Origin of the sequence: Robertmurraya korlensis NBRC 107688 (assembly GCF_001591645.1) — a bacterium.
Classification (GTDB): Bacteria; Bacillota; Bacilli; order Bacillales; family Cytobacillaceae; genus Robertmurraya_A.
In genome coordinates, this window is record NZ_BCVH01000027.1 from 1 (window position 1) to 50,885 (window position 50,885).

Annotated in this window: 45 protein-coding genes and 2 tRNA genes; 34 read left to right on the forward strand and 13 right to left on the reverse strand. The window is 36.9% G+C overall.

All coding sequences use genetic code 11. The features are described 5' to 3' along the window. Nucleotides 1–69: 69 nt before the first annotated feature. Nucleotides 70–150, forward strand: a tRNA-Leu gene (locus BKO01S_RS21265). Between the two features lie 213 nt (nucleotides 151–363). Beyond that, nucleotides 364–2,433, forward strand: coding sequence for a sensor domain-containing protein (locus BKO01S_RS21270; RefSeq protein ID WP_066059329.1), 2,070 nt, complete (start codon nucleotides 364–366; stop codon nucleotides 2,431–2,433). 24 nt (nucleotides 2,434–2,457) lie between these two features. Here the strand turns inward: BKO01S_RS21270 and BKO01S_RS21275 are convergent, their stop codons facing one another. The 3 genes from BKO01S_RS21275 to BKO01S_RS21285 form a co-directional block, all read right to left on the reverse strand. Beyond that, entirely contained in the window at nucleotides 2,458–2,772 is a 315-nt protein-coding gene (locus tag BKO01S_RS21275) for an ATP-binding protein (protein ID WP_369691011.1), read from the reverse strand. Further along, nucleotides 2,773–3,138: a histidine kinase dimerization/phospho-acceptor domain-containing protein gene (locus BKO01S_RS21280; RefSeq protein ID WP_066059335.1), complete on the reverse strand. Its 366-nt coding sequence runs from the start codon at nucleotides 3,136–3,138 to the stop codon at nucleotides 2,773–2,775. It lies immediately after the preceding gene. A 71-nt stretch (nucleotides 3,139–3,209) separates the two neighbouring features. Next, complete coding sequence (locus BKO01S_RS21285) at nucleotides 3,210–3,722, reverse strand: sensor histidine kinase family protein (protein WP_066059338.1); 513 nt, start codon at nucleotides 3,720–3,722, stop codon at nucleotides 3,210–3,212. Between the two features lie 177 nt (nucleotides 3,723–3,899). Here BKO01S_RS21285 and BKO01S_RS21290 point away from each other — a divergent pair. Then, nucleotides 3,900–3,973 (forward strand) — tRNA-Gly (locus BKO01S_RS21290). Between the two features lie 126 nt (nucleotides 3,974–4,099). Here BKO01S_RS21290 and BKO01S_RS21295 read toward each other — a convergent pair. Next, nucleotides 4,100–4,768, reverse strand: coding sequence for a B3/B4 domain-containing protein (locus tag BKO01S_RS21295; RefSeq protein WP_066059341.1), 669 nt, complete (start codon nucleotides 4,766–4,768; stop codon nucleotides 4,100–4,102). 88 nt (nucleotides 4,769–4,856) lie between these two features. Here BKO01S_RS21295 and queG point away from each other — a divergent pair, with 88 nt between their 5' ends. From queG to BKO01S_RS21360, 13 genes are all read left to right on the forward strand, one after another. Then, nucleotides 4,857–5,987: a tRNA epoxyqueuosine(34) reductase QueG gene (gene queG / locus BKO01S_RS21300; RefSeq protein WP_066059346.1), complete on the forward strand. Its 1,131-nt coding sequence runs from the start codon at nucleotides 4,857–4,859 to the stop codon at nucleotides 5,985–5,987. Nucleotides 5,988–6,054: 67 nt separating this feature from the next. Beyond that, on the forward strand, nucleotides 6,055–6,924 hold the full coding sequence (locus tag BKO01S_RS21305; protein ID WP_066059349.1) for an amidase domain-containing protein: 870 nt from the start codon (nucleotides 6,055–6,057) through the stop codon (nucleotides 6,922–6,924). 65 nt (nucleotides 6,925–6,989) lie between these two features. After that, entirely contained in the window at nucleotides 6,990–7,466 is a 477-nt protein-coding gene (gene trmL, locus BKO01S_RS21310) for a tRNA (uridine(34)/cytosine(34)/5-carboxymethylaminomethyluridine(34)-2'-O)-methyltransferase TrmL (RefSeq protein WP_066059352.1), read from the forward strand. Nucleotides 7,467–7,515: 49 nt separating this feature from the next. After that, complete coding sequence (gene nfsA, locus BKO01S_RS21315) at nucleotides 7,516–8,259, forward strand: oxygen-insensitive NADPH nitroreductase (RefSeq protein WP_066059355.1); 744 nt, start codon at nucleotides 7,516–7,518, stop codon at nucleotides 8,257–8,259. A 339-nt stretch (nucleotides 8,260–8,598) separates the two neighbouring features. After that, the gene (locus BKO01S_RS21320) at nucleotides 8,599–10,494 is read left to right on the forward strand and encodes a PrkA family serine protein kinase (RefSeq protein ID WP_066059358.1); all 1,896 of its coding nucleotides are present in this window, start codon (nucleotides 8,599–8,601) and stop codon (nucleotides 10,492–10,494) included. Nucleotides 10,495–10,581: 87 nt separating this feature from the next. Beyond that, entirely contained in the window at nucleotides 10,582–10,821 is a 240-nt protein-coding gene (locus tag BKO01S_RS21325) for a hypothetical protein (RefSeq protein WP_066059361.1), read from the forward strand. Nucleotides 10,822–11,067: 246 nt separating this feature from the next. Further along, a complete protein-coding gene (locus BKO01S_RS21330; protein ID WP_066059364.1) occupies nucleotides 11,068–11,481 on the forward strand; it encodes a peroxiredoxin-like family protein in 414 nt (137 codons plus the stop codon). A 347-nt stretch (nucleotides 11,482–11,828) separates the two neighbouring features. Next, the gene (yhbH, locus tag BKO01S_RS21335; RefSeq protein ID WP_066059367.1) at nucleotides 11,829–12,998 is read left to right on the forward strand and encodes a sporulation protein YhbH; all 1,170 of its coding nucleotides are present in this window, start codon (nucleotides 11,829–11,831) and stop codon (nucleotides 12,996–12,998) included. Nucleotides 12,999–13,137: 139 nt separating this feature from the next. Further along, a complete protein-coding gene (locus tag BKO01S_RS21340) occupies nucleotides 13,138–15,069 on the forward strand; it encodes a beta-glucoside-specific PTS transporter subunit IIABC (protein WP_066059369.1) in 1,932 nt (643 codons plus the stop codon). A gap of 36 nt (nucleotides 15,070–15,105) precedes the next feature. Next, a complete protein-coding gene (gene bglH, locus BKO01S_RS21345; RefSeq protein WP_066059372.1) occupies nucleotides 15,106–16,515 on the forward strand; it encodes an aryl-phospho-beta-d-glucosidase in 1,410 nt (469 codons plus the stop codon). Nucleotides 16,516–16,677: 162 nt separating this feature from the next. Further along, the gene (locus tag BKO01S_RS21350) at nucleotides 16,678–19,254 is read left to right on the forward strand and encodes a diguanylate cyclase (protein WP_066059375.1); all 2,577 of its coding nucleotides are present in this window, start codon (nucleotides 16,678–16,680) and stop codon (nucleotides 19,252–19,254) included. A 108-nt stretch (nucleotides 19,255–19,362) separates the two neighbouring features. After that, on the forward strand, nucleotides 19,363–20,028 hold the full coding sequence (locus BKO01S_RS21355) for an NAD(P)H-binding protein (protein ID WP_066059377.1): 666 nt from the start codon (nucleotides 19,363–19,365) through the stop codon (nucleotides 20,026–20,028). Nucleotides 20,029–20,047: 19 nt separating this feature from the next. After that, nucleotides 20,048–20,920 carry a metal-dependent hydrolase gene (locus BKO01S_RS21360; protein WP_066059380.1) on the forward strand — a complete coding sequence of 291 codons (873 nt, stop codon included), beginning with the start codon at nucleotides 20,048–20,050 and terminating at the stop codon, nucleotides 20,918–20,920. 77 nt (nucleotides 20,921–20,997) lie between these two features. Here the strand turns inward: BKO01S_RS21360 and BKO01S_RS21365 are convergent, their stop codons facing one another. Next, the gene (locus tag BKO01S_RS21365) at nucleotides 20,998–21,795 is read right to left on the reverse strand and encodes a sirohydrochlorin chelatase (protein WP_369691012.1); all 798 of its coding nucleotides are present in this window, start codon (nucleotides 21,793–21,795) and stop codon (nucleotides 20,998–21,000) included. Between the two features lie 30 nt (nucleotides 21,796–21,825). Beyond that, complete coding sequence (locus BKO01S_RS21370) at nucleotides 21,826–22,635, reverse strand: uroporphyrinogen-III synthase (RefSeq protein ID WP_066059386.1); 810 nt, start codon at nucleotides 22,633–22,635, stop codon at nucleotides 21,826–21,828. A 173-nt stretch (nucleotides 22,636–22,808) separates the two neighbouring features. On the opposite strand from BKO01S_RS21370, the gene BKO01S_RS21375 reads away from it, so the two are divergent. The 11 genes from BKO01S_RS21375 (at nucleotide 22,809) to BKO01S_RS21425 (ending at nucleotide 37,789) form a co-directional block, all read left to right on the forward strand. Continuing rightward, nucleotides 22,809–23,429 (forward strand): NUDIX hydrolase, encoded by a 621-nt coding sequence (locus BKO01S_RS21375; protein WP_066059388.1) that lies wholly within the window; start codon nucleotides 22,809–22,811, stop codon nucleotides 23,427–23,429. 37 nt (nucleotides 23,430–23,466) lie between these two features. Further along, the gene (locus BKO01S_RS21380; RefSeq protein ID WP_066059391.1) at nucleotides 23,467–25,110 is read left to right on the forward strand and encodes a response regulator transcription factor; all 1,644 of its coding nucleotides are present in this window, start codon (nucleotides 23,467–23,469) and stop codon (nucleotides 25,108–25,110) included. Between the two features lie 253 nt (nucleotides 25,111–25,363). Then, nucleotides 25,364–25,687 (forward strand): STAS domain-containing protein, encoded by a 324-nt coding sequence (locus tag BKO01S_RS21385; RefSeq protein WP_066059394.1) that lies wholly within the window; start codon nucleotides 25,364–25,366, stop codon nucleotides 25,685–25,687. A 161-nt stretch (nucleotides 25,688–25,848) separates the two neighbouring features. After that, nucleotides 25,849–26,169: a hypothetical protein gene (locus BKO01S_RS21390; RefSeq protein WP_066059397.1), complete on the forward strand. Its 321-nt coding sequence runs from the start codon at nucleotides 25,849–25,851 to the stop codon at nucleotides 26,167–26,169. Between the two features lie 143 nt (nucleotides 26,170–26,312). Continuing rightward, a complete protein-coding gene (gene proC / locus BKO01S_RS21395) occupies nucleotides 26,313–27,119 on the forward strand; it encodes a pyrroline-5-carboxylate reductase (RefSeq protein ID WP_066059400.1) in 807 nt (268 codons plus the stop codon). Between the two features lie 107 nt (nucleotides 27,120–27,226). Then, nucleotides 27,227–28,852 carry a diguanylate cyclase gene (locus BKO01S_RS21400; protein WP_066059403.1) on the forward strand — a complete coding sequence of 542 codons (1,626 nt, stop codon included), beginning with the start codon at nucleotides 27,227–27,229 and terminating at the stop codon, nucleotides 28,850–28,852. After that, a complete protein-coding gene (locus tag BKO01S_RS21405) occupies nucleotides 28,852–29,892 on the forward strand; it encodes a HEAT repeat domain-containing protein (RefSeq protein WP_066059406.1) in 1,041 nt (346 codons plus the stop codon). Before BKO01S_RS21400 ends, BKO01S_RS21405 begins: the two co-directional genes overlap by 1 nt. A 2-nt stretch (nucleotides 29,893–29,894) precedes the next feature. Further along, a complete protein-coding gene (locus BKO01S_RS21410; protein WP_066059409.1) occupies nucleotides 29,895–31,307 on the forward strand; it encodes a glycosyltransferase family 2 protein in 1,413 nt (470 codons plus the stop codon). Further along, a complete protein-coding gene (locus tag BKO01S_RS21415; protein ID WP_066059412.1) occupies nucleotides 31,304–34,549 on the forward strand; it encodes a hypothetical protein in 3,246 nt (1,081 codons plus the stop codon). The genes BKO01S_RS21410 and BKO01S_RS21415 overlap by 4 nt, the downstream gene beginning before the upstream one ends. Next, nucleotides 34,549–34,911: a response regulator transcription factor gene (locus BKO01S_RS21420; RefSeq protein ID WP_066059415.1), complete on the forward strand. Its 363-nt coding sequence runs from the start codon at nucleotides 34,549–34,551 to the stop codon at nucleotides 34,909–34,911. Before BKO01S_RS21415 ends, BKO01S_RS21420 begins: the two co-directional genes overlap by 1 nt. Then, nucleotides 34,901–37,789 carry a hybrid sensor histidine kinase/response regulator gene (locus BKO01S_RS21425; RefSeq protein WP_066059418.1) on the forward strand — a complete coding sequence of 963 codons (2,889 nt, stop codon included), beginning with the start codon at nucleotides 34,901–34,903 and terminating at the stop codon, nucleotides 37,787–37,789. The genes BKO01S_RS21420 and BKO01S_RS21425 overlap by 11 nt, the downstream gene beginning before the upstream one ends. 196 nt (nucleotides 37,790–37,985) lie before the next feature. Here the strand turns inward: BKO01S_RS21425 and BKO01S_RS21430 are convergent, their stop codons facing one another. Continuing rightward, complete coding sequence (locus BKO01S_RS21430; RefSeq protein ID WP_066059421.1) at nucleotides 37,986–38,897, reverse strand: RluA family pseudouridine synthase; 912 nt, start codon at nucleotides 38,895–38,897, stop codon at nucleotides 37,986–37,988. Between the two features lie 127 nt (nucleotides 38,898–39,024). Here BKO01S_RS21430 and BKO01S_RS21435 point away from each other — a divergent pair, with 127 nt between their 5' ends. Next, the gene (locus BKO01S_RS21435; protein WP_066059424.1) at nucleotides 39,025–39,417 is read left to right on the forward strand and encodes a DUF5365 family protein; all 393 of its coding nucleotides are present in this window, start codon (nucleotides 39,025–39,027) and stop codon (nucleotides 39,415–39,417) included. A 36-nt stretch (nucleotides 39,418–39,453) separates the two neighbouring features. On the opposite strand, the gene BKO01S_RS21440 is transcribed toward BKO01S_RS21435, so the two are convergent. The 3 genes from BKO01S_RS21440 to BKO01S_RS21450 form a co-directional block, all read right to left on the reverse strand. Next, complete coding sequence (locus tag BKO01S_RS21440) at nucleotides 39,454–39,924, reverse strand: thioredoxin family protein (RefSeq protein WP_066059427.1); 471 nt, start codon at nucleotides 39,922–39,924, stop codon at nucleotides 39,454–39,456. A 4-nt stretch (nucleotides 39,925–39,928) separates the two neighbouring features. After that, entirely contained in the window at nucleotides 39,929–40,360 is a 432-nt protein-coding gene (locus BKO01S_RS21445) for a disulfide oxidoreductase (RefSeq protein WP_066059430.1), read from the reverse strand. Between the two features lie 73 nt (nucleotides 40,361–40,433). Beyond that, on the reverse strand, nucleotides 40,434–41,036 hold the full coding sequence (locus BKO01S_RS21450) for a TetR/AcrR family transcriptional regulator (RefSeq protein WP_066059433.1): 603 nt from the start codon (nucleotides 41,034–41,036) through the stop codon (nucleotides 40,434–40,436). A 207-nt stretch (nucleotides 41,037–41,243) separates the two neighbouring features. Between BKO01S_RS21450 and BKO01S_RS21455 the strand changes: the two genes are divergently transcribed. Beyond that, complete coding sequence (locus BKO01S_RS21455) at nucleotides 41,244–42,977, forward strand: phospho-sugar mutase (RefSeq protein WP_066059436.1); 1,734 nt, start codon at nucleotides 41,244–41,246, stop codon at nucleotides 42,975–42,977. A gap of 51 nt (nucleotides 42,978–43,028) precedes the next feature. Here the strand turns inward: BKO01S_RS21455 and BKO01S_RS21460 are convergent, their stop codons facing one another. Continuing rightward, nucleotides 43,029–43,286, reverse strand: a complete 258-nt coding sequence (locus BKO01S_RS21460; RefSeq protein WP_066059439.1) for a YhdB family protein — start codon at nucleotides 43,284–43,286, stop codon at nucleotides 43,029–43,031. A gap of 170 nt (nucleotides 43,287–43,456) precedes the next feature. Here BKO01S_RS21460 and BKO01S_RS21465 point away from each other — a divergent pair, with 170 nt between their 5' ends. From BKO01S_RS21465 to BKO01S_RS21475, 3 genes are all read left to right on the forward strand, one after another. After that, nucleotides 43,457–44,443 (forward strand): M14 family zinc carboxypeptidase, encoded by a 987-nt coding sequence (locus BKO01S_RS21465; protein ID WP_066059442.1) that lies wholly within the window; start codon nucleotides 43,457–43,459, stop codon nucleotides 44,441–44,443. 24 nt (nucleotides 44,444–44,467) lie between these two features. Continuing rightward, a complete protein-coding gene (locus BKO01S_RS21470; RefSeq protein WP_066059446.1) occupies nucleotides 44,468–44,785 on the forward strand; it encodes a DUF3889 domain-containing protein in 318 nt (105 codons plus the stop codon). A gap of 113 nt (nucleotides 44,786–44,898) precedes the next feature. Beyond that, nucleotides 44,899–46,311: a SpoVR family protein gene (locus tag BKO01S_RS21475; RefSeq protein WP_066059449.1), complete on the forward strand. Its 1,413-nt coding sequence runs from the start codon at nucleotides 44,899–44,901 to the stop codon at nucleotides 46,309–46,311. 42 nt (nucleotides 46,312–46,353) lie between these two features. Here the strand turns inward: BKO01S_RS21475 and BKO01S_RS21480 are convergent, their stop codons facing one another. Next, nucleotides 46,354–47,988 carry an alkaline phosphatase gene (locus BKO01S_RS21480; RefSeq protein WP_066059452.1) on the reverse strand — a complete coding sequence of 545 codons (1,635 nt, stop codon included), beginning with the start codon at nucleotides 47,986–47,988 and terminating at the stop codon, nucleotides 46,354–46,356. Nucleotides 47,989–48,140: 152 nt separating this feature from the next. Continuing rightward, a complete protein-coding gene (locus BKO01S_RS21485; protein WP_066059455.1) occupies nucleotides 48,141–48,926 on the reverse strand; it encodes a C39 family peptidase in 786 nt (261 codons plus the stop codon). A 241-nt stretch (nucleotides 48,927–49,167) separates the two neighbouring features. Here BKO01S_RS21485 and BKO01S_RS21490 point away from each other — a divergent pair, with 241 nt between their 5' ends. Together BKO01S_RS21490 and BKO01S_RS21495 are read left to right on the forward strand one after the other, a co-directional pair. Then, complete coding sequence (locus tag BKO01S_RS21490; RefSeq protein WP_066059459.1) at nucleotides 49,168–49,530, forward strand: Na-translocating system protein MpsC family protein; 363 nt, start codon at nucleotides 49,168–49,170, stop codon at nucleotides 49,528–49,530. A gap of 346 nt (nucleotides 49,531–49,876) precedes the next feature. Further along, a complete protein-coding gene (locus BKO01S_RS21495; RefSeq protein ID WP_066059462.1) occupies nucleotides 49,877–50,653 on the forward strand; it encodes a TerC family protein in 777 nt (258 codons plus the stop codon). Nucleotides 50,654–50,885: the final 232 nt, after the last annotated feature.

The following is a 50,885-nucleotide window of genomic DNA, read 5'->3' on the forward strand; positions in this document are numbered from 1 at the left end:
TGCTTTGTGTATAGCAAAATAGCATTCCTTTTTACTTAGTAAAATATCAAGCCATTACATTTGAATCATGCCGGTGTGGCGGAATTGGCAGACGCGCACGACTCAAAATCGTGTTCCTCTGGAGTGCCGGTTCGACCCCGGCCACCGGTATCCTTAAAGTAAAAACCTCACAAAACTTGTTTAATCAAGATTTGTGAGGTTTTTTTTGCCTTTGTAATAATACGAATCTAATATAAGGACTTGGTAATATATAACAAGGAATCTAGTACCATTGTTAATAGGACTTTTGGATTATAAAATAAGGATATATATTATTATAAGGTTACAAACTAAAATTTCTCATACCTCGAAGGAATGAAAAAAATGACTCGTATTAGATTAGAGAAGGATCATTTATTTGACGCGTATAAATCTCTTTTTGATTTTAATCCAGATGCAAGCTATGCAGTTGATCTAGAAGGAAAATTTATTTTATTTAATAAATCAGCAGAAGAGTTAAGCGGTTATACTTTGCCCGAAGCAGTCAATACTCATTTTGTAGAAATAATAACTGATGATTATAAAGAAGCAGCAGTAGAAAAGTTTTCTAAGGTTCTAAATGGTAACCGGGAAACGATGCAAGTGAAAATAAGACATAAAAATCAAAGTATAATACAACTTTACTTAACTGCAGTTCCAATTATTATAGAAGGACAAATCCAAGGAATAATCGGGTTTGCTAAAGACATGACCGAAAGTAATAAGATTCAAGAGGAGCTAAGGCATTCTCAATCCCAGTTAGAAAAAATCTTTCATAGTATTGATGTTTGTCTCTGGTCTTGGGACTGCGTACTAAATAAAGCTATCAACGTGTCACCAGCATGCTTTAATATTTCAGGTTATACTGCTCAAGAATTTATTGATGATCCTGCCCTTTGTAAGAATTTTATCCATCCTGATGATAAAAAATATGTAATTGAAACACAAAAAAAGTTATTAAATGGGGAAGTATCCCAATTTGAGTATCGAATAATTAATAAAAAAGGCCACGTTAGATGGGTCTCAAATTATACAGTTCCATATTTTAATGAGTCGGGTGCTCTAGTGAGAGTAGATGGAGTCATTACGGATGTTGATCAGAGAAGAAAGGCGGAAGAACAGTTACAGCAATATGCTTATTATGATTATTTGACTGGACTACCTAATCGAAGACTGTTTGATAAAAAGCTTACGATTGCGTTGGAGAATGCCAAGCAAGAGAAGAAAAAGGTAATGGTACTGTATTTAGATTTAGACCGATTTAAGTATATTAATGACTCCCTCGGACATGCGGTAGGAGATCAGTTATTACAAATTGTAGGAAAGCGGCTAAAAGGGTGTCTCTACGATGAGGATGTGATTTCTCGTCAAGGTGGGGATGAATTTGCGGTACTTATAGAGAATATTATTGATGATTGTGCGTTTGAAGATATTCCTTCTAAAATTCTTCAAGTGATTCAACAGCCAATTATGTTAAATAAGATGAAATTTACCCTGTCTGCTAGCATTGGGATCAGTGTATACCCTGACCATGGAGCAAACGTAGACAGTTTAATTATGAAAGCCGATCAAGCAATGTACTTAGCTAAAGAGAAAGGTAAGAATACTTATCAAGTCTACCATATTGGTATGACGAGCAGTATATCTAGAAAAATGATCTTGGAACAGGGATTGCACAATGTATTAAAGGATAAGGAGTTATCCTTACACTACCAACCTATTATGGATACCAGCAATAATAAGCTTGTTGGGTTTGAAACATTGGTAAGGTGGGAGAACCCAATGTTTGGCTGGGTACCTCCATCGGAATTTATCCCGGTTGCGGAAGATGCTGGGTTAATTGTGCCAATAGGAAAGTGGATTATTGAAACAGCTATAAAGCATTGCAAGGATTTTCATAGCAAAGGGTTTGAATTATATGTATCAGTAAATGTCTCAGCTAAGCAACTTGAGCAAGGTGATTTTGTAGATTGGCTAAAACAAGCTCTTGATGTGGCGGAATTATCTCCTGCGTTCTTAAAAATCGAGGTAACAGAAGGTACGGCTATGACCAATGTTGAGGATAACGTGAGAATCCTGCAGCTACTCGAGGATTTGGGAGTTGATATTTTTCTAGATGATTTTGGAACAGGGTATTCCTCACTAAGCTATTTGAGGAAATTTCCGATTAAAACACTGAAAATTGATCAATCGTTTGTAAGAGATATTGAAGAGGATAAAAATCAAGAAGAGATCATTAAAGCCATCATTGGGTTGGCAAATAGTTTAGGGATGGATGTGGTTGCCGAAGGAGTTGAGACCTTAAGTCAAATCTCATTTTTGGAAAAAAATGGATGTAGGACAATGCAAGGTTACTTTTTTAGCAAACCAGCACCTTATAAGGAAGTTTTAGAAGTACTTACAAATAGTAAATAGCTTTTACCATTTGGTAAGAGCTATTTATCTATGAATCGTTCCCTTTATGGGAAAGGAAAGGGTGATTCTCGTTCCTTTCATCGGTTGGCTATTTACATGAACGGTACCTCTCATACTTTCGACTATACGAAATACAACCATCATTCCGAGGCCAGTCCCTTTATTGCCTTTTAATGAAAAGAAAGGCTCACCTAATCTTGCAACCTGTTCGGAGGTCATTCCAATACCAGTATCTGTAATACTAAGATGGACTCCAGTCTCATCCTCCTTAGTGAATAAAAATAGGATACCTCCAGACCTCATTGCATCAATACTATTTTTGGATATATTTAACAGTATTTACTGGAATTTATGTGGATCACCAGTAATGGTGTGGTTATGTAAAAAAGCGGTTTCTATTGTTATCCCTTGCTTATTTGCCAGGGGGCGAATAATTTCGACACACTTCTGAACTTCCTGCTCCAGGTCTAGTGGCAATTCTACTTCAGGGTGAGGTCTGGCAAAGGTTAAGTATTCATTAATAATCTCCGATGCACGATCTGCCTCGGCTATGGCAAGAGAAGTATAGGTTTTACAATCTTCTGGTGTATCTGAATGTTCATGTACTAGTTGCAAAAACCCTCTCACTACCGTTAGTGGATTTCGAACTTCGTGGCTTATGCTTGCAGCTAATTGGCTAACAGTTTCCATCTTTTCAAATTTCATCGATTCCATTTGTAATAGATGAAAGGTCCGTAGTACTTCGCATAAGTAACAAACAAAAAAGGTAGAAGCTGTTAATACGATAACATAGATGAAATAAGAAGAGGTCTGTTGAAAATCAAATAAATAGATGGAATTAAAAATCCTATTACTGAATATAAAAAAGATAAAAAGGTTAGAAGGGATAGTCGATTATAAAGAGATTTCTTTAATAAGCTAGGATAAATAACTATCATAACGACTGTGTAGATCATGGCAAGAAGAATAGTAACCCAAATACCGTCCCCACCAAAGGGAAGTCGAATTAAAATTAACACACTAGCTAGACTTAGTATCACGGGTCTACCACCGTAGATACATCCAAGTAGAAAAGGGATAAAGCGTAAATCATACAAAAAGCCTTCATCTACTTTAACAGACAAAAGAATACTACCAACCATTAATAGAGAAGATAAAAGGAAAAGATGCAGTTTTCTAAAACGGTAGGTATAAATATTGTGCTTAGCTAAAATTAACAAGTTTAAGAGCAAAATGGAGAGAAGAATAAACAATAAGTTAATTAGTAGTCCTTGAGTAAGCTCACTCATTCTTGTCCTCCCAGTGTTAGTCATTCCTATTACTTATTTTATGAGAACTACCATTTTTAAACAAGAACTATAGGAAATAATACCCAGTATTTTAGTGGGAAAAAATTCGACAAAATACTTGATTTATTTTAGAAATCTATGTATTATATAAAAGTACCAAATATGAATCACATATTTGCGGGTGTAGTTTAATGGTAAAACCTCAGCCTTCCAAGCTGATGTCGTGAGTTCGATTCTCATCACCCGCTCCATACATATAAGCAACGCAGTATGCCGTTTATTAAAAACGTTGTACTGCGTTTTTTAATTTACAGTAGCGATCTGACTTCAAAAATAACAATGCCCCTGACATTTAGGACAGGGGTATTATGCTTATATTAGCCTCCAACCACTTGACATTCCCCAATCCCACCATGTATTTGGGTAAACATATTCATTACGGATTCTGTCAACAGCTGACCTTCTTCTATTGTCATGCTAGGACGTAAATAAATCAGATGAAGAGCATTTTTTGTAGAATCAGTTATAGCTGATCTAACGGAATCAACATATGGACTTCCGAATCCACCTAGTTCATCCGAAGAGATAATTAATTGCTGAAGGGAGTTCGTCCGTCCATTTAACCCTTCATACTCTTCCTCTTCGTTGCCTATTTTTATTTCTATCTTCCCCCTCACAAGGGATAGATCATAGATTCCTAATGGAATTTCGTATTTCAATGAGAGAAAGTTATTTAGATCCGTTGCACTGTTAATACTTTGTATGTAATTCTGTTTTTTGACACGTCGATATAGTGCTTCTGCTGAATGACGGTAGCGATTAGGATCTTTTCCAGTTTTCTTGAAAATAGACCTCCACTCACTAATTCCTTTAAGTTCCGTCAGTTGCTTTTCTTCTAAGTCAAAAAATAATGATTCTTGAAAAAGCTGAAGTCTACCTTTAAGCATTTGTGGTGAAGAACCAACCTCAATATTTTTATATGTAATAACGCCCATTTTAAAACCTGGGACAAGTGACAAAAGCTCTGGAGAAATCGTTATTTCCAAACTTTCCACCTCCAAAAAGTGTTTAAAATAGTTTATCATAGATTTCAGTGATTGCGTATTTTGTAAGTATGGAACGAGGTGAATGACTTTGAATTATGATCAACTAAAAATAGATATCATAGAATATAGCAAAACGATCGGGATAGATAAAATTGGATTTACATCAGCTTCCACGTTCTCTGAGCTACGTAATCGCCTTGTTAGGCAACAGGAGCTAGAGTTTCAGTCGGGTTTTGAAGAGCAGGATATTAATAAACGAGTCGAGCCATCTTTGCTTTTACCGGAGGCTGCTTCGATTATCTCGATTGCTTTAGCGTATCCGTCAAAAATGAAAACGAGAGTGGAGAGCAAAAAAGGAGAGAGAAGAGGCATCTTCTGTCGTGCCTCTTGGGGAGCGGATTATCATACGGTTCTCCGAGATCGGTTAAAAAAACTTGAGGACTATATCCATTCAAGAATTCCAGGAGCTCTTGTAAAATCTATGGTAGATACAGGGGAACTAGCTGATAGAGCCGTAGCGGAACGAGCTGGAGTAGGCTGGAGCGGGAAGAATTGTGCCATTATTACTCCAGAGTTTGGCTCCTATGTATACTTAGGGGAAATGATCACGAATCTTCCAATAGAACCAGATCAACCAGTTGAAAATGGATGTGGAGATTGTAATAAATGTGTAGATGCTTGTCCAACTGGAGCACTTGTCCAAGGAGGGCAACTTAATTCTCACAAATGCATTGCCTTTTTAACACAGACAAAAGGGTTTCTTCCAGATGAATTTCGGGGCAAGATTGGTAATAGATTGTACGGTTGTGATACATGTCAAACTGTTTGTCCAAAGAATAAAGGAAAGGATTTTCATTTTCATGAAGAGATGGAACCTGACCCAGAGATTGCAAAACCCTTATTACGTCCTTTACTTTTCATGAGTAATCGGGATTTCAAGGAAAAGTTCGGACATGTATCTGGATCTTGGCGTGGGAAAAAGCCGATTCAGAGAAATGCGATCATCGCACTTGCGCATTATAAGGATGAAACAGCTGTTGAGGATTTAATCGAAGTAATGAAAAAGGATCCAAGGCCGGTGTTAAGAGGAACTGCTGCTTGGGCACTTGGAAAAATTGGTGGATCTACGGCAAAGGATGCATTGGTTATTGCCAAACAAAGAGAAGAGGACCTAGAGGTTCTTGACGAAATAAATAAAGGATTATCGTTCATTCAGTGAGAGCACTCAGTTGCTCTCATTTTTTTTTCAACTTCTTCATATGTTTTACTTGAAGGGAGTGAAAAAGGTGAGGAAACAGCTACAAGAGTTACTCGAGGATAGGGTCAAGCAATGTGTAACTAAGACAAAAGACAGATCAAACGAATGTGCAAAAATTAAGATGAAGAAAAAAGGGCTAGCTGAGAGAGAGGGAGAAATTGTTAAAGCAAAAGCTAGTGGTAAGATACAAAATATCGAGCATACAGCTGACATCGCTCACGTTGATTATCAGGTTCACTTTCAGTACTTAATTAATCATAAGGGCACTTTATATATAGAGGAAGAAATTGAGGATAGAAGGGCTGAGTTTTATAAAGAAACATTAGTTGATGATAGCGAAATTGCCCCAGACTTTTCAATGGAAAAAGCAGAAGTTAGTATCAATGAAAAGTTTGATGAGAGAGTGAGCTATGAGTACAACCGTTTAAATGCTGTTAAGTATGCGGAAACATGGTGGAATAGCTATAATTCACGCTATAGTAAGTTTACAAATGACTGTACCAACTTTATATCCCAATGCCTTCACGCAGGCGGGGCACCGATGACGGGGTATCCAAATCGTTCGAAGGGCTGGTGGATGCAAAATAATAGTTGGACGTATAGCTGGACGGTTGCTCACTCGTTCCGTTGGTATTTGCCAAATGCTAGGGTAGGCTTACGAGCGGTTGAGGTGAACCGAGCGGATGAGCTAAAGTTAGGGGATATTATTTGTTACGACTTTGAAGGTGATGGGAGATTTAACCATACCACCATTGTTACGGCAAAAGATGCTGATGGAATGCCACTCGTAAACGCGCATACAACGAATAGTAGAAAAAGATACTGGGCATATGAGGATTCAACAGCATACACACCAAATATTAAATATATTTTTTTACAAATTGTTGATGATGTGTGAGCTTTGGCTCTGAGCAAAGAGTAATGGTATAATATCCTCTGATAGTTAAATACAGAGGTGACATCATGCCAAACCATATCGTATTATTTCAACCACAAATTCCGTCTAATACAGGGAATATTGCTCGTACATGTGCTGCAACAGATACAAGCCTACATTTGATCCGACCGCTTGGATTTTCAACTGATGATAAACAATTAAAGCGTGCAGGATTAGATTATTGGGATGCGGTAACAATCCATTATTATGATTCATTAGATGAATTTTATGAAAAGAATGCAGGTGGAGAATTTTTCTACTTAACGAAATTTGGACAGAAAAACTATACATCCTTTGATTACAGCGATACGAAGAAAGAGTATTATTTCATCTTCGGTCGTGAAACAACTGGATTGCCACAAGAAGTCAGAGAGAAAAACCTTGACCGGGCGTTAAGAATACCGATGAATGATGAGCATGTACGATCGTTAAATTTATCAAACACAGCAGCAATTTTAGTGTATGAGGCATTAAGACAACAAAATTATTTACATCTAACATAAAAGGGACCGTTCTATAATAGAACGGCCTTTTTAAAAGGAGGAATAAAGAATGAATTCTGTGATAGAAACGATAGTAAATCATCGTTCGATTAGGAGCTTTGAGGACAAACCCTTAACTCGTGAACAGATTGAAGTCATTGTCAAAAGTGCTCAAGCAGCATCTACTTCTAGTTACATACAGGCATATTCTATTATTGGTGTAACCGATCCGGAGAAAAAGAAAAAGTTAGCAGAACTTGCGGGAAACCAATCCTATGTGGAGGAAAATGGACACTTTTTTGTTTTTTGTGCAGATTTGTTCCGTCACCAATTGATTGGACAAATGGAAGGTAAGGATGTTATCCCCTCAATTGAAAGTACGGAAAAATTTATGGTAGCACTTATTGATGCTTCATTAGCAGCTCAGAATGCATCCTTGGCTGCAGAATCTTTAGGTCTAGGAATTTGCTATATAGGTGGCATAAGAAATAATCTTAAAGAAGTTGGGAACATACTTAATATACCTGAACGAGTAATTCCTCTATTTGGATTAGCCGTTGGTTATCCGAAAAATACGACGGATAAGAAACCCCGTTTGCCCCTTGCGCATGTGTATCATGAAAATGAATACAATATCACAAATTATGACCAGCAACTAACAGACTACAATAACTTAATATCAAGATATTATAAGGAAAGAACGGGTGGAAAGCGTACTGACACCTGGACTGCGCAAATGGCAAATATGCTTGAGAAGAAATCTAGAATGTATATGAAGGATTATGTAGAGGGTCAAAAACTTAATAAACAATAAAAAAAGCTGCCGATCCCGGCAGCTTTTCTTACTTATTTACACCTGGCTTATCATCATATCCTGCAGTAAAAATTGCAGCTAGAAATGCAACCATAACACCTAAAATAAGAAGCAATCCCATGGTATGTAGCCTCCTCTTGAAAAGATTACGTTTACATATAGGCTTATTATAGCCTATTTAATCCATAGTGTGAATGATAGAAAGGATTTTTTTTAGCCAAGTTTTTAAAGTGTTTCTAAAAAAGGACAACATTACTCTCCCATGATTAGGCATGTTCATTTATACGGGTGCATAGATTATATTAATCGTCTCTGATCATTCAAACAGGGGAGGTCCATATGGATATCATTAAAAAGATCGAAATGTTTAGACAAGAAGAGGAAAAGTTAAAGTGGGAAGGTACATTTGCAGAGTATTTAGAAATTGTGAAGGAAAGTCCATGGGTAGCACAGTCGGCACATTCTCGCGTTTATAATATGATCAAAGATGCTGGAATTGAAAAAGACGGGACGAGTAAAAAATATGAATTTTTCAGTAACCAGTTATTTGGTTTAGAGGAATCGTTAGAGAGATTAGTTGAAGAGTATTTTCACCCATCTGCCAAGCGATTAGATGTAAGGAAAAGAATTCTCTTACTAATGGGTCCAGTCAGTGGAGGGAAATCAACTTTAGTGACGATGCTTAAACGTGGATTAGAAGCTTATTCGCTTACAGAACGAGGCGCTGTTTTTGCGATTAAAGGTTGTCCAATGCACGAGGATCCATTGCATCTAATTCCACATCATTTAAGAAAAGACTTTTTCGATGAATATGGAATTCGGATTGAAGGTAATTTGTCACCTTTAAACACGATGAGAGTGGAACAAGAATATGGCGGTAGAATTGAGGATGTTATTGTCGAGCGTGTTTTCTTCTCAGAAGATAAGCGTGTTGGTATTGGAACATTCAGTCCTTCTGATCCGAAGTCTCAAGATATCGCTGACTTAACAGGCAGTATCGACTTTTCAACGATTGCTGAATATGGATCTGAATCCGATCCGAGAGCTTATCGATTTGATGGTGAATTAAATAAAGCTAATCGTGGAATGATGGAGTTCCAGGAGATGCTGAAATGTGATGAGAAGTTCTTATGGCATTTACTTTCTCTCACACAAGAAGGGAACTTCAAGGCCGGTCGTTTCGCACTAATTTCAGCCGATGAATTGATTGTTGCCCATACGAATGAAACCGAATATCGCTCGTTTATTTCAAATAAGAAAAACGAAGCGTTGCACTCAAGAATCATCGTTATGCCAGTTCCTTATAACTTAAAAGTGAGTCAGGAAGAAAGAATTTATGCAAAAATGATTGGGGAAAGTGATGTATCACATGTTCACATTGCACCGCATACTTTACGGGTCGCAGCCATGTTTACAATCCTAACACGCATGAAGGAACCGAAAAAAGGCGATATTGATTTGGTTAAGAAGATGCGTCTGTACGATGGAGAAAATGTCGAAGGCTTCTCAAGTGCCGATGTTGATGAATTAAAGAAGGAATATGCGGATGAAGGGATGAGTGGAATTGACCCTCGTTACGTCATCAATCGTATTTCCTCTACGATTATTAGAAAAGAAATGTCGTCCATCAATGCCCTTGATGTTCTACGTTCCTTAAAAGAGGGCTTGGACCAGCATGCATCCATTACTCCTGAGTTAAAAGAGAAATATTTAAATTATATTTCACTTGCTCGTAAGGAATATGACGATATCGCGAAGAAAGAAGTTCAAAAAGCATTTGTCTACTCGTATGAAGAGTCAGCCAAAACATTAATGGACAATTATTTGGATAATGTGGAAGCATACTGTAATAAGGCAAAGCTCCGCGATCCACTAACCGGTGAAGAAATCAATCCAGATGAAAAGTTAATGCGTTCCATTGAAGAGCAAATCGGTATTTCTGAAAATGCGAAAAAAGCTTTCCGCGAAGAAATCTTAATTCGTATCTCAGCCTATGCAAGAAAGGGCAAGCGATTTGATTATAATTCTCATGACCGTCTGCGTGAAGCGATTCAAAAGAAGCTGTTTGCTGACTTAAAGGATGTTGTAAAAATTACAACCTCCACGAAGACACCAGACGAGCAACAACTAAAAAAGGTCAATGAAGTAGTTGCAAGATTGATTGACGAGCATGGCTATAACTCTACCTCTGCAAACGAACTGCTTCGTTACGTTGGTAGCTTGTTAAACCGTTAATAAAAAAGGGTTGGCTAGAAATAGTCAGCCCTGTTTTTATGTTTACAGCTTGTCCATCTCGGGTAAAGACTACCAGAGGTGATAATCATGAAATCAAATCAAAAGGTTAAAAATGATGTCGCACAAAACAGTTCCATGGCTGAGGATATGAAAGAAATGAAGGACCTTGGTAAACAGATTGAACAAATGAAAACGAATGAAGAGCTTAGGAAAGAAAATAAAACTCCTGACCCACAGCAAGAAACGAAATTAGATCAAACACAAGTAACAAAAGTAAAGATAGAAAAGGTTAAAAGTAAACACAGGTTACTAGATGCAAAATTGTAAAGCATGTGGCTCAGCCACATGCTTATTTCACATTTTGTACATTGACGCCTTTAACTATATTTTATAAAATTAAATTGCCCAAAATTAAATAAGCACAAAAAAATTTGAGGTGAAAACTTGAACCTTCTACTAGAAAAACCTTATTCAAAAGATGAAGAATTTCAGAAAATCATTCATGGCAAAAAGAGTTTAGTTGTTTTTGTTCGTCACCCTGGCTGACCTGTGTGCAGAGAATTCCTCACGCAGTTGCGTGAGCACTATAACCAATTGACTTCTAATGGTGCACAAGTACTTGTTATTACACCGTCAAGTAGAGCCCTACTTGAACCATTTATTGATGCATTCGGTCCATTTCCATTTGATATTTATGGTAACCCAAAGAGAACGCTGTACAAAAGCATGGGACACGAGTCGATGCAAAAGTGGAAGCTATTAATGAAAGCTGGGAAAGCTTTTATCACAGGGGGCTCTAAAGCGTTCATTCCAGAAGAAGAGAACCAAAAGAAAGTGGTAAAAGAAGCATTAAAAACGCAAGACATCTATATTCAGGGAGGATCTTGGATTTTTAATGAAAATGGAGAAGTAGTATGGAAACATATTGATTCCTCTCCAGAAGATCATGCCCCAATTAATAGAATCCTTCAAGAATTATTGAGCTAGTTAAAAAGACTAGCTCTTTTTCTTTACCCGTTTAAAGCCAAAACATATTTTGTCTGCCAAAACAATAATCATAGTAGTACGTCTAAGCTTTAGAGGAGTTATGAGTATGAGGTCAGATCATCTTACAGTAAATTTTAGAGATGGAAAGCCCCTCTAACATACTTGAATAGCAATAAATAGGCTTGTCCAACTCTATAGGCGAATGTCTCATTGTCAAAATTATTTGTAAATTATTACGGCCTTCTGCATATGATAGAGTAATCAACGTTTCCCACTCAATTTTACACTCGGGATATTGTATGAGCGTTTTGTGAAAATGGTGACAAAAAATTAGGAGGGTTAAAACTATGGCAGATGTAAATAACCATCAATTTGTGATTTCGCAAGAAGACTGGTCCCTCCACCGAAAAGGCTATGACGACCAACAGAGGCATCAGGAGAAGGTTCAGGAAGCAATCCGAAACAACTTACCCGACTTAGTAACAGAAGAAAATATTGTTATGTCAAATGGTCGAGAAGTGGTGAAAATCCCGATCCGCTCACTGGATGAATACAAAATTCGATATAATTATGATAAAAACAAACATGTGGGCCAGGGAGATGGAGAAAGCCAAGTTGGTGATGTTGTAGCAAGAGATGGATCTGCGAATCAAAAGGGGCCTGGTAAAGGGCAAGGAGCTGGAGATCAAGCGGGAGAAGATTATTTTGAGGCTGAGGTGTCCTTAATGGATATCCAGGAAGCACTCTTTAAAGAGCTTGAGCTACCAAACTTGAAAAAGAAAGAAAAATCTGAAAACGTTGTAGAGGATATTGAGTTTAATGATATCCGAAAAACAGGATTGATGGGGAACATTGATAAGAAAAGAACAATGATGACCGCTTATAAGCGGAATGCAATGACAGGTAAGGCTAGCTTTCATCCTATTTATAGAGAAGATCTAAAATTTAAAACCTGGAATGAGATTATTAAGCCAGACTCTAAAGCCGTTGTGCTGGCGATGATGGATACGAGTGGTTCCATGGGCCTTTGGGAAAAGTATATGGCTCGTAGCTTTTTCTTCTGGATGACAAGATTTTTACGAACCAAGTATGAGACGGTAGATATCGAGTTTATTGCTCATCATACAGAAGCAAAGGTAGTTTCTGAAGAAGACTTCTTTTCTAAGGGAGAAAGTGGAGGAACGATTTGTTCATCTGCCTACCGTAAATCTTTAGAACTTATTGAAACAAAATATGATCCTGCAAAGTTTAATATTTATCCCTTCCATTTCTCTGATGGAGATAATTTAACGTCAGATAATGCACGGTGTGTGAAGCTTGTAGAAGAACTAATGAAAGTATCCAATATGTTTGGTTATGGAGAAGTAAATCAATACAACCGCCACTCGACCCTAATGTCCGCGTATAAAAACATCAAACATGAAGACTTCAGATACTATATCCTCAAACAGAAATCCGATGTGTTCCATGCGATGAAGAGCTTCTTCAAAAAAGAAGAAAATAAACAATTTGCTTAAACCAGCCAAGAGGCTGGTTTTTTATTTTGCTATCTAATTGCTAAATAGGGTTACTAGTATAAGCTATTTCCATTTGAACAAAATATCATAGGAAGGCAGCACATTAGAATGTCATCTTAACTAGAAAGAAGGGATCCTTATCAAATACGAGCAATTGGCCAAAGACATTATCGAAAATGTTGGTGGGAAAGAAAATGTTAATAGTGTCGTGCATTGTATTACCCGTTTGCGTTTTAAGTTAAAGGATGAGGGAAAAGCAAATACCGATGCCTTGAAAAATATGGAAGGTGTCATTACCGTAATGAAAAGCGGTGGTCAGTATCAAGTAGTCATTGGAAACCATGTTCCCGATGTATATAAAGCGGTTGTGGAGATCGGAGGGTTCCAAAATCAATCTCCTGTAGAAGAAGATGGGGGAGGAGAAAAAGGTGGGGTGTTTGCCCGCTTTATTGATATAATCGCTAGTATTTTCACACCAATCCTTGGAGTGTTAGCTGCAACGGGGATGATTAAAGGATTTAATGCTCTTTTTGTCACTTTCGGATGGATTGATGCTACTTCAGGGACTTTTCAAATATTAAATGCAATTGGAGATTCCTTGTTTTATTTCTTTCCTATCTTTTTAGGATACACGGCAATTAAGAAGTTTGGTGGTAGTACATTTATTGGGATGGCGATTGGTGCCGCACTAGTTCATCCGACCTTAACTACCATTTCTGCGGGAGAGCCATTATTTACATTATTTACAGGTTCAACATTCCAATCACCTGTTTTTATTACCTTCCTAGGTGTTCCGGTTATATTAATGAGTTATGCTTCCTCGGTTATTCCGATTATATTAGCGGCATGGTTTGGAGCAAAAGTTGAGAAAGGGTTAAGAAAGGTTATTCCAGACGTAGTAAAAACATTCTTAGTGCCATTCTTTACATTGCTAATTGTTGTTCCAATAACATTTATCGTAATTGGACCCGTCGCTACTTGGGCAGGAAATTTATTAGGACAGGCTACTTTATTTATCTACAATCTAAGTCCAATCCTTGCCGGTATTTTTGTAGGTGGCTTATGGCAAGTATTTGTTATTTTTGGGCTTCACTGGGGACTTGTTCCAATTGCTATTAACAATTTGACAACACTCGGTTCAGACCCAGTACTAGCAACGACCTTCGCTGCTTCCTTTGCCCAAATTGGAGCTGTCTTAGGTGTATGGGTAAAAACAAAACAGCAAAAGTTAAAATCTTTAAGTATTCCCGCTTTTATTTCGGGTATATTTGGCGTAACGGAACCAGCTATTTATGGGGTCACCTTGCCTTTGAAGAAACCTTTCATTATTAGCTGTATCGCTGCCGCTGTTGGTGGAGGAATCATAGGAGCCACGGGTGTTAAGCTTTATATGATTGGTGGTTTGGGCATCTTTGGGATTCCATCTCACATTAATCCAGAAGGTGGAGCAACGATGACTATTTGGGGATTAATTATCTCCATTGTTGTTGCGTTTGTGCTGGGTTTTATCTTAACTTACTTATTTGGATTAGGAAAAGGGCAAGATTCAGATAGTAAAAATTCAACACCTAATCAAAATAACGGACAACCAAATACGTCGCAGACAGCCGTCTCTCAAGGTAGTAATTTAACCGTATATAGTCCACTTAGTGGAGAGATTGTCCCTCTTTCTAGCATAAAAGACCAAGCTTTTGCCTCTGGGGCGCTTGGAGATGGTGTAGCAATTGAGCCTTCAGAAGGAAAGTTAGTTGCCCCGGTTTCAGGAAAAGTGACAGCCTTGTTTCCTACCAATCATGCTATTGGTTTTACAACGGATGAAGGGGTAGAAATATTAATTCATATCGGTATGGATACGGTAGAACTAAATGGAAAGTATTTTACCTCTCATGTATCAATGGATTCACGTGTTGAAAAAGGACAACTACTCATTGAGTTTGATATTCAGAAGATTAAAGCAGAGGGATTAAGTGTCACTACCCCTGTAGTAGTAACAAATCGTGCACAATATACGTTAGAAAAATCTAATCAAACACAGATTAAAGCTGGTGATTGGTTAATCAAGCTTAAGTAGTAATAATGGAAAAATTTATTATTTGAGGTGAATGGATTGAATCCAAAGAACACAAAGTTTCCAGATGGATTTTTATGGGGTGGTGCTGTAGCTGCTAACCAATTAGAAGGGGCGTATCAAGCAGATGGAAAAGGTCTATCAACAGCTGATGTGTCACCAAATGGGATTATGTTCCCACCTGATTTCTCTATGAAGGATTTTAATCTTTATCATGAAGGAATTGACTTTTATCACAAGTACAAGGAAGATATCGCCTTATTTGCAGAAATGGGCTTTAAGGCGTTTCGTTTTTCGATTGCTTGGACCCGAATTTTTCCTAATGGGGACGAAACGGAGCCCAATGAGAAAGGGCTACAATTTTACGATGATATGATCGATGAATTATTAAAGCATAATATTGAGCCCGTGATTACGATATCCCACTATGAGATGCCACTTGGTCTGGTGAAAAATTATGGTGGATGGAAAAATAGAAAATTGATTGGCTTTTATGAGAATTTTGCTCGTACGTTATTTAATCGTTTTAAGGGTAGAGTAAGGTATTACATGACCTTTAATGAAATAAATGTTCTTTTTCATGCCCCTTTCACGGGTGGAGGGATATTATTTGAAAATGGGGAAAGGAATGAGCAGGATCTTTATCAAGCTGCACATCACCAATTTGTTGCAAGTGCTTTAGCGGTTAAAATTGGTCACGAAATTGACGCCACCAATCAAATTGGCTGTATGATTGCTTCTATGCTTACCTACCCATATAGTTCAAAGCCAGAGGATATGTTCGCTGCCTTATCACAGGATAGGAAAACATTGGTATTCTCAGATGTGCAATCCAGGGGATATTACCCTACCTATCTAATGAATGATTTAGAGGAGAAAGGGATTACCATTCAGATGGAGCAAGGTGACCTTGAACTCCTACAAGACAATACCGTAGATTATATTGGTTTCAGTTATTATATGTCATTTGTTGCAAGTACGGCACCTGAACATCAAGATGAGAAGACAGCAGGTAACTTAATGGCTGGAGTGAAAAACCCTTACCTACAATCTTCAGAGTGGGGATGGCAAATTGACCCTGTAGGCTTGCGAACGGTATGTAACCAATTATATGATCGTTATCAAAAGCCTTTGTTTATTGTTGAGAATGGACTTGGTGCTGTAGACAAGCTTGAGGATGGGACGGTCCAGGACGATTATAGAATTAATTATCTGAAAGCACATATCCAAGAAATGAAAAAAGCAATTGGCGATGGCGTTGAAATTATGGGCTACACTTCTTGGGGACCAATTGACCTTGTTAGTGCGTCAACGGCTGAGCTAAAGAAACGTTACGGTTTTATTTATGTGGATAGAGACAGTGAAGGAAAAGGTTCAAACAAACGGTATAAAAAGAAAAGTTTTGATTGGTATAAAAAAGTCATCTCTAGCAATGGAGAAGACTTGTAGTCGAAAAAAGGAAAGCTCTTTTACAGGAGCTTTCCTTTTTACATTATGGGAAATGGAGTGATGTAACACTCTTTTTCTTGATTTTCGACAAAATCAGTCAAAAATCAGCAAATATCACCGATATAACCAGTAAGTCTCGTTTGCTTTTAGGAGGAACCGTTTATGCCTTATCATTTAATTCTTGATGGAGTAATGGTAGTAGCTTATTTTTTTATTTCCACTCAATTGAGTAAAAACATCCTTACCCTAACATCTTCAATTCCTCATAAAATGCTTGCGGGCGGGTTAGCAGGTTCAGTTTCACTATTCTTATGGATGTTTGTACCCGGACCACTGGAATCTGATCTGTCTTTCTATTACCTACCTATTCTTATCATCGGTTTATTCGGTGGAGGAGTCTCGGCAATTAGTGCAATAAGCATTGTTTTATGGGGATTGTCTATAAAATTAGGATGGCAAATGATCTCTGACCCAGCAGTTTATTATTTACTGGGAATTTGGATCTTTATTTTTATACTTAACAACAGGATTCACGATATATGGAAAAGGTGGGGATGTTCACTTACTATAGTCACTATTTTTTTCTACTTCATCGATTATTTTAGATATCTTAAGCACGATCAAACACCGTTCTTAACGTTTGTCTTGCTAATGGCATTTACAGGTACCTTTACCATGTACTTAATCCTACATGTCCATCGATCGAGAATGGCTCTTATTGAGCTTGAGCGTAAAAATCAGATGCTTTCCGAACAACATAATGAAATTCTTCTTAAACAGCATGAACTTTCCCTAACAAAACAGAAATTTCAAAACGTAGTAGAAAGTGTAAGAGAAGTTATATTTCAAACGAATCGGGAAGGGAAAATTGTTTTCTTAAATGGTGCATGGGAGGAATTAACCTTATTTAAGGTGGAGGAAAGTCTAAACAAACACTATCTGTATTATGTTGTTTCCGAAGAAAGAACAAGTCACATCGAAAAAGTTAGAAAGTTGATAGACGAGAAGCAAGCACGAACACGTCAGGAAATTAAATTTTACTCGAAAAATCATAATGTTCTTTGGATGGAGTTAAATATTTCATTTTCTTATGACAATGAGGGGAACTTACTGGGGACATTCGGTACGATGACCGATATTACAGATCGTCATCAGTCAGATCAAGTACTTAACAAGGCTTTAAAGGAATTAGAGGATATTAAATTTGCCTTGGATGAATCTGTTGTTGTCATGGTTACCAATCCAAAAGGGGTTATTTTAAAAGTAAATGATTTATTTAGTAGTATTTCAGGTTACACAAAGGATGAGCTTATTGGAAAACGACAGCAGTTCCTAAACTCGGGTTATCATCAGCAAAGTTTTTATAAAACGATGTGGGAAACTTTAATGAGAAAAGAGATTTGGCGTGGAGAGTTACGAAATAAATCCAAAAGTGGAAGTTATTATTGGGTTGATGCGGTAATTGTTCCTCTATTAAACGAAGAAGGAGACATACATCAATTTGTCACAATCCAAAGTAATATAACAAAGCGAAAACTCGCTGAACAGAAGCTTGTTGAGGCTAATGATTTATTGTTAAAGCTATCCTCTGTCGACGGATTAACAGGTATTAATAATCGTCGTTCATTTGATGAAAGGCTTACTTTTGAATGGGAAAAAGGCTGTATGTCAGAAACACCATCTCCTTTGTCTGCGATATTATTAGATGTTGACCACTTTAAACTTTACAATGATCATTATGGTCATCAGCAAGGGGATAACTGCTTGAAACAGGTTGCCAGGTTGGTGGTTCGGGAATTACCGAGGACAACAGATTTTGGTGCAAGATATGGTGGAGAAGAATTTGTTATATTACTTCCCAATACGGGAGTAGAGGAGGCAACAAATATTGCTGAGGATATACGAAAAGGAATCCTTTCATTACAGATCCTACACGAAAAATCTAAGGTGTCTCCAATGATTACTGCTAGTCTTGGGGTTGCATCCATCCTACCTTCAATAACCGCTTCGGAAAAGGAACTTTTAGAGTACGCCGATAAAGCCCTTTATATCGCAAAAAGAAATGGGAGAAATCGAGTAGAAGCTTATAGGGAAGAAGTAACGCACGAGGTTAAGGTTAGTGAAGAAGAAAAAGTGGAAGCTGTCACAGTGAAAGACCCAGTCCAAGAGTATATCAATTTATTACATTCAAAGGATACCCATACCTGGGAGCATTCAAATCGTGTGGCTCATTATGCTATTTTACTAGCTAAGGAGTTAGGTGTCAGTGAGAAGGATCGGGAAAACCTCTATTTAACAGCCTTGCTCCATGATATTGGGAAATTAGATATTCCGCAGAGTATTCTTAGGAAGGCTAGTCGGTTATCAGAAGCGGAATATACTATTATTAAACAGCATCCAATCTTAGGTGTAGAAAAATTGCAAAGACATGGAGATTTCCCGTTTAAAAAGGAAATTTTAGAGGGAGTCCTTTTTCATCATGAGAGATGGAATGGATCTGGTTATCCATATCGATTAAAGGAAAAGGAAATTCCATTGAACGCTCGTTTATTAGGAATCGTTGACTCTTTCTCTGCCATGACAGAAGAACGAGTGTATAAAAAAGGGATTCCAACTGAAAAGGCACTGTTTGAAATTCGTAGTCAGATGAATTCACTTTATGATCCTGAGCTAGTTCAAGCCTTTTTAAGAGCCATGCAAACAAGTATTCCTGAACAAAATGTAAAGAATATATCCTGAAAAACTGGCCCTCGTATCGTCCTGCGAGGGCTTTTTTACAGCTTAAAAGTTGATAATTAATTTCCATTGCTACGATAATAGAGATATACGTTGGAAAGGAGTGTTATCATGAAACCGAAAAAAGCATTAATAGCGGGTGCCACAGGACTTGTAGGCAATGAGCTATTACATATATTACTCGAAGCACAGGAATATGCTACAGTGACAGCTATCGTTAGAAGACCTCTTAGCATACAGCATCCTAAACTTAATGAGGTGATCATTGACTTTGACCACCTTGAAGAATATTCCGAACATATGGCAGTAGATGATGTTTTTTGTTGTTTAGGGACAACGATTAAGAAAGCAAAAACAAAAGCTGCCATGAAAAAGATAGATGCAGATTATCCTCTTGCTCTTGCTAAACTTACACAGAAACTGGGAGCCACTCATTTTCTCTTAATCAGTTCAATGAATGCCAATCCTCATTCGAAAATATGGTATTCACAAATGAAAGGTAAGCTTGAGGAAGAGCTTGAGACCGTTCCATTCGAAACCATTTCGATTCTTCACCCTTCCCTTTTACTTGGTCAAAGAAATGAGTTTCGCTTAGGTGAGAAGATAGGGGCATCGATTTTCCAAGCACTTTCATTCCTATTTACGGGTCCTTTACTAAAGCTAAAGGCCATTGAAGGAAGGCAGGTGGCAAAATCGATGTATTCTATTGCACAAATAAATAAACAGGGTGTAATGATTTATCCTTCTGATTACCTCCAAAATAGGATAACTACATGACAAAGTGGAGGAATTAGCTTTGGATACTATTACACATACATTATTTGGACTCTCGTTATATGGTTCAATTGGGAAAGATAAGATGGATAAAAGAACAAAAATGTCCTATTTATTTACTTCCGTGGGAGCTAGTCAAATTCCTGATACTGATGTCATTTCCCAGCTATGGGATACAGAAGGACTTTATCAGATGTGGCATCGCGGTATTACTCACTCTATTTTTCTTACACCCATATGGGCTTTATTATTTTATGTTCTATGTATGGTTATCTTTAAAGTTAAGGATAAAAGGTTATTCTATCTAGGATGGCTTGCAGTAATTATTCATAATACTAGTGATTTGTTTAACGCATGGGGGACAGGATATTTTGAACCTTTTTCCCAAATGAGGATTACATTTGGGACTATACCGATCATTGACTTTGTAATCTTGAGTATATTAGGGAGTAGTTTTTATGTATCAAGAAAATTAAGGGAAACAGGTTTAAAGAAGCCTTATATTTTTCGAGTAGCGTGGCTCTTAATCATTTTTCATGTGGGTTTACAGAGTCTACAAGGTTACTATTACTATCAAAAATACAATCAAGATTATAAACAAATTGCATTATCAGCTGGTTTTATACCAACCACCTTTCAGGTTATAACGAAACAAGAAGGAACCGTAAAGATTATTGAGGATGGAATCTTCCAACGCAGTAAAGTTCAATATGTTCTTGAGTCTAAAGAGGATGCAGATTTAGATTATTTATTCTCAAAAAGCCCAAAAGCAAAAACTCTATACCAATGGTCACCATTTGTGGTCATTACTGACGATGGAAAAAAACTAGGAGTTTACGATCCGAGATTTTACCGAAACGGCCAATCCTTTCTTTACGAATACATAGCACACTAGGGAACCGATAAAGAAATATCATAATTAATAGGCTGTCGAAGTTTTTTCGACAGCCTGAGAATAAAGGGTGCTATCCTTTACTGTTTAATCGTTGGTATCTTTGGTGATAGTGCTCTTCTTTGAATCATCGTATGAAGAAGGTCATGGTATCCGGTAGGATTACATAATATAACTTCCTGGCCAATTTTTTCAGGGTAGGATTCATGAAGCTGTCTCTTGATTTTCTCTGTGAATCCACCTCTTGAAAGAAAGTGTGGGACGATATATACCTTTTGATAGTCATTTGAAAACGTCTCTTCAAGCTTCTTCAAATAATGGGGATCTCTACTTAAATATCCCCAGTCAACAGGGGTCCTTAATTCCTCGCTAACCACCTTTGTTAGATCTGATAGTTCTTGAGAGGTTTCCTCATGCCCACTTCCGTGAGCCACTAGCAAAACGAGTTCATTTTCTGATTGTTGGTAGCCTTTTTCTTGAAGTTTATCAATGATTGCCGGAAGGAACATACGGTCGCTTCCTAGTACGTCAGCATACATAATCGGAATGAAAGGGAACTGTTCTTGAGATTCAGCTATTTCAGTAGGGATATCTATTAAAGCATGATTCCCAGATAATAATAATACGGGCACGACCGTTACTCTCGTTGCTCCCTGAAGAATGCAGGATTGAATGGCTTCCCCAATAGAAGGAGTGGCAAGTTCGAAAAATCCATACGCTTGTATTGGAGCAATATTTTCTCTCATTGTGTCTGTTATAAAAGTAATAAACTGTTCATTCCAATCGTTTGAGCGACTACCGTGACTAATATAAACAATTGCTTCCATAATACATCTCACCTCGTACCTTTTCCTGATAATTATTTCGAAGTATATCAGTTGCTGGTAAAGTGAGCAAGCAACAGTATGTTACTTAGAATAATAGTCTGCTAAACAAATAATGGCGCTTCCCATACGTTCTGTTTCTGGGAAAATCACACGGTGAACACCATGCTCCTTAAGTGACTGCGCGGTAACCTTACCAACAGCAAGTGCCACTACTTTATTCTCAAATTGGTTTAGAAGCGTAGCGGTCTGTCCCTTTTTATCGGCATGAGCAAATAAGAATCGTACCTGTGGAGTACTTGTGAAGCTAACTGCATCGATGCTGCCCTCAATAATTTCTGATAATAATAAATCAATGATCTCTTCGCTTGGTGGTGTATGAATATATGGGAGTATTTCATGGAATGTTGCTTCATTTTTCTCAAGAAACTTTATAAGAAGTGGAGCTGGATCTCCGTGTAGCTGAAGTGCCACACGCGCGCCTCTGCCAAATTGCTCACATACAGAAAGAGAACGTACCAGTCCAGCTGTACTTCCATCGTCATCTCTTACAATGGGGGTAATACCTAATGTTTTTAATACATTTACAGTCTTGTATCCTCTAGCTGCAATCTTACTTTCCTTAAGCTTAGCGATAAACTCATCTTTTCTCTTCATACTCTCGGCTGTTTCTAATAGAATGGTTAACCCTATTCCTGTTGTGAAAATAAGCCACTCATAACTACCAGCTAATAATTTTGAGATTTCACCCTCTATATTTGAATCATCCAATCTAGCAGTTCCTTGTGATGGACGAAGGAGAGGAATTCCTCCTTGATTACTAATAATTTTACTTATTTCATCCGTTTTTCTTGTACCCGCAATAACAACTCGTTTGTTCTCAAGCTTTTTCATTTTTTAGTATCCCTTCTTTCTTTAGAATAGTTAGAATTATTTTAGCATCAATATGGAGTGTAAACTTCATTAAAACCAAATTATTTGTAGATATTTGTAATAGGCACGCTTATTTCTTGTTCGTAGGAAGTTCGTTATAATATAGAAATGATTTCGAGATGGAGGTAAAGGGGATGGACCTTGAGAGAATACTATCTAAGTTAATGGAAAGAAAGCCGTTTGTTTTAGGGAGTGAGAACTTCTCAACTTATTCTGTTTTGCTGCCTCTTGTATATATAAATAATGAAATTCATCTTGTATTTGAGGTCCGAGCCTTATCATTGAGGAGGCAACCGGGTGAGGTTTGTTTTCCTGGTGGTAAGAAGGATGAAACAGATAGAGACCATAGGGAAACGGCTATTAGGGAGACGTATGAGGAATTAGGTTTAAAAGAAGGAAGTATTTCTCGAGTTGTCCCGTTAGATTTTATCGTATCACCATATGGTAATATTATATATCCTTTTGTGGGTGTTATAACTACATTAAAGGATACCCAAATAAATCATAAAGAAGTAGACCATATTTTCACTGTGCCCCTTACATTTTTTAAGGATACAAAGCCTGACATACACTATGTGACAGCCCGGTTAGAACCCGAACCAGGTTTTCCTTATGATTCAATCGTTGGTGGGAAAGACTATAATTGGCAAATAAAAAGAATGGAAGAGTACTTTTACTATTATGAAGATAACGTGATTTGGGGTTTGACAGCGAGGGTGGTAAGACATTTTATTCAGGTAATTGAAAAAGTTTAAACCTTAACAAAAAATTATCCCAGGAGGTGACGAAGGATTGAAAACAAATGAACTATTATCCCATGTCCAGGAAGCATATGTCTCTCTGTCGAAGATGGGTTTAGTTATTGTAAGTGTAAAAGGGGAGTATCTTACATCAGTAACTGGTATTGATCCGGTAACAGAATACCTGTTCATCAATGAGGATATGGCATTTCGGCAACAAATTAATCAAGTTGTCACATCTTCCGCTATTACAAAACCAATAACTCACTTAGTCCTTCATAAAGGGGAAGCAACGGGACTAAAAATAGCAATCGTTCCAATAAAAGAAGATGGAAATATCCTTGGTTATATTTTAACCTCAGTATTTATAGAAGCGAATATGAGTAAGGAACATCTAGTATCTATATTTAATGATAGAAAATGGGAGGATGTATTAGAGGTAATTAAAGTCCTTACTATAGATGAAACCGATGTATTACTAGATACATTACAAAAAATGGCTACCGTTTGTAGTGCTTTTTTTGTAAAAGAACTTGAGGCACAACGGTTTCAATCATTGCAACAATTACTTTTACATATGAATCGGGAAAACCTCCAAATTTCTAGTCTATTTGAGGAACTATATGAAAATATAGAGGATGTAGATTTACTTTGTTATGTTACACAAAACTGGAATCAGCAATGGGTACTAGAACATACAAAAGGTAAAAATGAAGAAAGGTTAAATAATTTAAAGCTCGATATGATAACAGATATTTTAAATCATGCTCGAGACATAGGGGAATACCAAAGTATTGAAAATATAGAGTTTGACCCCCGATTATCATTTCTCTATATTTATGAAATCAAGCCTAAATCTGTTTACTTTTTTCCTGTTAAAAACGAACTGGACTCAAGAGGAGCCATTATTTTAATTAGTGAACAAAAAGGTAAAATTTCTAGTAAAAATCTTCAAACCATAGATGTAATAAGAGGGATGTTCGCTGTTTATCAGGCGAAGCGACAACTAAAGTTACAAGGCTTTCACCATTTAACAAAGCTATCGAGAGTCATTGATATGAGTAAGTTAATGATTGATTTAAAGTGTGTGAAAGAGCTATTGTTCATGATTTTAGATATGACAGATCATCTAATAAAGGGTTCACTCGCTATTGTAGTATTGAGAGATGAAACATATGAAAGTCTTTATGGAGATCAGTTAACAAAGAATCAGCTAGAAGGATATATAAAGGATGTCTCGAATAGTTTGTTTCAGGGACAGAGTGAGACGCATAACCGTATAAGAAACTTTTCCTTTGGTTCGATGATTGAATGTCCCATTATTATCGACCAACAAGTAGAAGCTGTATTATGTGTGAAAGTGGAGAACGTTACAAATGAGGAAGAGGTCTATTTAGAGATACTGTCCAACTTACTGAATATTGGAATGGCTAAATTTTATGAATCAAATAAGGAACAAGCTGAAAATGGCCAATCTCTACATGTACCAGAATCCATTAAAAGCTTACTAACGAATAGAGAAAATGAAATATTACAATGGATGTTAAAGGGTTATAACAATCAAGAAATTGCTGATGTTCTATTTATAAGTGCACATACTGTAAAAAACCATATTTCAAACATATTCCAAAAGCTAAATATAACCGATCGAAGACAATTGTTTTCAACTATTTATCAACTTCAGTTTTACACGTAAAAAGGCTCTGACTAGGATTTTCCCTTCATTATTAAGAAGAAGTGACTATGGTAGAGAATCCTATATAGCATTTGTCTCCTATCTATTCAAAAAGTGAGTAATTTAAAGTAGGAGATTTCCTTTCGGGTACAATATGTTAAAGCTAAGGGATAAGAAAAATAGGAGAAAAAGGGAGTGGTGGATTCAAGTTATCTATTTATAATAGAGTTAGATAGCTTGGACGAAAAAAGTTTTCTCAAGGGAGTTTTGACTGATGGCAAGCGAAGAAGTTATTACTTATTATTGGAATCAAGATGTAACATTGAAAACAGCTGACTCCTTTCGAGAGGAGTTACTAACGTTTATTCAAATGAAAAATAATAAATTAATCTTAAGTTTAAAGGAAGTTGAGTATATAAACAGTTCTGGTCTAGGCGTGATTGCTGATGCAGTTATCCAAGCAAGGAAGCAGGGGAAAGAGCTGGTTGTCGCTAATATACAAGACCCCATTTCCGAGATATTTGAGATTGTTAAATTTGGATCATTTATCCATTTTTTTGCTACGGTAGAAGAGGCAACTCAATACCTAACTCAATGAAATTCATAATTAGCATAAGGTATGTTAGATGTTTTGCATTTTGAGAAATCGCCATTTTTTTGTCAAAAATATTTGAAAAAATAGTGAATGAATGGAAAAAAATCACCCTATTAACACTACATTTTCTATAATAATAGTGGACCTTATAGGAGGGATTATTGATGAACATCACAACGATAATTGAACTGAATAACCAAGAAGTGGAACAGATGGTAGGAGCCAGGATGGTGTTTGTGCAAGAGCAAATTACTGAACAAATCATTCATACTTGTGTGGATTGCTTCTCTGTAGAAGGGTCAGAAGAAAAGATTGAGCCGGAACATGCAATGGAAAAGGTTTTCGAGCAATTAAAAGGTGACGGTTTGATACCTGAGGGTGTTACGGAATTCTCCTTCGAAATGCCAGCTTGCGGTACCATTAAAAAACATAATAAAGTAATAGCTGAAATCCCGCAAAATGTTGTTCTTACATTTACTATTTAATGAATAGATGAGTGCCATCCCGACTAATGACGTCAGGATGGTTTTTTATTGGGATAACAGATAAATCGACATTATTTTTAGTGGTCTAACTGAAAGTAACGTATAATAGCAAGAAGATATAAAGAGAAAAAGGTGTGAATAATATGGGTAACAAAATCGGATTTATTGGCTGTGGAAAGATGGGACAAGCCATAATGAATGGCCTACTTAAAAAAGGTAAAATAGATAAAAATCTTATACAGGTAAGTGCGAAGACAGGAACTACCTTAGAAAAGGTAAAAGAAGTCTTTGGTGTTCAAACAACAAACAATAAAGAAATCGGGAAATGGGCCGATATTATAGTACTAGCTGTGAAACCAGATTTACATGAAGAGGTTATTAACGAAATTAAAACAGAGATTTCCTCCAGTACAATTATCGTTACCATCGCAGCAGGAATTACTTTGCAGTTCCTTGAACAATCCTTCGGAAGACCAGTAAAGGTAGTAAGAGCTATGCCTAATACCCCTTCTCTTGTTGGAGAAGGAATGACAGCCATGTGTTTTCATGAACTTGTTACAGAGGGTGAAAGAGAGAGCGTCTCCAATATTTTCGAGTCCTTTGGACAAGTTGAAGTATTTACAGAGTCTTTAATGAATAGTATTCCAGCAATTAGCGGTTCTTCACCAGCTTACGTCTATATGATGATTGAAGCGTTAGCGGATGGGGCTGTTAAGCAAGGAATTACACGTGAAAAAGCCTATAGGCTGGCTGCTCAAGCTGTTCTTGGTGCTGCCAAGATGGTTTTGGAAACTGAATTACATCCCGGAGTGTTAAAGGATCAGGTTTGTACCCCTGGGGGTGCGACCATCGCAGCGGTTGCATCACTCGAAGAGAATGGCTTCCGTTCCTCTATCCTCTCAGCTATGGAAAGTTGTACGGATAGAATTAATGAACTAACAGAAAAATAATAAGTTAGAATGTACTGATTAGGGGGAGCTTGGGATGTGTAAAAGTAAGGAAACTGGGGAATATAAGCATAATCTAGCTGACTTCCTTTATTTAGGGGGGATTTGTAATGAATTTAAACAAATATAAACTCCTTCTTTTTAAAAAAATTAAGGATCAGCTTACACTTTGGTTTGAGAAGGAACCCAATAAACCGGCCACGAAAGATGAGTTATTTCTCTTCCTCCATTCCATTAAGGGGACAGCTGGAACCATAGAACTAGGTGGATTATTTACTCTAGTAACAAATTTAATGAGCGAAATGGAACGTAATGATTCTAAGCTTGAATGGGAGAAACAGGAGTTACGTGACTTCCTTTATGAGTTAATGGAATTGAGTTATCAGTATGAACATTTCGAAACGGTAGATATTACTAAGACAATATCTAGAGATGAGGGAACACCGCTCATTCAGGTGATAGATGATGATATCTCCATGCTTATTTTATTAAAAGATACATTAGAAGAAAAGGGATGGATTGTAGTTGCTCATACGGATGCAGAAGTAGGAAAAGAGCTGTTTTATGAACTGCAACCTGATTGTTTAATCATAGATGTTAATTTACCAGGTACAAATGGTTTTCAGCTTTTGGAAAACCTTAATCATCACCTCGAAAAAATGTTTATTCCAACGGTAATGATTAGTATTGAAAATGATCGGGAGACAAGAATTAAGGCTATTCAATCTGGTGCTGATGATTTCATTGAAAAACCTTTAGACCTAGAGGAATTTGTTCTACGTGTAAACCGCCAATTAATTAGAAAAAAATTATTTGACCAGTCGGTAATGATTGACGAACTCACACAAGTGTATAATCGCAGATTTTTAAATGATTCTCTGCGGAGAAACCTCGTTGACATTGAGAGATCTAGCACTTATTTTACGGTGGCTGTCCTTGATCTTGATTACTTTAAAAAGGTAAATGATACATATGGACATATCGTAGGGGATAAAGTGTTACAGAGGTTTGCACAATTTCTGAAGGAACATATAAGAGGGACCGACTCTGTATTTCGGTATGGGGGAGAGGAATTTGTTATCTTATTCCCAAGAACGAATGATTCAGATGTTAAAAGTGTTCTCACAAGATTATTAGAAAAATTCTTTAACATCCCTTTTATAGAAAATGGAAAAACTTTTTATATTTCTTTCTCTGCTGGGGTTTTCATGGTTTTAGATGAAAGAATGGACAGTAAAACGGTAATAAAAACGGCGGATCAAGCCCTGTACTTGGCAAAAGAGAATGGCAGAGCAAGAGTGGAAAGTGCGAATCAGCTAAATCTAGGATCGGCAAAGAAAACGCTACATGTATCCATTATTGACGATGATGTGATCATTCGGACGATGATCACCAAGATTCTTCAAAATATGGAATTTGAATTTGTTGACCTTGATATTTGTTCCTATGAAGATGGGATGAAATTTTTTGACTCTGGGAGACATGAATTTTCTGGTCAGCATTTTCTAGTTCTTGACGGAGTCATGCCTGTTATGGATGGAACAGAAGTACTTCAAAAGGTGAAGTCAGGGAGAAAGAGAAAGCAGTTTCATGTTCTTATGCTTACTGGTCGGAAAAATGAGCAGGATATCGCCCGTTCATTAAAGCTTGGAGCAGATGACTATGTCACAAAACCTTTTAGTATTCAGGATCTTCAAGCGAGAATTTATAGTTTTATACAAAGGATAACAAAATAATGGGAACCAATGAAGTAACGATCCTAGCCTTTTCAACCATTTTTATTCTCATCCTACTTGTACTAATATTACTTTACTTAATTATTCGAAAGACTAAAGAAAACAGAGAATCTTTCAATATCAAAGCGAGAAAAGATGAGATTGGATTAGCACTATTTGAAAGCATCTCACAAGGAAAAGTATATGATTTACCCAACATAGATCGTCACTCCTTGAAAGCGATAGAAGAGTTGCTGAAGGACTACTCAGATACACTCGTTGGTACAGCGGAGAGACATTCTCTCTCATCTATTGCAGATAGATATTTATCGGAAGGGTATAGAAAAGTACTAAAAGGTAGGAGCTGGAGTAAGAGAATAAATGCCTTGTATCATATTGAAGATTTTCATTTGCATCAGCTTACAGGTGATGTTAGGGACCTTTTACAAAGTCATTCTATAACCAAAGAAGAAGTAGTCATTAGTATTCGTTTTTTAGCATCAACGGATCGGTTTGAAGAAATTTTTGAATTTGTGGCTAAAAAGTACACAGATTTAACTGATTATGATTATAGAAGTATTTTGTTTAAGCTTGATGAAGATTCCTTTCGTATGCTTGCGGAGAGGTTTTCTGAATGCCATTCTACCCTTCAATGGTCCATTCTAGAAATCATTTCGATTAGAAAAGAGCTCTCCTATCTCTCGTTTGTAGAAACTGTATTTCATACATATAAAGGAGAAACGAGAATCCGGGCGCTTAAAGCAATCGCCTCTATTGGATTTACGACCGATATGGAACAGTTTTTCCCGCTAATTGAGAGTAACGAGTGGCAGGAAAGGATGCTTGTAGCAAAATTGATTAGTTTCTTTCCTTCTGAGTCTTCGTACACTATTCTAGAAACCTTAATTCATGATCGAAATTGGTGGGTTCGTTCCCAGGCGGCTCAATCGTTTACAAAACTACCAAAAGGAAAAGAACAATTAAAGCAATTGATGGAAAGCTCGCAAGATCCGTATGCTAGAGATATTGCAGCAGAGTGGCTTCAAAAAGGGGAAATTTAATTATGCTACAACAATTTGGGGAGTATGTTGGGATTGTATTTGGTAGTTTTATCACCATTTATATGGTGTTGGTCATTGGTTTTTACTCAGTAATTTTATTTTTGTCACTTCTTCAGCTTAGAAGAGAGTATAAGCTTGATAAAAAGCAAGCGTACGATGAATATCTTAATGATTTGTATACAAAGCCAATCTCCATCATTGTTCCGGCTTTTAATGAGGAGGCGGGGTTAATTCAAAGTGTTCGTTCTTTGTTAGGGATTAATTATCCTACCTATGAAATTATTGTAGTTAATGACGGATCAACAGATGACAGCTTAAATAAAATGATACGGCATTATGAAATGATGGAAATAAAAAAAGTCATTCGAAAGCATGTTGAAACAAAAAATATTAGAGGAATATACCAGTCAAAAACCTTACCCAACCTTTATCTAATTGATAAAGAAAATGGTGGGAAAGCGGATGCGTTAAACGTGGGTTTGAATTTTTCTCATTATCCTTATATTTGCTCACTTGATGGAGATTCCGTTCTCGAAAGAGATGCTTTCTTAAAGGTAATGAAACCTATTATGATATCAAATGAAGATGTCATCGCTTCTGGAGGAAGTATAAGAATTGCCAATGGCTGTAAAATTTCAAATGGTAATTTACTTGAAGTGGGATTATCAAACCACCCTCTTGTTATTATGCAGATAATTGAATATCTCCGTGCTTTCCTAATGGGGAGAATTGGATTGAGTCGACATAATCTTCTTTTGATAGTATCAGGAGCATTCGGTGTTTTTTCAAAAAGCTGGGTAGCCGAAGCAGGTGGATATAAGACTACTACTGTCGGTGAAGATATGGAGTTAGTTGTACGTTTACACAGGCTGATTAAAGAAAAAGGCGTAAACAAAAAAATTGTCTACGTACCAGACCCTGTTTGTTGGACAGAAGTCCCGGAAGAAACCAAGTTTCTACGAAGACAGAGAAGAAGATGGCACCGAGGATTATTTGAAAGTCTTTGGGCACATAGGAAGCTAGCATTTAATCCGAAATACGGATCGATCGGAATGATTTCCTTTCCTTATTTTTGGATAGTAGAGTTTTTTGGACCAATTATTGAACTCTTAGGATATATTTATGTATTATGTTCCTTGTTTTTTGGCGGAATTTATTTAGAGTTTGCTATTATCATTTTTCTTCTCTCTTGTTTGTATGGTTCTTTATTCTCCATGGCATCTGTGTTATTAGAAGAATGGAGTCTACGCAAATACCCAAAAGTATCACAAATCGTAAAACTATTCCTCTACTCAATGACAGAAACGCTGTGGTACCGTCCATTAACCGTTTTTTGGCGATGTGAGGGGATTTGGCAAATTATAGTTGGTGAGAAGGGCTGGGGAGAAATGAAAAGAAAAGGTGTATCCGAATGAAGAATTGGTTCACGAAACAGCAATTGCTTGTTTTTGCGGTTATTGGATTCATAGTTTTAGGTATAACATGTCCTTTTTGGCTTTGGTCAATTAAATCAAATACACAGTTAAATGTATTGATTCTTGATAAGACTGTTCCGGATCAAACGTATCGAGAACATAGTGGGCTAACTTGGCTTTTGAATAATGAGAAATATGTAACGAGTGAACGTGAAAGGTATAGCATTGAAAATAGTTATAGTGGATTTGTGCCCAAGGAGGGTGAAGAATATGAAATTCGAACTCTCCCTAAAGAACTAGGAAAGTATGATGTGTTTTATTTGGCTGATTCATACGGGGTCTATGAAAAGGAATTCTATGGAGAAAACCAACAGGGAGAACGGTCTGAGCATTTGTATGGTGGATTGCTTGAGGAAGAAGTAGATGCCATCCATCAGGAACTACTTTCAAATAACGGTAAAACCCTTATAGCTGAATTTAATACGTTTGCTAGCCCCACGTCCACTACAGCCCGTGAAAAAGTTTCTAACTTGTTAAATGTAGATTGGACAGGCTGGATTGGCAGGTATTTTCCAGAACTAGAGGGGGAAGAGGTTCCAACTTGGGTTAAAGAAAATTATGAGAAATCAAATGGGGTATGGAATTTTACCGGTGAAGGGCTCGTCTTTGTCAATAGCAATGATTATATTGTTGTCATTGATAAGGATCAGTTTAAAGGCGAAGGTCCAAGTTTTCAATATACAGCACTCGGTGAGAAGCAGTTTAAAAATAAGAAAAATGATGCTTACTATTCTTACTGGTTTGATGTTATTTCTGCAAGAGATAAGGACGAAATCTTAGCAACGTATCAATTATCTGTCACAAAGGAAGGCGAATCTAAGCTTATAGAGAATGGAATTCCAGTTACTTTTCCTGCTGTCATTAACCATAAAAATGCCAGCTATTCTGCTTATTACTTTGCTGGCGACTATGCAGATGAAGGTGATGTCCCGTCGCTTTATCAGACAAGGGGAATTTCTAATTGGAGAGAAATTGCTCAATCAGATTCTTTTTATTGGCGTGTGTATGTTCCGATGATGAAACAAATCCTTCGTCATGGTTTAGAACCATCAAAAAAACAGGAAAAGGTAGAGCTTGTAACAGAAAATGGAACAACCATAAACAGTAAAACAAATGAGACATCCATTCAAATCCAAAAGGATGGAAAGTGGGAGGACCTTTTAATAAAAGGGGTTAACATGGGAATAGCAAAACCAGGTTACTTCCCTGGAGAGACAGCGATCTCTAAAGATGAATACTCCAGATGGTTTAAATTGATTGGTGCAATGAACGCGAATACTATTCGTATATATACTATTCACCCTCCGCAATTCTATGAAGCATTTTATGAATATAATCAACAAGCCAAGAACCCTTTATATTTATTCCATGGTGCATGGGTGACAGAAGAAACGTTACTCGAAACCAATGACGCCTATCACCCGTCCGTTGTAGAAGAGTTCCAAAAAGAAATGAAAGATATAGTTGATATCGTTCACGGTAATGCTGTAATAAAAGAAAATCCAGGGCATGCTTCGGGTTCTTACACTCATGATATTTCCTCGTACGTATTAGGGTATATTATTGGAATTGAGTGGGATCCAGGTGTAGTAGTAAGCACCGATGCTGTTCATAGTGGAATGGAGCAGTTTAAAGGAAATAACTTCTATACAGAGAAGGCAACACCATTTGAGGCTTGGTTAGCAAACCGTATGGACGATATGGCAAGCTATGAGGCAGAAACGTATAAGTGGCAGCATTCCATGAGTTTTACCAACTGGGTAACCACAGATCTGTTATCCCATCCTGCTGAACCAGCAGAAGAAGAAGATATGGTAAGTGTTAACCCTAATCATATTAAAAAGACGAATCAATTTCATGGCGGTTTATTTGCCTCTTATCATGTATATCCATATTTTCCAGATTTCTTAAATTTTGAGGAAGACTATGTAAACTATGTAGATATTAGTGGGGAAAAGAATAACTATGCTGGGTACCTGCATGATTTGAATTTGGCACATGAAATGCCAGTCGTTATTGCTGAGTACGGAGTGCCTTCCTCTAGGGGATTAACCCATGAAAATGTACATGGAATGGACCAAGGAAACCATAGTGAACAAGAACAAGGAAACATTAATCAGAAGCTGTTCAAATCAATTGTTTCAGAAAATCTTGCTGGAGGCATGGTATTCTCGTGGCAGGATGAGTGGTTTAAACGAACATGGAATACGATGGACTTTGATAATCCTGACCGTCGACCATATTGGTCTAATATCCAAACAAACGAACAGATGTTTGGAATGCTTGGGTTTAGCCCTTCTTCCTTTGGAAAAGAAATGATCTTAGACGGAAGGGACAATGACTGGAGTAAATCCATGCGGGAACCTTTAGTGCAATCGGATGACGAAGATAACGTATTAAAAAGGATGTATGTGACCTCTGATGCAGCAAATATATATGTTCGCCTTGATTATCATCAATCCATAAATTTAAAAGAGACTCCTACCTATATCACATTTGATACGATAGAGGATCAAGGGCAGAAACAGATTACACTAAATGGTGGTCAATCCGTTTCAACAACATCTGGTGTTGATTTCTTAGCCACATTGGCAGGCAAAGAGGAATCAAGGATTACAGTTGATAGTTACTATGATTCTTTTTACTATCAATATGGGGAACGATTAAAGCTTATCCCAACTGAACCCTATCCTTCTTCAAAGGATAATGGAATATTCCACCCGATTCGCTTAGCTCTTAACAAACAGTTAACGATTCCATCTACTGGACAAACCTACCCTTTCGAAGCATATGAGACAGGGAAACTCCAATATGGCTCAGGAAACCCTAATGATAAAAACTATAACTCTTTGACAGATGTAAGCATTAGCGAGGATGGAAAGATGGTTGAGATGCGTATTCCTTGGTTAATGTTAAATGTAAAGGATCCGAGTCAAAAAGAAATAATTGGGGACATGTGGAAGACAGGGTTAAAAGATGGAAAAAATATAGATCGTATCTATCTTTCAGCTTTTATAATAACCGAAAAGGGTCTATCAAGTTTACCAGTAACAGAAGAAGAATCGGATACCATAACTAAAACAGTATTTTATGATTGGAAAAAGTGGGAACAGCCAGTGTATAGCGAAAGATTAAAGGATTCTTATTATATTATGAAGGAAACGTACGGGGGGATTAAATAGTGAGAAGGATATTATTAGCTGAGGATGAAGAAGTACTACGAATGCTAGTTGTTGATACTCTTGAAGAAGATGAGTATGAAGTAGATGAAGCGTCTGATGGCACAGAGGCCGTCGAGCTCTTTGAGAAAAATAGATATGATCTACTTGTACTGGACTATATGATGCCTGGGTTAACCGGGCTCGAAGTCATTCATCATGTTAGACAAAAAAATAAGGATGTAAAAATCTTAATGCTCTCAGCTAAAAGTCAACAATTTGAACAGGACAAGGTCATTGAAGCGGGTGCGAACTATTTTATAGCTAAGCCCTTTAGTCCTATGGAGTTGAAAGATAAGGTTGAGGTTATTTTAAATGAAGGATAGCTCGAATAAAAAACAAAGACTAATAAAACAATTTATTCAGTTAATGATACTTTTTCTTTCGTTATTTCTCATCGGCACATCCTTATATCTTTATCTCCAACATAAGGGCAGTAATGATTATGTGGAAAAAAGAGCGCTTATTGTCAATAAGGAGAAAACGACAAGAGATTTGTATTACTCTCTTAATACGGCTTTATTTGATGTCAGAGGGTATTTTGCTTTTGGGAATGAAGAACTAAAGAAAAGAGCACTCTCACAACAACCAGAAATTAGAAAGCTCGCAAAAAAATTGGACGCAAGCGTGACAAATGATGAGGATACCGAGTATGTTAGAGAGCTCGAAAGCTTTGTTGATTATTATTTTGTTGAAACACTCCCACAAGCAGTCCAGTACTATGAGACAGGACGTCAAGAAGACCTAATCAACTTAGCACAGCTTGGTGCAACAGCCAGAACAAATGAATTCTTAGATTTGACTCATGAATATATGGATGTAATCGATAATGAATTGAATAGAGCGATCAATGATATGAGGCGTAATCAAACGATCTATCAAAATGTGTATCTCGCTTTTGTCATATTCCTCTTAGCTTTTCTTTTTAGAATTATTAGGGGGATGTTCACAAATATTGGTGCCCCATTATCTGAACTAGCAAAGACTGCAACTGATATCACTGAAGGAAAGGACTCGGAAATCTTCGTCGACCCACATCGTAAAGATGAAATTGGTGCTCTGTCTCTAGCGCTAAAGAAGATGCTCCTTTCCATTCAAGAAAAAGAACAAAACCTATTAGCGCAAAATGAGGAATTATTAGCTCAACAAGACGAACTTTACGCACAACAATCTGAGTTAGAAAATGCGCTGTATGTAGTTAATGAAAGTAAACACAAAATAGAGAATCGAAATGAATTAACGAACAAATTAACAAATGCCCTAGAAAAGCAAAAGCTCTTAGACAGTATCGTGTTACACATGACACGGATCATCAAAGCGGACCGAGGGTTAATTATCTTGCTAGACGACCAAGCGCATAGCTCATATGGAATTTCGCCTTCTGGTATAGAACAGTTTAAAAAGAATATTTACAATGGCCTGAATAGCATTCTTATTGTACATCAGCAACCATACACGATTAAGAGAGAAATAAAGGAACCGGAAAAAGGATACCATGAGGGTACATTGTACTCATATGATTTATACTTGCCTGTCATCTCCTCTAATGATGTGGTAACAGCCATCATGGTGTTTAGCAGGTTCGGTAATGCCTTTACAGAGTCTGAAATTGAAGAATTACAATCCATTACAAAGCAAATGAGCAATTCCTTAGAGAAGGTTTATATTTACGAATTGTCTGAAACGGAACGACTTAGAAACCAATCTATTTTAAATACAACCCATGAAGGAATACAGCTTATTGATCGGGACGGAGTAGTCCTGTTAGTAAATAAAGCTCTTTGTGAGATGTTTGAATGTGTAGTGGATGGAAGGGATTTAGTAGGTCTTGACCTCCAAGATTGGACAACCTTTATGCAAAAGGATATTGAGGAGCAGGATGAGTTTTTGCAGTTTGTCCAATCTGCTATAGAAAATAACCATGTCAATAATTCCAACTCATTTATTTACAAACGATTAGATAAGCATCAAGTGATAAAGGTTTATAGTGAAGCACTATTTCAGGATGACATTCGAATTGGTACGATTATCGTTCATCGAGATATTACAAAGGAATTTGAAGTCGATCAAATGAAATCTGAGTTTGTAAGTACAGTTAGTCATGAGTTACGAACTCCATTAGCAAGTATTTTAGGATTTACGGAGCTTATGTTGCATCGAGAGCTTAAACCAGATAGACAGCAGAAATATTTAACAACTGTTTATAATGAAGCAAAGAGACTTACAGCGTTAATTAATGATTTTCTAGATGTACAACGTATGGAAGCGGGGAAACATACGTATGAGAAGAAATACTTTGAACTATTACCTATCGTTGAATCGGTCACACATTCTTTAAGAGGTACGACGAAAATCCATGATATAAATGTAACTACAAAGTTAGAGAATGATTGGATTTTAGGAGATCGAGAAAAAATCGAACAAGTGTTAACAAACCTAGTTGGAAATGCAATTAAGTACTCTCCAGAAGGCGGAAAGGTTCAACTTCTTCTCTTTGAGGAAGATGGGGAATTAAAGGTGAGAATTTCTGACGAAGGTCTTGGTATTCCTGAAAATGTAGGGCAATCCATATTCACAAAGTTTTATAGGGTTGATAATTCCGACCGAAGAAAAATAGGCGGAACTGGACTTGGCCTAGCTATTGTTAAGGAAATCATGAGCGCTCATGATGGTGATGTAACTTATACATCTGAGTATGGAAAGGGTAGCACTTTTACAATTTCTTTTCCTATTGTCAAGAAAGAGGTAAGTAGCACGGCTGATACGAACGATATAGAAGCATCCACCTACAAAGTGTTTGTGATTGAGGATGACGAAAGCCTATTAGATTTAGTTTCTCAAGAGTTATTAGATAACGGGTTTACGGTTACACAATTCACCAATGGTGAGCATGCCGTGGAGGCCCTAAAGAAAGAAGTGCCTGATGCGGTAGTCTTAGATATTATGTTAGATAAAGGAAACGTCGATGGCTGGGATATTATGCGGTTTATTAAAGAGAAAAAGGAATTAATGCAAATTCCAGTAATCATCTCTAGTGCACTTGATGAGCGTGATAAGGGTATTGCGAATGGAGCCGAGGAGTACTTTATTAAACCATATAAAACAAGTAAGTTATCCAAAATTGTGATGCAATTGTTATTAAAGCTCGGAAAAGAAGGGCAAGTGATCGTACCTTTTGTAGAAGGTCAGGATACTGAACGATAAGGGATAAGTAATTTACTTTTGAAGGGCCTAAGCTTTGCTTTGGCCTTTTTTTGTTCAAATAATAAATTAGGCTTGTCAATGTGTTTTGGACAAAAAACCTTTCGGGAAAGGAAAGACTACAAAGAAAATATCGGCGTGGTTGCCGTTTATATAAAGGGAGCGTCTACCGAATTGGTAGGCGCTTCTATGATATAGATCAAATATTTATATCTGGAAATATGGAAGGCGAATCAGTAAACGGTGCTTTACATAAAATTTTCTCTTCAGTAAAGGGGTGAGTAAACTCAACTTTATAGGCATGAAGTGCTTGTCTTGAGAGCTTAACACTGCTCCCATAAAGGATATCACCAATCAGAGGGTGACCAATAGAACTTAAATGTACTCGGATTTGATGGGTTCTTCCTGTATCTAGTTGACAGCTTATCAAACTTGTATCCTTTTTTGCCTCATATACGTGTACATTATAATGTGTAACTGCTGTTTGACCAGTAGGGGACACTCTTCTTCTAGTTGGATGATGCCGATCTCTCCCAATAGGGTCTGAAATGGTACCTGAGCTATTCTTCAATTTTCCTTCTACTAGTGCCATGTATGTTCTTTTTATCTTTCTCTCCTCCAGGAGTCTATCTAAAATAGCTCCGGCCATTCGATGCTTGGCAAAAATAACAGCTCCTGTTGTATCCCTGTCAAGACGATGTATATGCTTAATGTAATAAAGTTCTCCTTTTGATTGTAGATGAAAGGCTACACCATTTAAAAGACTATGGTCGTCTTCCTCTGAGTTCGGATGAGTATCGATACCAGCTGGTTTATTAGCAATCAGAAGGTGGTCATCTTCATATAATATGGCAATATCTAAATAGGTAGGTTGTACTGTAGAGACCTCAGGCTTAAAGAATGGAATAGATAAGGTATCTCCCAAATGGAGAGGAGAAGTCCAGTTTGCTTCCTGTCCGTTAACTAATACACTTTTATCCATTCTCAGTTCATGGACAAGCTTTTTTGGTGCTTTCCAATGATCTTTAAATAAACTTTCTATTGTGCGTGTCTCCCATTGCTTTGGGATATCGATTGTGAACTGTTGTCCAATTTTTTTTGTTTTTAACATGGTATTCTCCGTTCTCATGCCTGAATTGTTCGTGGTGATAATTACCACCATAGAGACAGGTTTTTTTATGGTATTCTTAATCTATATTTTACATTAGAACTTAAGGATATTTAAAGGTGGGTTATAAGTGAAGATTGTTTTTGCGTCGACACCAGACCAGGAAGAGAAAATAAATGAGCTTGTTAAAAGGTTTTATCGAGATATTTTCCCTATGTATTTCTCTGATAAAGACATAAAGAAGTTTGAGAATCAAAATGTACTTAATAATGAAACTGCGCAGCTTGACGGTACTTTAAAGGAAGCATATCATGTGATAGCTTCACTTCAAACATTGGTATCAATACTAGAATCAAGCATCCTATTGTATGATCACCAAGCTCTATTTGAAAAAAATGTAGAAACGCTACATGAGTATGGATTTATCTTCCCATTTTCTTATGATCAATTTATCCATGCAAGAGAAAACAAGACTAGCTTTTTTAGCACATACACACAAGCTGCAAATCAATTATTAGTATAAAAGCCGACTACAAAAGTAGTCGGCCTTTTTCAAAACTTATTTTGTATTTTTGTTAAACCAGCTCTCAAATTCGGGCTCTTCATGGTAGCCTACGATTCTTGCTACTTCTTTTCCATCCTTATATTGGACAATTGTAGGTGTTTCTTGAATACCGTAATCATCCCAGCCCTGTTCAAACTCGAGAAGATTGTATTGGACAAGATTAATATCCATCTCTTCTGCTAAAGGAGCAACTACTGGGGTTGTTCGTTGACAGTGTGAACAAGTAGGACTGTAAAAATACACGGTCAAATCATCACCATTATCTAACTGAGTTTGAAGATCTTCCGGAAGTATTAGGTTTTGATAATTGGGATCCTCTAATTGATTAATTGTTTCAGGATGAAGAGTATCTTTGTTGTAAATATTTTCTTCACTGACCTTTTCTTCATTTTGCATTTTTGTTACAAAAGCTAATGCGCCAAACAAGGCAGCAATAATACCAATAAAAATCACAACTTTTTTCATAAAATTATTTTTCCTCCTTCGTTTGCTTCCAAATTAGAAAGCTGCAAACAAATACGATGATAAATGCGATGAGAGCAAGAAAAGGGATGGTAATAAATCCTAGCCAATTAATGTATTGACCCGTACATGGGATTCTTCCACAAGCTGGTGCAGCATCAGCTAAAAAGGAAAGTTTCTGTAATCCGAAATGATAAAGGGAAATCATCCCACCAATTACAGACAGAATCATTGTATAAAAGGCGATACCATAATCCTTTTTAACAGTCGCAATACCTAATAACACAACAAATGGGTACATGAGGATTCGCTGATACCAGCATAATTCGCAGGGCTCGTACTGACGTATCTCTGAAAAATATAAACTGCCAAACATTGCTATTAGTGCTGCAGCAAAAGCAAGGAAGAGCAGGTTCTCACGCTTGTCACTTTTTTTCATACACTATTCTCCTTAAACGTATTGACCGTGAATTTATTATAAATACATAGATGATAAATGTATATGAATCTACTCACAATTCTTCTTTTTTTCCTACTATTCCATAAAAGAAGAAAGTAATGATTTCCTTAATAAATTGATCCTTGTTTGAGTTAGATTGGAAGATTTCCGAATGCTTTTGAATAGAGTCTGTCATTGCTTGGAGGATAAAAAGAATCGTATTCATTGAGAGACTGGATGAGATATCACCGCTTTTTCGTCCATTTTCAATAAAAGTAACAATGAGAGGCATAGATTTCTCGTTTGCGAATTGTTGAAATAAATTCGCAATCTGGCTATTCTCCGAAATAACTGCTTCAATAAATTCAGGGCTTAATTCATTTGTGGATGAAAGCTTTAATTCAACCAATTTGAGTAGTTTGTCTTGAAACGAAAGCTCGCTATAAATTAATTGTTCAAACATGTCAGTTTGTCTTTCAAGATATTCCTTTAGTACGTCATAGACGAGCTCGTCCTTGCTTCCAAAATAATTATATATCGTTACTTGAGAAACATTCGCTCTTTTAGCAATTTCATGAATGTTTACTTTTTGAATTCCGTACTTAGTGAATAAAGAAAAAGCAGCCTGGCGAATTTGTTCCATCTTTTGAAGCCTTCTTCGTTCAAACCCGTTCATATCTTCACCTCTAACCAATTTTAAAAAAAAATATGAAATAATACAAATGTAATATTAAAAAACTTGGAGATATGTGGATTTTTTATCAAAAACATATATAATGAAAATGGTTTCTTAAGTTGTCATAAAAACTAACGATTAAAAAGAGGGAAATGAACGCTTTGGCTTGAATAATAGAATTAGAAAACACTTTCAGGAGGATACGATATGAGCTGGAAAGATAAAGTACATACTTGGAATCAATTTGATAAGCTCCCAGAAGAATTAAAGGGGCAACTAGAAAAACTAACCGATGTGGAATTAGAGGATGCTTTTTATAAAAACTTAGAGTTTGGTACAGGTGGAATGCGTGGAGAGATAGGTGTTGGTACAAATCGTATGAATATCTTCACGGTTAGAAAGGCATCTGCTGGACTCGCTACATATATAGAAGAATTTGGTCAGGAAGCAAAGGACAGAGGTGTAGTTATTGCATACGACTCACGCCATAAATCAAGTGAATTTGCTATGGAAGCAGCCAAAACACTAGCAACAAAAGGGATTCAGGCGTATGTATTTGATGAGCTTCGTCCCACTCCAGAACTATCGTTTGCTGTTAGGCACTTAAATGCTTTTTCAGGGATTGTCATTACTGCAAGCCATAACCCACCTGAATATAATGGCTATAAGGTATATGGTCCCGATGGTGGACAGCTTCCTTTAGAAGGAGCAGATAAGGTAATTGAAAAGGTAGATGCGATTTCAAATGAGCTGACCATTGAGGTACGTGATGAACAGGAGTTAAAAGAGCAAGGTTTAATTAAAATGATTGGTGCAGAAGTGGACCAAGCGTATTTAGAGAAGCTTGTAACGATATCTGAGAATCCGACATTAGCTAAAGAAACTGATCTACAAGTTGTTTTTACACCCCTACATGGGACAGCTAATAAGCCGGTGCGTTCTGGGTTAAAAGCATTTGGATATGAAAATGTAACGATTGTTAAGGAACAGGAGTTGCCTGATCCACAGTTCTCTACTGTGAAAAGTCCAAACCCTGAAGAGCATGCTGCGTTTGAACTGGCAATTGAAGCAGGAAAAAAAGTAAATGCTGATTTATTGATTGCAACGGACCCTGATGCAGACCGTCTTGGAATTGCTGTTAAGAATGATTCAGGGGAGTATGAAATCCTTACGGGTAACCAAACCGGAGCCTTACTACTCCACTACTTACTTGAAAATAAAAAGTCAAAAGGAACATTACAAGAAAATGCAGTGGTTTTAAAGACCATTGTTACGTCTGAATTAGGTGCAAGTATTGCTGCTTCTTATGGTGTTCCAACTATAGATGTGTTAACAGGTTTTAAGTTTATTGCCGAAAAGATTAACGAGTATGATTCAACAAACGAACATAGCTTTTTATTTGGGTATGAAGAGAGCTATGGCTATTTGATTGGTGACTTTGCTAGAGATAAGGATGCCATTCAGGCTTCCCTTTTAGCAACTGAAGTATGCGCGTATTTTAAAAAGCAAGGAAAGTCTCTTTATGAGGCATTATTAATGATTTTTGATAAGTATGGATATTACCAAGAAGGTTTGCGCTCATTGACTTTAAAAGGAAAATCTGGTGCAGAAACGATTAATAAAACGCTCGAATCCTTCCGTGCTGAGCCACTTGAAGAGCTTATAGGTTTAAAAGTAGTAAAAACTGAGGATTACTTAACAAGTACAAGATATGAGCGTGGAGTCGAGGAAACAATTGATCTTCCTACTTCTAACGTATTAAAGTACTTCTTCGAAGATGGATCATGGGTATGTCTTCGTCCATCGGGTACTGAGCCAAAAATCAAATTTTATTTTGGAGTAAAAGGATCCAGTTTAACGGAAAGCAAAGAAAAGTTAAAGTCAATTGAAGATGCATTTATGCAAGCTGTAGAAAATAGAATGAATACACTTTCTAAATAATGTAAAAAACACGGTCTAATATGACCGTGTTTTTTTGGTGGAATTCTGTATTTACCCCATGGTTATCGCTGTATCAAGCAAGCCGTCGTTTGCTTCAACAAGATCATTTGCATGGTCAATGTAACGTAGTAAAGAATATAAATGTTTCTCAATAACGGAGTAGTCTTTTTCGAAATTGTAAGCGTGAAGGAAATGTTCAATTTTTTTGGCTAAAAATTGGTCCTTCGTTCGTACCATCAGTATTAATAAGTTGTCCCATTCAGAGCGATGTGTATAGTACAAGGCTCGATCGTAATCAACATGATTCATTTCTCTCTCCTCCTCTTAAGGAGTTGAGTATAGTGTATGATTTTCTGATAAAAACACTCTCAGAAAAACTTGTCACTGTTGATATATCTGAGTTTTCATGTTTTTCCTGTATAGGTTGATCTCATTTAAGACACATTAAAGATGGAAATTTTATATTAGGAATTGATGAAATGAAGACATTGATTTTTCTTGTTTGCTTTATTCTATATTGTCCAACTGCTTTTGCTAATGTTGTCAATCCAGCACAAACCTACACATATAAACAAATGGAGTTAGACATTCAACAATTGCAGGAATTATACGACGAAGAAATAGAAGTAAAAATAATTGGCCAATCTCATTTTGGACAGCATATTCCCGCAATAAAGGTTGGAGATGGAAAAGAAAATATTTTACTAATTGGAAGTCATCATGGGAGAGAATGGATGACAAGTTCGCTGTTAATGGCCATGATTGAAACTTATGTGAGTGCCTACTCCAAAGGTTCAAAGGTGGGTCCCTTCGAAACAGGTATGCTTAAAGATGTATCCATTTGGTTTGTACCAATGCTTAATCCGGATGGAGTAGAGATTCAACAGCAAAATATCCCGCTCTTCTTTGCCGACCAAATATTTGTTATGAACGAAGGGAAGGGTGATTTTTCTCGTTGGAAGGCCAACGGTGTGGGAGTTGATTTAAATCGTCAATATCCAGCCGGTTGGAACTCTTTAGGGGGACCAAGGGCGCCTAGTTTTCAGTTTTATAAAGGCCGTAGCCCCTTAAGTGCAATGGAAGTTCAAGCAATTACTTCATTTGTTGATAGTATCCAACCATCAATTGCTGTTGCTTATCACTCAACTGGCCAAGAGATTTATTGGAATTATCATAATGGGAAGAATAAACAAAGAGATTATTCTATTGCAAGTGAGATTGCTGAATTAACAGGCTATCAGGTAGCAAAACCTCCCAAAAAGGCAACAGGGGGTGGATTTACAGACTGGTTTATTACCAAGTATCACAGGCCGGCATTAACGATTGAAGTATGTCCCCCAATGATTAACAGTGCTCCACCACTATCTGCCTTCCCGGAAGTTTGGAAAAGGAATCAATACGTAGGATTGAAGTTAGTGGAAAAGGTTAAGAATTTACATAAAAGTAAAGAGGAATTGAAAAAATAAAATGACATGTAAGGAGGTATTCGTTTGAAAAAAATACTTGTCCCCATATTCACTCTAGTATTAATAGTCACTTCTTTTGCAGCTGGCCATGCAGAGCAGCCGGGCTTGGATTATAAAAAGTTTGGAAGAATTGCAACAGCTGTTGTTATTGAAGATTATCCTGGACAGAAGGTAGTGGAATATAAGTACGAGGGAAGAGAGAAACTAGCTGAAAATAAGGTGTTGGATTCATTCCGATTCCAAGTAATGGTAAATGGCAAGGGACAGTTTGTGACTGTCAAAATTACGCATGACAATAGTGCAGGGAAAGAACTAACGATTACACTAGAAGAAGAGAAATAAAGGTAAAAGCAGGGCTCTTAAAAATTAGGGTTCTGCTTTTTTGCATTCTATAGTACATCATTCTCTCTCTCGGTTCATACATTGTGATAAGAGCAAAAAGGGGGAGAAAGCTAATGCGTGAACAAGAACAGAAGGATTTACAGTATGCCATTGAAGAGATAACGGAGATAGCGGTTGGCTTTGGACTCGATTTTTATCCAATGCGTTATGAAATTTGTCCGTCTGAAATTATTTATACATTTGGAGCATATGGCATGCCAACAAGATTTTCCCATTGGAGCTTTGGCAAGCAGTTTCATAAAATGAAGCTTCACTATGATCTTGGATTGTCAAAAATTTATGAACTTGTTATTAACTCTGACCCTTGTTATGCATTCTTATTGGATTCCAATTCCCTTATTCAAAACAAGCTAATTGTTGCCCATGTTCTAGCCCACTGTGACTTTTTTAAAAATAATGTTCGATTCCAAAATACAAAAAGAGATATGGTAGAAAGTATGGCTGCAACAGCAGAGAGAATTCGGCAATACGAAGTTAAATATGGAAAACACGAAGTTGAAACATTTCTTGATGCGGTACTTGCGATTGAAGAACATATTGACCCTTCATTAATGAGACCAAAGCTTGCTTGGAGTATGAAGGATGTTGAATATGAAGAGGAAGTTGTCGCGATAAGTCCTTATGATGACTTATGGGATTTGGATGAAAAGGATAGAAAGAAGCCTGAACCTTTACGAAGAAAGAAGAAATTCCCTCCACAGCCTGAGAAGGATCTATTATTATTTATTGAAAGTTACAGCCGTGAATTATCAGACTGGCAACGTGATATTTTGACAATGATGCGCGAAGAAATGCTATATTTCTGGCCACAGCTGGAAACAAAGATTATGAACGAAGGGTGGGCATCGTTTTGGCACCAAAGAATCCTCCGTGAGATGGATTTAACGAGTGGGGAAGCATTAGAGTTTGCGAAACTAAATGCAGGTGTTGTCCAGCCATCCAGAACAGGAATAAACCCATATTACCTTGGGCTGAAGATATTTGAGGATATCGAGGATCGATACAATAATCCAACCGAGGAAATGAAGCGTCGAGGAGTCCAACCTGGGTCGGGTCGCGAGAAGATGTTTGAAGTGCGTGAAATTGAATCGGATATTTCCTTTCTCCGTAATTATTTAACAAAAGATCTCGTTATGCGTGAGGATATGTATTTGTTCCAAAAGCAAGGAAAGGATTATAAGGTTGTTGATAAAGCATGGGAAAATGTTCGAGATCAGCTAGTAAGTATGAGAGTGAATGGTGGATTTCCTTACTTAATGGTAACAGATGGAGATTACATGAAAAACGGTGAGCTTTATATTAAGCATGGGTATGAAGGGATTGAACTTGATATAAAATATTTGGAAAAGGTTATGCCATATATCCATCAGCTTTGGGGAAGAAGTATTCATATGGAAACGGTTATTGAAGGGAAAAATATGCTTTATACGTACGATGGGAAAAGTATTCATAGAAAGTATTTATAGAGAGGAATAACCCCATTCAGGATTTGAATGGGGTTATACTATTTATTCCCCTTTTTTTACCAGTTCAACCGCTTCTTTTGATACATAGAATGTTCCATTCGATTGAACAGTTACACTTCTTACATTCTTTGTTTCGCCATTAATAACAACAATGTCTTTATTAACTGGTAATTCAGCAACTGTTTTTCCTTTTTTCACAACAAGAATAGGGTTTTCTTTGTTTGTCGAATCTACGCTTATAGTAGCTCCAATTGTTTTAAAAGCAGATTCTGCATTAACAAATAATTGGTTATCTAGTTTCTTTAAGTCAAATCCCATAGCGCTAGCTACTGAATGTGCAATGTCTGTATTTTCAATAAAACCAACAGGCTTTCCAGGTCCGTAAGAATACATAAACAAATCCTCACCTGTATGGCCACCAGTTGTAAAACCGATGTTCGCACGAGTAGCAAGAAGTTGAACAAGTGTCTTTCTTAAATCAGTTGAACCCACAATAGCTGCTTTTTCTTCCTCTGAAGGATTTACAATTCCATATAGAGCAGCTACTTCTAACGCATTTGATTTATTTGCGTTTAACTGACTTAATGCACCTTCAAGTGTCATTTTTGCTGGCTTTAGTGGATCAATGAATTCTGAAACAGGCATAGATGGGTAAGTACCACTTGTACTTTGGTTTCCGATTGAAATACCACTGTTTCCATGATCTGACACGGCAATAACCATTGTGTTTTTATCTTTTTTTGCAAACTCAAGAGCTTCTTTTACAGCAGCGTCAAATGCAAGAGTATCGCTAATCATACCAATCGCGTCGTTTGCATGTGCAGCCCAGTCAGGTTTACTTCCTTCAACAAATAAGAAGAATCCATCTTTATCTTTAGAAAGAGTTTCTATCCCTTTCTTTGTCATTTCAGCCAAGGTAGGTTCTTCCGGTTTAGTAGTGGAACGATCCATGTCGTAGGCCATAGCAGAAGGAGCGAATGATCCCCATAATTTATTCGATTTAGAATTTAATAATTCCTCTCGAGTATCTACAAAGTCATAACCTTTGCTAACAATTGTATCAAGTAAGTTTTCTCCGTCCTTACGGCTCTCAGGAAGTAGAGACTTTTTTCCTCCACCTAAAACAACATCCATGTCTTGATATACTTGTTGTTCGGCAATATTGTCATAATCGCTTCTATGTCCTGCGTGTGATGAGAAGGCTGCAGGAGTTGCGTGTTGAATTTCTGAAGTAGAAATGATTCCTGTTGCTTTTCCGCTAATTTTTGCCCCTTCTAAAACGTTAGCAACTGGCTTATAAGGCGTATCTGCTAGAGACGGATCAACCCCAGGGTTTGTAACCGTTGATGGTAAGACTCCGACGTATTTATCGTTTGACTTATTTCCAGTTGCAAGGGCTGTTCCAGCAGGCGCTGAATCAGTAATAGCAGATTCAGCGGAATATGTACGAACGCCACCTGTTAGTATTTCATCCATAGCAAGTGGTTCCCCTTTGTACCATCTAGCAAGGGTTGTTGTAGAAGAGCTTACCCCATCCATTACTAGGACAATAACATTCTTTGCTTTTTCAGGGTCTTTTTTTGCTTCAACCTTGTCATTACCAGCTGTTAATCCTAATGAACCTAGTGCAAGACTGCTTGCTAAAGTAATCCCCATTACTTTCTTGTTTACCTTCATTCCTTCTCCTCCATTCGTTTAACTCTACTTTTGTAAGTATACAGACGGAGTTTTAATAGAATGTTAATAAAATGTAAATCTATTATATAAATGTAAAAAAACAGGAATAGGAATGCGGACTATAAAAAAACCTTAATATGAATGTATTAAGATTATAAAACAACAATTGCTTGGCTACCCATTTGTTGCCATGCTTGAATGAATGATTCTCGATCAAGCTTTTGATTTTTTTCTCCATAAGGGTTATTGATATAGATAGTATCGGTATCAAAGCCTGTGATGACAACACTATGCATTTTATAAGTGATTTCAACCTCGCCCTGCGGTGTTTGCCACGTTTCAAATTCGTCAATTGGAGCGAAGGTGGAGGTGGTAATGATCCAAACAGGATGACCTTCAGCGACTTGTTTTAATAAATCATCAAATGATTGATTTGTTAAGTCAATTACATGGTCCGAGTAATTTGTTGCAAGGTCATATATAGGGCCGTGGTATACTCCTAGTCCAGGTCCGTCTTCCATATTCCCAACAAACCCATTATTAGGATTTCCGTACTCACCACTATTATATCGGAGTGGTGTACGTACAATTTCTTCAGCTAATTGATTCTTAGTTACCTCAAGACCATTATATTGTAAAATCATTGCTAAGCTTGTTACTTCACAACCATTGTATAATCTAGGACTATCCATTTGGTTTAATAATGGTACATCAAGAATAGTCTCAGTTATTTTTTGTCCATCTTCAGTAATCTCTTCTTCAATTACAGGACTGGTGGAAGAAATTTCTTCCGTGTATAAATTGGTAGTGGTAGTTTGAATGGCCAAAGTAGTTCCTTCATCGTTAGGGGTAATTTGAGCCAGTTCATCGTTAGATAGAAACAATGCTATAGCAAACAAGGTGCTGGATAAGAGGATTGCCGGGATCTTATAGTTCATGAAAACCTTCCTTCTTCATATATTAATAGATTTCATAATCATAAATTCAAAGTATGAACAAATTATTAAGACACTGGGAAGAATTGACGACGGTTTAAGGAAGAATTATAGAAAAAGGATGCTTGACAGGGGGTTTTTAAAGAGATAAAATGATTGAAATTTAGATACTAGAGAGTGAGAAAAGGTATATTTTTTCTGCTATATAGTAGGGAGTATACCTTTTTTAAGTAAGAGGTGAATGATGAAGAAAACAAAGGGTTCTATGGAGGCGGAAATTAGTAAAGCTATTACTCAATGGGAGAAGGACTACTTAGGCAGAGGATCAATATCAGTAAAGGCAGATATTCTAAGGGATATGATCATTGTAACTTTAAAAGGAATTTTAACTCCAGCTGAGTATTCGGTATGTGAAACAAAAGATGGGATGTTATCCATTAAACGTACACGTGCTGATTTAGTTGAGTCTGGAACAAGTGACTTAAAACTACTAATTACCCATATTACTGGCCAAATGGTGCTGAATTTTCATACTGATATAAGTACTCGTACAGGAGAAAGAGTAATGATTTTCCGTTTACAAGGTGATCTTGAAAAGGAGTTTTAATTAATTTATTATTATTTTTCCATTGACGATTTTTCAAAAGCATCATATGATAATCTTAAGAATTTAATAAGATATTCCTTAAAGGGGAGTAGCTTTTACAACAAAGTCGTCATTTCAGAGGCACCTTGCTCTCGGCTTTGTTGGCAACAATACCTGTTGTTAGCAAGACCTTTACCTATCATGGTAAAGGTCTTTTTTGCGTCTCAAACCTTTACCAAAATATAGTATTTGGGAAGGGGGAGAGTGTAAGAATCAGTAAATGAATGCATGAGATTTAATCGTTATAGATATGGAATGTCAAAAGAGTACTTGGTGGAGAGTTCTCAATTGAAAGGGGAAACGAAAATTGGATCTTAGTTTATTATTAGAATATGGTTGGGTATTATTAGTTCTTATTGCATTAGAGGGATTACTTGCGGCAGATAATGCCCTTGTATTAGCTATTATGGTAAAGCATTTACCTGAAGAAGAAAGAAAAAGGGCACTATTTTATGGTTTAGCAGGTGCTTTTATTTTTAGATTTGCTTCCTTATTTGTTATTTCTTTCTTAGTGGATGTATGGCAAGTTCAGGCAATAGGTGCGATCTACCTATTATTTATCGCCATAAATCATATTGCTAGGAAACTTTTTAAGAAGAAACTTGAAGAGAAAATAAATGAAAAAGAAAAGCAAGAAAAGAAATCGGGTTTCTGGACAACAGTGATCAAAGTTGAGTTAGCTGACATAGCTTTTGCAGTAGATTCAATTTTAGCGGCAGTTGCTTTAGCCGTAGCTTTACCAGATACCCCACTTCCTCCTATCGGTGGTTTAGATGGAGGTAAGTTCTTAGTTATCTTTGCTGGAGGTTTAATTGGGTTAATTATCATGCGTTTTGCAGCAAACTTCTTTGTAACACTTCTGGCCAAGCGCCCGGGTTTAGAAATCGCTGCATTTGCTATTGTAGGTTGGGTAGGGGTAAAACTGGCAGTATACACATTATCACACCCAGCATTATCCGTACTTCCTAATACATTTGCAAAGTCACCTGAATGGAAAATTACTTTCTATATAGTATTAGTTCTGATTGCATTAGCTGGTTGGTTTCTCTCAAAGGAAGTGAAGGAAGTAGAAAACGCAGCATAACGAAAAAAAGTGTTCATTAGAATTATCTAATGAACACTTTTTTTCGACAAAAAATGATAAAAATCTATTGACGATAAAAAACACTGATGGTATTATAAGAATCTGCTTACGAAACAACACACATTTAAATGCCTCAATAAAAAAATATAAAAAAGTGTTGACGAGATAAGCAGAAAATGTTATTCTAATATAGTTGCTTCCGAGCGACGATGTAATGAATGATAACAATTTG

What these genes read in the sequence shown, in the direction of transcription:
- BKO01S_RS21455 (WP_066059436.1), top strand. Translation starts at nt 41,244, where the DNA reads ATGAGCTGGAAAGATAAAGTACATACTTGGAATCAATTTGATAAGCTC.
- BKO01S_RS21465 (WP_066059442.1), top strand. Translation starts at nt 43,457, where the DNA reads ATGAAGACATTGATTTTTCTTGTTTGCTTTATTCTATATTGTCCAACT.
- BKO01S_RS21410 (WP_066059409.1), top strand. Translation starts at nt 29,895, where the DNA reads ATGCTACAACAATTTGGGGAGTATGTTGGGATTGTATTTGGTAGTTTT.
- BKO01S_RS21350 (WP_066059375.1), top strand. Translation starts at nt 16,678, where the DNA reads ATGCCTTATCATTTAATTCTTGATGGAGTAATGGTAGTAGCTTATTTT.
- BKO01S_RS21440 (WP_066059427.1), bottom strand. Translation starts at nt 39,924, where the DNA reads ATGAAAAAAGTTGTGATTTTTATTGGTATTATTGCTGCCTTGTTTGGC.
- BKO01S_RS21385 (WP_066059394.1), top strand. Translation starts at nt 25,364, where the DNA reads ATGGCAAGCGAAGAAGTTATTACTTATTATTGGAATCAAGATGTAACA.
- nfsA (WP_066059355.1), top strand. Translation starts at nt 7,516, where the DNA reads ATGAATTCTGTGATAGAAACGATAGTAAATCATCGTTCGATTAGGAGC.
- BKO01S_RS21430 (WP_066059421.1), bottom strand. Translation starts at nt 38,897, where the DNA reads ATGTTAAAAACAAAAAAAATTGGACAACAGTTCACAATCGATATCCCA.
- BKO01S_RS21485 (WP_066059455.1), bottom strand. Translation starts at nt 48,926, where the DNA reads ATGAACTATAAGATCCCGGCAATCCTCTTATCCAGCACCTTGTTTGCT.
- BKO01S_RS21475 (WP_066059449.1), top strand. Translation starts at nt 44,899, where the DNA reads ATGCGTGAACAAGAACAGAAGGATTTACAGTATGCCATTGAAGAGATA.
- trmL (WP_066059352.1), top strand. Translation starts at nt 6,990, where the DNA reads ATGCCAAACCATATCGTATTATTTCAACCACAAATTCCGTCTAATACA.
- BKO01S_RS21460 (WP_066059439.1), bottom strand. Translation starts at nt 43,286, where the DNA reads ATGAATCATGTTGATTACGATCGAGCCTTGTACTATACACATCGCTCT.
- BKO01S_RS21325 (WP_066059361.1), top strand. Translation starts at nt 10,582, where the DNA reads ATGAAATCAAATCAAAAGGTTAAAAATGATGTCGCACAAAACAGTTCC.
- BKO01S_RS21390 (WP_066059397.1), top strand. Translation starts at nt 25,849, where the DNA reads ATGAACATCACAACGATAATTGAACTGAATAACCAAGAAGTGGAACAG.
- BKO01S_RS21450 (WP_066059433.1), bottom strand. Translation starts at nt 41,036, where the DNA reads ATGAACGGGTTTGAACGAAGAAGGCTTCAAAAGATGGAACAAATTCGC.
- BKO01S_RS21355 (WP_066059377.1), top strand. Translation starts at nt 19,363, where the DNA reads ATGAAACCGAAAAAAGCATTAATAGCGGGTGCCACAGGACTTGTAGGC.
- BKO01S_RS21415 (WP_066059412.1), top strand. Translation starts at nt 31,304, where the DNA reads ATGAAGAATTGGTTCACGAAACAGCAATTGCTTGTTTTTGCGGTTATT.
- BKO01S_RS21405 (WP_066059406.1), top strand. Translation starts at nt 28,852, where the DNA reads ATGGGAACCAATGAAGTAACGATCCTAGCCTTTTCAACCATTTTTATT.
- BKO01S_RS21270 (WP_066059329.1), top strand. Translation starts at nt 364, where the DNA reads ATGACTCGTATTAGATTAGAGAAGGATCATTTATTTGACGCGTATAAA.
- BKO01S_RS21370 (WP_066059386.1), bottom strand. Translation starts at nt 22,635, where the DNA reads ATGAAAAAGCTTGAGAACAAACGAGTTGTTATTGCGGGTACAAGAAAA.
- BKO01S_RS21285 (WP_066059338.1), bottom strand. Translation starts at nt 3,722, where the DNA reads ATGAGTGAGCTTACTCAAGGACTACTAATTAACTTATTGTTTATTCTT.
- BKO01S_RS21320 (WP_066059358.1), top strand. Translation starts at nt 8,599, where the DNA reads ATGGATATCATTAAAAAGATCGAAATGTTTAGACAAGAAGAGGAAAAG.
- BKO01S_RS21445 (WP_066059430.1), bottom strand. Translation starts at nt 40,360, where the DNA reads ATGAAAAAAAGTGACAAGCGTGAGAACCTGCTCTTCCTTGCTTTTGCT.
- BKO01S_RS21400 (WP_066059403.1), top strand. Translation starts at nt 27,227, where the DNA reads ATGAATTTAAACAAATATAAACTCCTTCTTTTTAAAAAAATTAAGGAT.
- BKO01S_RS21425 (WP_066059418.1), top strand. Translation starts at nt 34,901, where the DNA reads ATGAAGGATAGCTCGAATAAAAAACAAAGACTAATAAAACAATTTATT.
- BKO01S_RS21280 (WP_066059335.1), bottom strand. Translation starts at nt 3,138, where the DNA reads ATGAAATTTGAAAAGATGGAAACTGTTAGCCAATTAGCTGCAAGCATA.
- BKO01S_RS21375 (WP_066059388.1), top strand. Translation starts at nt 22,809, where the DNA reads ATGGACCTTGAGAGAATACTATCTAAGTTAATGGAAAGAAAGCCGTTT.
- BKO01S_RS21480 (WP_066059452.1), bottom strand. Translation starts at nt 47,988, where the DNA reads ATGAAGGTAAACAAGAAAGTAATGGGGATTACTTTAGCAAGCAGTCTT.
- yhbH (WP_066059367.1), top strand. Translation starts at nt 11,829, where the DNA reads ATGGCAGATGTAAATAACCATCAATTTGTGATTTCGCAAGAAGACTGG.
- proC (WP_066059400.1), top strand. Translation starts at nt 26,313, where the DNA reads ATGGGTAACAAAATCGGATTTATTGGCTGTGGAAAGATGGGACAAGCC.
- BKO01S_RS21490 (WP_066059459.1), top strand. Translation starts at nt 49,168, where the DNA reads ATGAAGAAAACAAAGGGTTCTATGGAGGCGGAAATTAGTAAAGCTATT.